The organism is Aneurinibacillus sp. XH2, assembly GCF_001439585.2.
Taxonomy (GTDB): Bacteria; Bacillota; Bacilli; order Aneurinibacillales; family Aneurinibacillaceae; genus Aneurinibacillus; species Aneurinibacillus thermoaerophilus.
In genome coordinates this window covers 1-55,265 of record NZ_CP014140.1, presented here as the reverse complement: position 1 = coordinate 55,265, position 55,265 = coordinate 1, and the positions used below count along the sequence as shown (strand labels likewise).

60 protein-coding genes, 2 tRNA genes, 1 other RNA gene, 7 pseudogenes and 1 riboswitch (1 of these 71 running past the window's edge) are annotated in these 55,265 nt (G+C 44.4%); of the genes and pseudogenes, 49 read left to right on the top strand and 21 right to left on the bottom strand.

Going from position 1 to position 55,265, the window contains the following annotated elements; all coding sequences use genetic code 11:
• On the top strand, positions 1-642 hold the 3' portion of the coding sequence (ucpA, locus tag ACH33_RS00315; protein WP_057897211.1) for an SDR family oxidoreductase UcpA. Its footprint begins 156 nt before the window's first position; 642 of the gene's 798 nt are visible here — the last part of the coding sequence; its start codon lies off the left edge, out of view; its stop codon occupies positions 640-642.
• Positions 643-866: 224 nt separating this feature from the next.
• Positions 867-943, top strand: a tRNA-Arg gene (locus ACH33_RS00310).
• A 100-nt stretch (positions 944-1,043) separates the two neighbouring features.
• Here the strand turns inward: ACH33_RS00310 and ACH33_RS00305 are convergent.
• The 5 genes and pseudogenes from ACH33_RS00305 to ACH33_RS00300 all read right to left on the bottom strand — a co-directional run bounded on the left by ACH33_RS00305 (position 1,044) and on the right by ACH33_RS00300 (position 3,734).
• Complete coding sequence (locus ACH33_RS00305) at positions 1,044-1,340, bottom strand: tyrosine-type recombinase/integrase (RefSeq protein WP_236781934.1); 297 nt, start codon at positions 1,338-1,340, stop codon at positions 1,044-1,046.
• Between the two features lie 54 nt (positions 1,341-1,394).
• A pseudogene (locus tag ACH33_RS20515) lies at positions 1,395-1,607 on the bottom strand (tyrosine-type recombinase/integrase); the annotation flags it as partial.
• A 24-nt stretch (positions 1,608-1,631) separates the two neighbouring features.
• Positions 1,632-1,799, bottom strand: coding sequence for a hypothetical protein (locus ACH33_RS18950; protein ID WP_156423975.1), 168 nt, complete (start codon positions 1,797-1,799; stop codon positions 1,632-1,634).
• Positions 1,800-1,808: 9 nt separating this feature from the next.
• Positions 1,809-1,982 carry a tyrosine-type recombinase/integrase gene (locus ACH33_RS20510; protein WP_082705820.1) on the bottom strand — a complete coding sequence of 58 codons (174 nt, stop codon included), beginning with the start codon at positions 1,980-1,982 and terminating at the stop codon, positions 1,809-1,811.
• Between the two features lie 246 nt (positions 1,983-2,228).
• A complete protein-coding gene (locus ACH33_RS00300) occupies positions 2,229-3,734 on the bottom strand; it encodes a malate:quinone oxidoreductase (RefSeq protein ID WP_057897210.1) in 1,506 nt (501 codons plus the stop codon).
• 473 nt (positions 3,735-4,207) lie between these two features.
• Between ACH33_RS00300 and ACH33_RS20505 the strand changes: the two genes are divergently transcribed.
• Entirely contained in the window at positions 4,208-4,525 is a 318-nt protein-coding gene (locus ACH33_RS20505; RefSeq protein WP_057897209.1) for a transposase, read from the top strand.
• 849 nt (positions 4,526-5,374) lie between these two features.
• Here the strand turns inward: ACH33_RS20505 and ACH33_RS00290 are convergent.
• Positions 5,375-5,662 (bottom strand): hypothetical protein, encoded by a 288-nt coding sequence (locus ACH33_RS00290; protein ID WP_057897208.1) that lies wholly within the window; start codon positions 5,660-5,662, stop codon positions 5,375-5,377.
• Positions 5,659-5,868 (bottom strand): helix-turn-helix transcriptional regulator, encoded by a 210-nt coding sequence (locus ACH33_RS00285; RefSeq protein WP_057897207.1) that lies wholly within the window; start codon positions 5,866-5,868, stop codon positions 5,659-5,661. The genes ACH33_RS00290 and ACH33_RS00285 overlap by 4 nt, the downstream gene beginning before the upstream one ends.
• Positions 5,869-6,252: 384 nt before the next feature.
• On the opposite strand from ACH33_RS00285, the pseudogene ACH33_RS00280 reads away from it, so the two are divergent.
• Positions 6,253-6,637: pseudogene (locus ACH33_RS00280) on the top strand (ArpU family phage packaging/lysis transcriptional regulator).
• Positions 6,638-6,644: 7 nt separating this feature from the next.
• Here ACH33_RS00280 and ACH33_RS00275 read toward each other — a convergent pair.
• On the bottom strand, positions 6,645-7,013 hold the full coding sequence (locus tag ACH33_RS00275; RefSeq protein WP_057897206.1) for an MmcQ/YjbR family DNA-binding protein: 369 nt from the start codon (positions 7,011-7,013) through the stop codon (positions 6,645-6,647).
• Between the two features lie 173 nt (positions 7,014-7,186).
• On the opposite strand from ACH33_RS00275, the gene ACH33_RS00270 reads away from it, so the two are divergent.
• The 4 genes from ACH33_RS00270 to ACH33_RS18945 all read left to right on the top strand — a co-directional run bounded on the left by ACH33_RS00270 (position 7,187) and on the right by ACH33_RS18945 (position 8,860).
• Positions 7,187-7,390 (top strand): hypothetical protein, encoded by a 204-nt coding sequence (locus tag ACH33_RS00270; RefSeq protein ID WP_057897205.1) that lies wholly within the window; start codon positions 7,187-7,189, stop codon positions 7,388-7,390.
• Positions 7,391-7,466: 76 nt separating this feature from the next.
• The gene (locus ACH33_RS00265; RefSeq protein ID WP_057897204.1) at positions 7,467-8,276 is read left to right on the top strand and encodes a copper amine oxidase N-terminal domain-containing protein; all 810 of its coding nucleotides are present in this window, start codon (positions 7,467-7,469) and stop codon (positions 8,274-8,276) included.
• Between the two features lie 159 nt (positions 8,277-8,435).
• Positions 8,436-8,570, top strand: coding sequence for a hypothetical protein (locus ACH33_RS20305; RefSeq protein ID WP_257721582.1), 135 nt, complete (start codon positions 8,436-8,438; stop codon positions 8,568-8,570).
• A gap of 104 nt (positions 8,571-8,674) precedes the next feature.
• Positions 8,675-8,860 carry a hypothetical protein gene (locus ACH33_RS18945; RefSeq protein ID WP_156423974.1) on the top strand — a complete coding sequence of 62 codons (186 nt, stop codon included), beginning with the start codon at positions 8,675-8,677 and terminating at the stop codon, positions 8,858-8,860.
• Here the strand turns inward: ACH33_RS18945 and ACH33_RS00260 are convergent.
• Positions 8,817-9,548, bottom strand: coding sequence for a CsxC family protein (locus ACH33_RS00260; protein WP_057897203.1), 732 nt, complete (start codon positions 9,546-9,548; stop codon positions 8,817-8,819). The two genes, ACH33_RS18945 and ACH33_RS00260, sit on opposite strands and share 44 nt — an antisense overlap.
• A 212-nt stretch (positions 9,549-9,760) precedes the next feature.
• Here ACH33_RS00260 and ACH33_RS00255 point away from each other — a divergent pair, with 212 nt between their 5' ends.
• Complete coding sequence (locus tag ACH33_RS00255) at positions 9,761-9,958, top strand: hypothetical protein (protein ID WP_057897202.1); 198 nt, start codon at positions 9,761-9,763, stop codon at positions 9,956-9,958.
• 180 nt (positions 9,959-10,138) lie between these two features.
• Here ACH33_RS00255 and ACH33_RS00250 read toward each other — a convergent pair.
• Positions 10,139-10,345, bottom strand: a pseudogene (locus tag ACH33_RS00250) (tyrosine-type recombinase/integrase); the annotation flags it as partial.
• Between the two features lie 318 nt (positions 10,346-10,663).
• Between ACH33_RS00250 and ACH33_RS00245 the strand changes: the two are divergent.
• Both ACH33_RS00245 and ACH33_RS18400 read left to right on the top strand, forming a co-directional pair.
• Positions 10,664-10,876, top strand: a pseudogene (locus ACH33_RS00245) (helix-turn-helix domain-containing protein); the annotation flags it as partial.
• Positions 10,877-10,966: 90 nt separating this feature from the next.
• A pseudogene (locus ACH33_RS18400) lies at positions 10,967-11,074 on the top strand (ATP-binding protein); the annotation flags it as partial.
• A 1,367-nt stretch (positions 11,075-12,441) separates the two neighbouring features.
• Here ACH33_RS18400 and ACH33_RS00235 read toward each other — a convergent pair.
• A complete protein-coding gene (locus ACH33_RS00235; protein ID WP_082705818.1) occupies positions 12,442-12,756 on the bottom strand; it encodes a hypothetical protein in 315 nt (104 codons plus the stop codon).
• Between the two features lie 282 nt (positions 12,757-13,038).
• Here ACH33_RS00235 and ACH33_RS18940 point away from each other — a divergent pair, with 282 nt between their 5' ends.
• Positions 13,039-13,194, top strand: a complete 156-nt coding sequence (locus ACH33_RS18940) for a hypothetical protein (RefSeq protein ID WP_156423973.1) — start codon at positions 13,039-13,041, stop codon at positions 13,192-13,194.
• Positions 13,195-13,259: 65 nt separating this feature from the next.
• On the opposite strand, the gene ACH33_RS00230 is transcribed toward ACH33_RS18940, so the two are convergent.
• Together ACH33_RS00230 and ACH33_RS00225 are read right to left on the bottom strand one after the other, a co-directional pair.
• The gene (locus tag ACH33_RS00230; RefSeq protein WP_322787666.1) at positions 13,260-13,403 is read right to left on the bottom strand and encodes a helix-turn-helix domain-containing protein; all 144 of its coding nucleotides are present in this window, start codon (positions 13,401-13,403) and stop codon (positions 13,260-13,262) included.
• Positions 13,404-13,741: 338 nt separating this feature from the next.
• Complete coding sequence (locus ACH33_RS00225; protein WP_057897198.1) at positions 13,742-13,951, bottom strand: hypothetical protein; 210 nt, start codon at positions 13,949-13,951, stop codon at positions 13,742-13,744.
• Between the two features lie 290 nt (positions 13,952-14,241).
• Here ACH33_RS00225 and ACH33_RS20300 point away from each other — a divergent pair, with 290 nt between their 5' ends.
• The 16 genes from ACH33_RS20300 to cobA all read left to right on the top strand — a co-directional run bounded on the left by ACH33_RS20300 (position 14,242) and on the right by cobA (position 29,670).
• Positions 14,242-14,466, top strand: a complete 225-nt coding sequence (locus ACH33_RS20300; RefSeq protein WP_335338943.1) for a CDGSH iron-sulfur domain-containing protein — start codon at positions 14,242-14,244, stop codon at positions 14,464-14,466.
• A gap of 257 nt (positions 14,467-14,723) precedes the next feature.
• Positions 14,724-14,936: riboswitch (cobalamin riboswitch) on the top strand.
• Between the two features lie 199 nt (positions 14,937-15,135).
• On the top strand, positions 15,136-15,894 hold the full coding sequence (locus tag ACH33_RS00215; RefSeq protein ID WP_057897196.1) for an energy-coupling factor ABC transporter permease: 759 nt from the start codon (positions 15,136-15,138) through the stop codon (positions 15,892-15,894).
• Between the two features lie 6 nt (positions 15,895-15,900).
• Positions 15,901-16,212: an energy-coupling factor ABC transporter substrate-binding protein gene (locus ACH33_RS00210; RefSeq protein ID WP_057897195.1), complete on the top strand. Its 312-nt coding sequence runs from the start codon at positions 15,901-15,903 to the stop codon at positions 16,210-16,212.
• Positions 16,196-16,987, top strand: coding sequence for a cobalt ECF transporter T component CbiQ (gene cbiQ, locus ACH33_RS00205; protein WP_057897194.1), 792 nt, complete (start codon positions 16,196-16,198; stop codon positions 16,985-16,987). The genes ACH33_RS00210 and cbiQ overlap by 17 nt, the downstream gene beginning before the upstream one ends.
• Positions 16,988-16,992: 5 nt before the next feature.
• Positions 16,993-17,838 (top strand): energy-coupling factor ABC transporter ATP-binding protein, encoded by an 846-nt coding sequence (locus ACH33_RS00200; RefSeq protein WP_057897193.1) that lies wholly within the window; start codon positions 16,993-16,995, stop codon positions 17,836-17,838.
• A gap of 24 nt (positions 17,839-17,862) precedes the next feature.
• Positions 17,863-19,479 (top strand): precorrin-3B C(17)-methyltransferase, encoded by a 1,617-nt coding sequence (cobJ, locus tag ACH33_RS00195; protein WP_057897192.1) that lies wholly within the window; start codon positions 17,863-17,865, stop codon positions 19,477-19,479.
• A 20-nt stretch (positions 19,480-19,499) separates the two neighbouring features.
• Positions 19,500-20,420: a sirohydrochlorin chelatase gene (locus ACH33_RS00190; protein ID WP_057897191.1), complete on the top strand. Its 921-nt coding sequence runs from the start codon at positions 19,500-19,502 to the stop codon at positions 20,418-20,420.
• 1 nt (position 20,421) lies between these two features.
• Positions 20,422-21,222, top strand: coding sequence for a precorrin-6A reductase (gene cobK, locus ACH33_RS00185; protein ID WP_057897190.1), 801 nt, complete (start codon positions 20,422-20,424; stop codon positions 21,220-21,222).
• Entirely contained in the window at positions 21,200-21,850 is a 651-nt protein-coding gene (locus ACH33_RS00180; protein ID WP_057897189.1) for a precorrin-8X methylmutase, read from the top strand. The genes cobK and ACH33_RS00180 overlap by 23 nt, the downstream gene beginning before the upstream one ends.
• A 2-nt stretch (positions 21,851-21,852) precedes the next feature.
• Complete coding sequence (locus tag ACH33_RS00175) at positions 21,853-22,959, top strand: cobalt-precorrin-5B (C(1))-methyltransferase (protein ID WP_057897188.1); 1,107 nt, start codon at positions 21,853-21,855, stop codon at positions 22,957-22,959.
• On the top strand, positions 22,938-24,146 hold the full coding sequence (locus ACH33_RS00170; protein WP_057897187.1) for a bifunctional cobalt-precorrin-7 (C(5))-methyltransferase/cobalt-precorrin-6B (C(15))-methyltransferase: 1,209 nt from the start codon (positions 22,938-22,940) through the stop codon (positions 24,144-24,146). The genes ACH33_RS00175 and ACH33_RS00170 overlap by 22 nt, the downstream gene beginning before the upstream one ends.
• Positions 24,143-24,853, top strand: a complete 711-nt coding sequence (gene cobI, locus ACH33_RS00165) for a precorrin-2 C(20)-methyltransferase (protein ID WP_057897186.1) — start codon at positions 24,143-24,145, stop codon at positions 24,851-24,853. Before ACH33_RS00170 ends, cobI begins: the two co-directional genes overlap by 4 nt.
• Entirely contained in the window at positions 24,850-25,626 is a 777-nt protein-coding gene (gene cobM / locus ACH33_RS00160; RefSeq protein WP_057897185.1) for a precorrin-4 C(11)-methyltransferase, read from the top strand. The genes cobI and cobM overlap by 4 nt, the downstream gene beginning before the upstream one ends.
• Positions 25,623-26,768, top strand: coding sequence for a cobalt-precorrin 5A hydrolase (locus ACH33_RS00155; protein WP_082705816.1), 1,146 nt, complete (start codon positions 25,623-25,625; stop codon positions 26,766-26,768). The genes cobM and ACH33_RS00155 overlap by 4 nt, the downstream gene beginning before the upstream one ends.
• A gap of 17 nt (positions 26,769-26,785) precedes the next feature.
• On the top strand, positions 26,786-28,198 hold the full coding sequence (locus tag ACH33_RS00150; protein WP_057897184.1) for a cobyrinic acid a,c-diamide synthase CobB: 1,413 nt from the start codon (positions 26,786-26,788) through the stop codon (positions 28,196-28,198).
• Positions 28,195-29,670 carry a uroporphyrinogen-III C-methyltransferase gene (gene cobA, locus ACH33_RS00145; RefSeq protein WP_057897183.1) on the top strand — a complete coding sequence of 492 codons (1,476 nt, stop codon included), beginning with the start codon at positions 28,195-28,197 and terminating at the stop codon, positions 29,668-29,670. The genes ACH33_RS00150 and cobA overlap by 4 nt, the downstream gene beginning before the upstream one ends.
• A gap of 61 nt (positions 29,671-29,731) precedes the next feature.
• On the opposite strand, the gene ACH33_RS00140 is transcribed toward cobA, so the two are convergent.
• Positions 29,732-29,953 carry a hypothetical protein gene (locus ACH33_RS00140; protein WP_057897182.1) on the bottom strand — a complete coding sequence of 74 codons (222 nt, stop codon included), beginning with the start codon at positions 29,951-29,953 and terminating at the stop codon, positions 29,732-29,734.
• Positions 29,954-29,990: 37 nt separating this feature from the next.
• Between ACH33_RS00140 and ACH33_RS20295 the strand changes: the two genes are divergently transcribed.
• Both ACH33_RS20295 and ACH33_RS00135 read left to right on the top strand, forming a co-directional pair.
• Complete coding sequence (locus tag ACH33_RS20295; RefSeq protein ID WP_257721581.1) at positions 29,991-30,116, top strand: hypothetical protein; 126 nt, start codon at positions 29,991-29,993, stop codon at positions 30,114-30,116.
• A gap of 159 nt (positions 30,117-30,275) precedes the next feature.
• Positions 30,276-30,554, top strand: a complete 279-nt coding sequence (locus ACH33_RS00135) for an HU family DNA-binding protein (RefSeq protein ID WP_057897181.1) — start codon at positions 30,276-30,278, stop codon at positions 30,552-30,554.
• Between the two features lie 74 nt (positions 30,555-30,628).
• Here ACH33_RS00135 and ACH33_RS00130 read toward each other — a convergent pair whose 3' ends face one another.
• Both ACH33_RS00130 and ACH33_RS00125 read right to left on the bottom strand, forming a co-directional pair.
• Positions 30,629-31,291 (bottom strand): PspA/IM30 family protein, encoded by a 663-nt coding sequence (locus ACH33_RS00130; RefSeq protein WP_057897180.1) that lies wholly within the window; start codon positions 31,289-31,291, stop codon positions 30,629-30,631.
• Positions 31,288-31,569, bottom strand: coding sequence for a hypothetical protein (locus ACH33_RS00125; RefSeq protein ID WP_057897179.1), 282 nt, complete (start codon positions 31,567-31,569; stop codon positions 31,288-31,290). Before ACH33_RS00125 ends, ACH33_RS00130 begins: the two co-directional genes overlap by 4 nt.
• A 479-nt stretch (positions 31,570-32,048) precedes the next feature.
• Here ACH33_RS00125 and ACH33_RS00120 point away from each other — a divergent pair, with 479 nt between their 5' ends.
• The 9 genes from ACH33_RS00120 to tadA all read left to right on the top strand — a co-directional run bounded on the left by ACH33_RS00120 (position 32,049) and on the right by tadA (position 41,345).
• Positions 32,049-32,762 carry a serine/threonine-protein kinase gene (locus ACH33_RS00120; RefSeq protein ID WP_057897178.1) on the top strand — a complete coding sequence of 238 codons (714 nt, stop codon included), beginning with the start codon at positions 32,049-32,051 and terminating at the stop codon, positions 32,760-32,762.
• Between the two features lie 406 nt (positions 32,763-33,168).
• Entirely contained in the window at positions 33,169-34,536 is a 1,368-nt protein-coding gene (locus ACH33_RS00115; RefSeq protein WP_057897177.1) for a sigma-54 interaction domain-containing protein, read from the top strand.
• A 208-nt stretch (positions 34,537-34,744) separates the two neighbouring features.
• On the top strand, positions 34,745-35,506 hold the full coding sequence (locus ACH33_RS00110) for an enoyl-CoA hydratase/isomerase family protein (protein ID WP_057897176.1): 762 nt from the start codon (positions 34,745-34,747) through the stop codon (positions 35,504-35,506).
• A gap of 22 nt (positions 35,507-35,528) precedes the next feature.
• A complete protein-coding gene (locus tag ACH33_RS00105; protein ID WP_057897175.1) occupies positions 35,529-36,389 on the top strand; it encodes a 3-hydroxybutyryl-CoA dehydrogenase in 861 nt (286 codons plus the stop codon).
• A gap of 4 nt (positions 36,390-36,393) precedes the next feature.
• Positions 36,394-37,530: an acyl-CoA dehydrogenase gene (locus tag ACH33_RS00100; protein WP_057900184.1), complete on the top strand. Its 1,137-nt coding sequence runs from the start codon at positions 36,394-36,396 to the stop codon at positions 37,528-37,530.
• 10 nt (positions 37,531-37,540) lie between these two features.
• Positions 37,541-38,248 (top strand): alpha/beta fold hydrolase, encoded by a 708-nt coding sequence (locus tag ACH33_RS00095; RefSeq protein ID WP_057897174.1) that lies wholly within the window; start codon positions 37,541-37,543, stop codon positions 38,246-38,248.
• Between the two features lie 265 nt (positions 38,249-38,513).
• Positions 38,514-40,067: a glucose-6-phosphate dehydrogenase gene (gene zwf / locus ACH33_RS00090; RefSeq protein WP_082705815.1), complete on the top strand. Its 1,554-nt coding sequence runs from the start codon at positions 38,514-38,516 to the stop codon at positions 40,065-40,067.
• 5 nt (positions 40,068-40,072) lie between these two features.
• Complete coding sequence (locus ACH33_RS00085) at positions 40,073-40,711, top strand: cyclase family protein (protein ID WP_057900183.1); 639 nt, start codon at positions 40,073-40,075, stop codon at positions 40,709-40,711.
• A gap of 163 nt (positions 40,712-40,874) precedes the next feature.
• Positions 40,875-41,345: a tRNA adenosine(34) deaminase TadA gene (tadA, locus tag ACH33_RS00080; RefSeq protein ID WP_057897172.1), complete on the top strand. Its 471-nt coding sequence runs from the start codon at positions 40,875-40,877 to the stop codon at positions 41,343-41,345.
• Positions 41,346-41,420: 75 nt separating this feature from the next.
• Here tadA and ACH33_RS00075 read toward each other — a convergent pair whose 3' ends face one another.
• The 3 genes from ACH33_RS00075 to ACH33_RS00065 are packed head-to-tail and all read right to left on the bottom strand — an operon-like array spanning position 41,421 to position 44,611.
• Positions 41,421-42,626, bottom strand: coding sequence for an ABC transporter permease (locus tag ACH33_RS00075; protein ID WP_057897171.1), 1,206 nt, complete (start codon positions 42,624-42,626; stop codon positions 41,421-41,423).
• A gap of 2 nt (positions 42,627-42,628) precedes the next feature.
• Positions 42,629-43,987 carry an HlyD family secretion protein gene (locus ACH33_RS00070; protein WP_057897170.1) on the bottom strand — a complete coding sequence of 453 codons (1,359 nt, stop codon included), beginning with the start codon at positions 43,985-43,987 and terminating at the stop codon, positions 42,629-42,631.
• Positions 43,988-44,020: 33 nt separating this feature from the next.
• Positions 44,021-44,611: a TetR/AcrR family transcriptional regulator gene (locus tag ACH33_RS00065; protein WP_057897169.1), complete on the bottom strand. Its 591-nt coding sequence runs from the start codon at positions 44,609-44,611 to the stop codon at positions 44,021-44,023.
• 414 nt (positions 44,612-45,025) lie between these two features.
• Between ACH33_RS00065 and ACH33_RS00060 the strand changes: the two genes are divergently transcribed.
• Positions 45,026-45,118: transfer RNA gene (locus ACH33_RS00060), tRNA-Ser, on the top strand.
• Positions 45,119-45,527: 409 nt separating this feature from the next.
• Positions 45,528-46,010, top strand: a complete 483-nt coding sequence (locus ACH33_RS00055; protein ID WP_057897168.1) for a hypothetical protein — start codon at positions 45,528-45,530, stop codon at positions 46,008-46,010.
• Between the two features lie 45 nt (positions 46,011-46,055).
• On the opposite strand, the gene ACH33_RS00050 is transcribed toward ACH33_RS00055, so the two are convergent.
• Both ACH33_RS00050 and ACH33_RS00045 read right to left on the bottom strand, forming a co-directional pair.
• Positions 46,056-46,904: a family 1 encapsulin nanocompartment shell protein gene (locus tag ACH33_RS00050; protein ID WP_057897167.1), complete on the bottom strand. Its 849-nt coding sequence runs from the start codon at positions 46,902-46,904 to the stop codon at positions 46,056-46,058.
• A 25-nt stretch (positions 46,905-46,929) separates the two neighbouring features.
• A complete protein-coding gene (locus tag ACH33_RS00045; protein ID WP_236781992.1) occupies positions 46,930-47,556 on the bottom strand; it encodes an IMEF encapsulin system ferritin-like cargo protein in 627 nt (208 codons plus the stop codon).
• Positions 47,557-47,999: 443 nt separating this feature from the next.
• Here ACH33_RS00045 and ACH33_RS00040 point away from each other — a divergent pair, with 443 nt between their 5' ends.
• The 8 genes and pseudogenes from ACH33_RS00040 (at position 48,000) to ACH33_RS00005 (ending at position 54,953) form a co-directional block, all read left to right on the top strand.
• On the top strand, positions 48,000-48,722 hold the full coding sequence (locus ACH33_RS00040) for a hypothetical protein (RefSeq protein WP_057897165.1): 723 nt from the start codon (positions 48,000-48,002) through the stop codon (positions 48,720-48,722).
• 131 nt (positions 48,723-48,853) lie between these two features.
• Positions 48,854-49,117, top strand: an RNA gene (ffs, locus tag ACH33_RS00035) — signal recognition particle sRNA large type.
• A 102-nt stretch (positions 49,118-49,219) separates the two neighbouring features.
• Positions 49,220-50,686 carry a PAS domain-containing sensor histidine kinase gene (locus ACH33_RS00030; RefSeq protein WP_236781931.1) on the top strand — a complete coding sequence of 489 codons (1,467 nt, stop codon included), beginning with the start codon at positions 49,220-49,222 and terminating at the stop codon, positions 50,684-50,686.
• Positions 50,687-50,839: 153 nt separating this feature from the next.
• Positions 50,840-52,552 (top strand): DNA polymerase III subunit gamma/tau, encoded by a 1,713-nt coding sequence (dnaX, locus tag ACH33_RS00025; protein WP_057897164.1) that lies wholly within the window; start codon positions 50,840-50,842, stop codon positions 52,550-52,552.
• An 11-nt stretch (positions 52,553-52,563) separates the two neighbouring features.
• Positions 52,564-52,885: pseudogene (locus tag ACH33_RS00020) on the top strand (YbaB/EbfC family nucleoid-associated protein).
• Positions 52,886-52,908: 23 nt separating this feature from the next.
• Positions 52,909-53,504 (top strand): annotated as a pseudogene (gene recR, locus ACH33_RS00015) (recombination mediator RecR).
• A 166-nt stretch (positions 53,505-53,670) separates the two neighbouring features.
• The gene (locus tag ACH33_RS00010) at positions 53,671-54,630 is read left to right on the top strand and encodes a CPBP family intramembrane glutamic endopeptidase (protein ID WP_062731140.1); all 960 of its coding nucleotides are present in this window, start codon (positions 53,671-53,673) and stop codon (positions 54,628-54,630) included.
• Between the two features lie 56 nt (positions 54,631-54,686).
• Positions 54,687-54,953: a pro-sigmaK processing inhibitor BofA family protein gene (locus ACH33_RS00005; RefSeq protein ID WP_057897160.1), complete on the top strand. Its 267-nt coding sequence runs from the start codon at positions 54,687-54,689 to the stop codon at positions 54,951-54,953.
• Positions 54,954-55,265 lie beyond the last annotated feature (312 nt).

Genomic DNA, 55,265 nt, shown 5'->3' with positions numbered 1-55,265 from the left:
GGATATGCGGCTACAGCTTATCAGGTTGATGTGACAAACTTTACAGAAATTAAGCAATGCATCGATCAAGCCATTCAGGATTTTGGGAAAATTGATGTTCTTGTGAACAATGCAGGCGTTATTAGGCTTGCAAGCTTTTTGGATATGAGTGATGATACAAGAGATTTTCAATTTGATGTAAACATTAAGGGTGTATGGAACGTAACAAAAGCTGTTCTGCCAAACATGGTGGAAAATAAATACGGAAAGATTGTAAATATGTCCTCTGTGACCGGAACGATGGTAGCTGATGAAGGGGAAACGGCTTATGCGACGACAAAAGCGGCTATTTTAGGCTTTACTAAGGCATTAGCACGGGAAGTCGCGCGTTATAATATAACAGTGAATGCGATTTGTCCTGGATACATTCTGACACCGATGGCAGAGCAAATTGCGAAGGAATCGAATGCAACGAATCCTAATGCCGTCGTTGATGGAATTGCAAGCGGAGTACCGTTAGGAAGACTGGGACGCATTGAGGAAGTCGGAGAGCTGGCGGCTTTTTTGGCTTCTGATGAGTCAAGCTACATTACTGGAACGCATGTGGTGATTGATGGTGGAAGCACATTGCCGGAAACTGTTTCTGTAGGCGTGACATCGTAAGCAAAGGGGAGTAAGAGAGGGGCTTTTCATAAGAAAGTCCCTTTTTCTTTTTTGCGAAAAATGGTCGTTTAGTTTTGTTGTTTTGGAAGTGTTACCGGGCAATTTCCGGGAAAATCGGCGATATAATGGCGAGTGTGCAGTTGTGATTTGTATTAGATAGTAAGGTGAGAGTTTGAAAAAAGAAAGGCATATGTGTATAATAAATTAGGTATCGATTTTTACAAGGCTCCGTAGCTCAGCTGGATAGAGCGTCGGTTTCCTAAACCGTGCGTCGGAGGTTCGAGTCCTCTCGGGGCCGCCATACATAAAGTCAGGAATGACGCGGGTTTGCGCGATTTTGTGCATCCGCGTCTTTTTGTTTTTTTGGGTAAATTGCAACCCAATTGCAACCCTTTTGTTCGCTAAAGCGATTTTTCGACCTCTTTTTTGCCCCGGAAAAGGGTGTCAGCGAACTGTTTAGCAGCTGCCTCTTGCAGCCCTGGGAGGACGTGCGAATACGTATCCAACGTGATGTTGATATTTGAGTGACCTAACCGTTCGCTTACGATTTTTGGATGCACTCCTTGCTTCAACATAAGAGTAGCGTGTGTATGACGTAAATCTGGAAGCGAATCTTTGGAAGCCCCGATTTTTTCAGCAGGGAGTACCAGGCGCGGTCGAGATTTCGAGCAAGCAGCGGAGTGCCAATCGTGCTGCATACAACAAGGCCGTGGTCTTGGTAAAGTTCACCGGCACGCAGCGCCTCTATAGTTTCATCGGTAAGTGAAACCATGCGGAAGCCACTGCGGGACTTCGGCTCTTGAAGGGAGTAGCCTGTCTCTGCCTAATGCCTGCCGGATAGACAACCGCCCCATGTCTAAATCAATGTCTTCCCAACGTAGTCCAAGGATTCCTCCCTTCCACATACCGGTTGTGAGTACAAGCATAAACACGATGTAGTACCGGGTTTTTTTAGCCAGCTCTAGGAACTTTACTGCGCTTTCTGCATCCTATACTTTGATTTCTGCTTTTGTCGGCTGTGGTGGGTCTACCATATCCGCTACGTTTCGCTGTACCAATCCCCATTTCAAAGCCCTGTCCAAGGCTTCTTTAATGACAAGGTGAGCTTTAAGGACGGAGCGGGAGGATAGCGGTTTGTTCTCTGTTTGCAGGGACATATACATTTTCTATAGCTGTTGTGGCTTTAGATTTGTAATAGGAACATGGCCTAGGTACGGGAGAATGCGGCGGACAAGCCAGCGGTATGATTTCCATGTACTAGGCCGGACCTGTGTTTTTTTATCCTCTAGCCAATTCTCCAGGTAGATACCAAATGTTTCGTTAGACGGTTCTACGAACATACCGGTATTTAGTTCGTTAAAAAACTAAAGGAAGCATAAATTTGCCAAAACGGCAATTTATGCTTCCTTTCACATACGGGTTTTTCGGTTATTTCGGATTTGCCAATTTTACTGGTACGGCATTGCTGATTTGCCTTCCTATGGACATAGTGTTTCCGTAATAAATATAAGCATAAGGAAATGTCTGAACATACAGTAGAACCGTCCCTCTGTGTCCGGCATGGTCGTGACAAATAAGGACCGTCTTTATGCGTATGCGTACTGTTTTTTAACCGCTAAGCCAAGCGTCTGCGCTGTTGAAGTATGAATTTCTTGGAAAAGCTCTGGGTTTTCCGCTAGTGACACGCCATAAGAAGGAATCATTTCTTTTATTTTCGGTTCCCACTCTTTCATATGTTGTGGGAAGCATTTTTCTAATACCTCAAGCATAACGTGAACGGCAGTAGAAGCACCCGGAGAAGCGCCGAGCAATGCAGCTATCGAGCCATCAGCGGCACTAACAACTTCCGTACCAAATTGAAGTGTTCCTTTACCGCCGGCCTCAGTATCTTTGATAACTTGCACACGTTGGCCCGCTACCACTATATCCCAATCCTCGCTTTTGGCGTTCGGAATAAACTCGCGTAATTCTTCCATGCGTTTTTCTTTCGATAACATAACTTGCTGGATCAGGTATTTTGTCAATGGAATGTTTTTTGCGCCTGCTGCCAACATAGTTAAGACATTATTCGGTTTTATGGAACCTAACAAATCAAACATTGAACCGTTTTTTAAAAACTTTGGTGAGAAGCCGGCAAACGGTCCAAAGAGCAACAATTTTTTATTGTCGATAAATCTTGTGTCAAGATGCGGAACAGACATTGGAGGAGCACCAACCTTAGCTTTACCGTATACTTTTGCATGATGCTGCGCTACAACATCTGGATTATTACACACCATAAATAGTCCGCTTACCGGGAATCCTCCAATACGTTTTCCTTCAGGAATACCGGATTTTTGCAGTAAAGGCAGGCTTCCTCCACCGGCGCCGATAAAGACGAATTTTGCAGTATGGCGTTCGACGGTACCGCTATCGACATTCCGCACTTTCAATTCCCACGAGCCGTCGCTAGTACGTTTAATATCATCAACATTATGTTTGAATTTTATATCAACGTTTTTACTCTTTAAGTGGTCAAATAACATGCGTGTTAAAGCGCCAAAGTTGACATCAGTTCCAGAGTCGATTTTTGTTGCCGCTATAGGTTCATTCGATTTACGGTCTTTCATAATAAGCGGAATCCATTCCATCAGTTTTCGAGGATCATCGGAAAATTCCATCCCTTGAAACAGGGGATTTTTAGACAGCGCTTCAAAACGTTTTTTTAAAAACGTTACATTTTTTTCCCCTTGTACTAAACTTAAATGAGGCAATGGCATGATAAAGTCCTTCGGATTACGTATCAGATTGCTGTTTACAAGATAAGACCAAAACTGTCTTGAAAGCTGAAACTGTTCATTAATTTTTATAGCTTTGCTAATATCTATGGATCCGTCCGGTTTTTCGACGGTGTAGTTAAGCTCGCATAGTGCCGAATGCCCCGTTCCCGCATTATTCCATTCGTTAGAACTTTCCTCTCCTGCGTTTGCGAGCCTCTCAAACACTGTAATTTTCCAGTCCGGCACTAATTCTTTCAGCAGTGTTCCCAAAGTCGCACTCATAATTCCGGCACCAATTAAGATAACGTCTGTTCTAGTTTGTCTGTTACTCATTTTTACCGTCCCTTATACCCTAAGATTTGCAGAAAGGATGTAGGCGCTCCTGCTTAGGCGCTATAGCAAGCCAGGCGCGACCTAGTCACACACCTTTTCTGGATCAATTATAATCCTATCCTATCATAGTGTATCACTATTATTTATAGATTAAAAATATTTTTTACTATTATATCATAGAGGGCGTTGCAAACACACTCTATGAATAATTGGCAATAAAAAAACCACCTGTTTGGGAAGAATGGTGAGTACCACACAAACCATTAACCAACGAGATGGATACTCTTATGATGCCCAAATTTTTAACAGATAATGCAAGGACCCTGTTTTACAACATGTTCTGACGTTTATAGACTGCTAGATATTCCTTAAACGAAATATGTAACAGGAAGACTTGGCATTTCAAGAAAAGTTATGTTGACCCTTTAAATAAAAGAAAATGTGGGAGGAGAAAAGATGCATTTGCCCGTGTTATGCTTACTTTCCTAAAGACGACCTTTGGTCGTGCTTTATTCCAGCGTCGTTCAGAAATTGAACGTGTCTTCTCCTTTTTGAAAAATAAACAGGGAATGGAGCAACCACGCTGGCACGGTAAAAATCGCTATCACTTTCATTGTCAGCCGTGTGTTTTTATTCATAATATTGGATTTTTATGCTGGTTTTGCAACATCATCTGTAATAAATATAGAAATTATAGAATGAGAGGTAAATTCTATATTTGCATTATAGATGTTTATTTCGGAGGCGATCCTTTTTTTATGAAATGGAACAAAAAGGAAGTGTACAAATGAACAAACGTTGCCTCTCCCGCATAGACAAAACAGGGGCTATCCTCTTACCCGAAGACCTTCAGAAGCTTGTCCATGCAGGCAAACGGGAAGTCCATACAGAAAACGGCTAGCTTGTCCTAAAGAACTCTAAACCTGATTACGCATTTACATGGATGCCAGAACAAAAATAGCTCGGTGCAAAGTCCGAGATTTTTTATTATGGAAACTGCAAACCAAATTGCAAACGAACTGTTTACAAAAGGGTAAAATCAAATAAAATGCAACGGGATAACAATCCAGAAGAATTGTTTTGTGCATCCGCGTCCTTTTATGTTTTTGGGTAAATTGCAGCCCAATTGCAACCCTTTTTTTCGCTAAAGCGATTTTTTGGCATCTTTTTTGCCCCGGAAAAGGGTGTCAGCGAACTGTTTAGGGCTGCCTCTTGCAGTCTTGGGAGGACGTGCGAATACGTATCCAACGTGATGTTGATATTTGAGCGACCTAACCGTTCGCTTACGATTTTTGGATGCACTCCTTGCTTCAACATAAGAGTAGCATGTGTATAGCGTAGGTAGGTCATGGAATCAAATACGAGGTACATTGGCCTTTTTCATAAGTCGAAACCAAGTGCGATCTAAGTTGCGCGAGAGTACTGTTGTTCCTATAAATGTTGCCACAATCCTGATATAAGCTCCCGGCTTTTAATTTTTCCTTGAGGAAGGAAATATAAAGTACCAATGCGAGAGTTGCAAAAAATAGCAAACGAGTTAACACACCGTTACTAGGGAAAGTAGCTTTTCTTATACTTTCATTCTATACAGTTTTGGCGAACCGAGACTTTCCAAAGTAAAAAAGCATCCCTAAGGATGCCTAGCAAGTCTTGCGTTTCCAAAAGATATATACTGCACCAACGATATTGAGGGAAACGTAGAAAAATAGAAGCAAATTCAGCATCTGCTCTGACGTGAAAACATTCTTGCTAGAAAGAAAGAACGAGATGACAACGGCCCAAGACAGAAACGAATACAAGAAAGACGAGGTTTTGACTTGGATATATTTACCACGCTCGTCATTTCCTTCAGGACTGACCTGAAACTTCATAATAAAGAGTTGGGCTACGATCGCTGTAATTATAAACAAAATGCCAAGAATCTTCATAATTCATTTTCCTCCTGGTAACCAAATATTTCAGTCAAGGATTTTTCAAAAGACAAAGCAATCTTAAATGCAAGAATCAACGAGGGGTTATACTTGTTCTTTTCAATCGACGCAATCGTTTGTCGACTCACGCCTACGCGCTTAGCAAGTTCTTGTTGTGTCCATCCCTTTTCAGCACGGCATACTGCGATGCGATTCCACAGCAATAATGTCACCTCCTGTTTTTATTGTAAAATATATAAGACAAAATGTAAATAATATACGACAAAATGTTAAAAATTAACTTTCGTTTTAGCTACTTACAGTTAACATTACTTGTGAGAAGGAGCGAACGGGATGCAGAAGATAACAATTGTTTTCAGCAGTAGCGCAATTCAAGAATTTGTGGTTGAAAGCTTATCGCTTATCAGGAACGGATTTGGGCATTAGATAACGTGGACGGCATTTTCACAGAAGAACTGCCGAAAGAGCAAGTTTAACACAATATTTTGGAAGTAAAAAACAAAAGTCCCCTCCCGGCCACCAACCGGAGAGGGGTTCCCTGCTCTTACTCGACAAGAATATTTTACCATGAGCAGGGGGAGTCGAAAATGGTTGCTGAGCAATTATCCTCTTTATCAGCAGTTAATTGAGAAAGAAGTACGCAAGGTTGTTGTTAAAGAACTGAAAAAGTACAAGGCTCTCCGGGTAGCTGTGCAGAACCGGAAAGAGCAAGAAGAACAAGGTGTGAGAGGGCTGTTTCCTGCGTTGTACGAATCAGATAAGCAGAAAGAAATGAAAGTGCGTCAGATTGAACGCGCCTTACAATACACATTGGACGAAATAGAACGTCGTATCATCGAAGAAAAGTACTTGGGGACGACGCGAGTAAAGGATATTACGCTTTATCTGGATATGGGACTGACAAAGGAGCAGTACTATATGAAAAAGAAGGAGGCGATCTTCCAAATCGCCACGGCGCTCGGAATCATATGAGCGCTTTTTATTTTATTCTTAACGAGTTGGTAATTAGCTCTCTTTCAGCCTTTTTCAACCCTTTAAAAACTAACTGATAGGAACGGTCAATCATACCGAAAATCTCCTCGATTGGAATACTGCCGTCGGCTTCGATAGTGTTCCAGTGTCGTTTATTTAGATGATAACCAGGCTTAATTGCAGGGTACTGTTCGCGTAAAATCTCACAGATTTCTGGTTCACATTTTAGACTGATGTGTAGGCTCCCATTTCGATTCGAAAGAAGAGCAAACATTTTTCCGCATATCTTGAACACATGTATATCCTTACCAAACGGAAAATCTTCGATGGCTCCTTTTTTCTCCAAGCAATAGGTACGAACAGTATGTAAATCCATAATTCGATTCCTGCCTCTCTCATTAGTTTATTATCCTGATATTTACTATTGAGCATTTCAGATTTCATTGCAACTATATTTTGTCGACAAAACACCGAGCATAAAAGACCGCATCAAGGCTGCTGAACAGCTTGGTAAGCGCTATGGAATGAGGAAAAATATTATTACAACAAATGACGGATTCAAACACCATCGTATTACATTTTAGGGAGGTGACAACAATCCTTGTTGTGGCTGGCAGCAAGGTTGGTGAGCGCATCGCACGGGATGCGAAAAGTAAAGTGATTTATGTACCGTCTGACATGACGTATGAGCAATGGAGAAAAGTAATATCTATAACAAAAATTATAAATAAGTCTAAATACATGTATAATTAGTCCTGGTTAATAACGATATATCAGTAAGAATGTTATAAATGTTTATAATTGAATTATTGACTAGGAGGAAAGTTCTGTGAGCAAGGCGAAAAACATCAAGCTTCTTTCTGCTGGTTTCTTAGCAGGAACAATTTTCTGCTCAGGAGTAGTCTATGCTGCTAGTTCTATCAAGGTAGACTTTTTACCATTAAAGTATTATTTCGATGGAGAACAAAAAACAACATCTAAACCTGGTTTTATTTATAACGGAACCGTATATGTACCTTTACGATTTTTCTCTGAATCACTTGGTAAAGAAGTCGAATGGGATCAAAAGACGCTATCTATTTATGTGGGAAAAAAACCTGCTTTAACCAAAAAAGTGGATGAAGATGGGGATGGACTTAATAGCCAAGATGAGATAGAAAAATATCATACTGATCCTACACTAAAAGATACAGATGGCGATGGGATAGATGATGGTATAGAAATAGAAATGAATTTAAATCCCAACAACAAAGACAGTGATAATAATGGTATAGAGGATGGCGAAGAAATAGGTGTTCATGAGTTAAAATTGAGTAACTCCTCTAATGTTAAAGGGAGTTTTTATATTAAAAATAAATATATAAATCATTCAGTAGTGTTAAGGGAAGATATGCAGTACTTAAATGATGTCAAATCTTTAGGTGCGATATCTAATCCTATAACCGTAGAAATCAGAGGACCTTATGAAAAATTTCAACTAGAATTTAAAGGATATTCAGATGCAAAAGTATATCAATTCGATACGATAAATAAAACGAAAGAATTAGTTCCTAACCAACAATATGATAGTAATGGGGATAAAATCGTGTTTGAGATAGAGAATCCATCGGATAAATATACTTTCTTTCTTGTTAAATAATGAAAAGCCAGCCTTTTTTGGTAAAGGTCCAAAACTGTAGACAATAAGAAAAAACTAGCTGCATTTTAAGGTAGCCTTTTTATTGCCCCATACCATACGGCATAAAACCGGGCGAATATGACTTGTAGGCTCGTACTGCAAGGCAAGGAGGAATGAACAATGAACCTTGAAAAAATCAAAAAGTTTTTAGAAGAAAACAAAGAAAATGCAGATGTACAAGCGTTTCTAAAGGGACTTGTGACGGCTGATGCCAGGTTACTGTCGAGTATCAAGGTTCAATTTCTCAGTTTGTAGCTTACCTATGAGGGATAGAAACAATCGTATAAATTGGCTTGACAAATCATCGCTGCAACCATCTCACTAAAAAAGCTGAAGTTTTGTAACCAGAATTCAAAAAAATGGTAAAAGATACCCCGCTATCCGGTCGTCCGGATGGCGGGGTGTTTTTATTTGTTGCGAACCATGCTGACCAAATCAAAGTCGATATTCCTTTGTGCCAGCGGCTGCTTCTTCATACGTCTTTAAAATATTCTGGAGATATTAAAGGCTGTCAACGCGTACTTGCTGGTTCTGTAAGACTTTGACCGTAATATCGAGCACCATCTTCTCTACAATGTTTCTGAACGTTCCTTCTTCGAATGGACCATTTTTTAACGGCTTGCGATCGGTTGCTTCATCCCATTGCGTAATATCAGCGCGAACCAGTTCGCAGAAGACCTGTTCGTTGAAAAATTCAACGCTTTGTTGATGAAACTGGGATAAATCTGTGGACATGAGGCGGTCTTTGGACGGGAAGCCAACGGGTAGCGGCTGCTCTACCAGAAAATCAAATTCTTCGCGCACATTGAAGAACGGGCCAACCGGCTGCGTGAGGAATTCGGTGATTTCCGCCACACAATCGAACGGGACATCAACCGTTAGCGAATGAATCACAGAGCGTACCTCATTCTCATCACTATGGCATGTAGGTGTTGCATACTGAATATTTTTGCGCACAAAACCGCTCAGGAACAGTTTGGCGCGCGGTTCCTCGCCCGACAGGATACGCGGTTGGAGCAAACGGCATTGCGTTAATTTTACGCGCTTTTTAATTTTCTTGATTTCAAGCACATCTTCTGGAAAAGTAATACGCGCTCTTAGCGGCAGCTGCACCGACACTTCCTGAAGTAGTACTGGAATTTTGATAATAGGGTTGCCTCCTGTTAGGGTAGGTTGGACCGCGCGCGCATCACATTCATTTACATTAGCTGTTTCATCAAAATTAATTGACATTTACAAATTTCCTCCTTCCAAATTTGACATACTACATACTATGAAGGAAAACGGATTGTGTATGGATGTATCACATAGGACAAATGTACATTGTTTGTATTTAAAAATGAAAAGCTGACTTGTGAGCCGTTTTTCAACACTATTTTGGTTGCCCAAAAACATTCCCCATATCTTCTTTTTGTTGTGATATAGAACAAAAAGGAAGTGTGCAAATGAACAAACGCTATTTCTCCCGTGTAGACAAAACAGGGGCTATCCTGTTACTTGAAGACCTTCAGAAGCTTGTCCACGCAGGCAAACGGGAAGTACATACAGAAAACGGCCAGCTTGCACTAAAGAACCCGAAACCTGACTACGCATTTACAGGATGTCAGAACAAAAATAACTCGGCACAAGGCCGGGGTTTTTAATGGTCATAGGTGGTCACCAAAATGGTCACGAAATTATGATAATAAACCACGATAAAGTCAGTAATTACGCGGGTTTGCGCGATTTTATGCACCCGCGTCTTTTTGTGTTTTGAGGCTATTTGCAAACATTTTGCAAACTTTTATTTTGCTAAAGTGCATTTTTACCTTTTTTTTGGCTCCGAAAAGCGATTTTCCAAACTCTTTTGCAGCCGCTTCTTGCAGTCCTGGGAAGACATGCGAATACGTATCTAACGTGATGTTGATATTTGAGTGACCTAACCGTTCGCTTACGATTTTTGGATGTACTCCTTGTTTCAACATAAGAGTAGCGTGTCTATGACGTAAATCGTGGAAGCGAATCTTTGGAAGACCCGATTTTTTCAGCAGGGAGTACTAGGCGCGGTCGAAATTCCGAGCAAGCAGCGGAGTGCCAATCGTGCTGCATACAACAAGGCCGTTCCATCTGGGTTTTTAATTCAATAATCTAGAATTGATTCTAGGGGCAATTCTGTGCCTTTGGTAATGTTTTGGTAGCGGGTAAATGCTAGAAAAGGGAACAAGGAAAGAAGACGATGTCTTTTTCACTGTGATTAGTTGGTAAAGGGAATCTAGTACATTGACATAGGTTAATGACCTTCTAGGAGTAGTTACATATTGATACTATTTTCAATAAGAACCATAGATATCTGAGAGGAGCTATGGTTCATGATTACGAGAGGGGAATTTTTTATGATTAAGGAGTTATACCGGAAAGGAATGTCTATCTTTGACATTGCCCGGCAGTTTGGGATTGATCGAAAAACAGTTCGTAAGTATCTTTGGGAAAACTCCCTGCCTTTGAAAAAGAAACGAACGAGCCGAGGAAGTAAACCAGACCGCTATAAAGACTATTTGCATAAACGTATGATAGAAGCAGGAGCTAACTCAACTCTCAGTTACGAAAAGCAGACCAAGAAGGAAAGTTGGAGAAAAAGCTTCGTACATTCGTAAAGCCAAGTTTACTTATTTAACAAGTCATTTGGTGAATGGGGAAAAGTATTGGGAGAGCCAGTTCTTGCGACAGCGATGTTGGATCGACTTCTGCATCATTCTCGTATCTTTAATATGAAAGATTAAAGTTACAGATTATAGGAAAAGAAGGTTGCATTTCAGCTTGTAGACCTGCCTGGAAGTTAGACTTTGTCTACAAGCTGAAAGATTAGCGTAAATTAGCTAATCTTTTTTGTTAGTAATAAAATATCCCAGTTTAGATAATAAATAAAAAGTAAAAATAAATATTAAGGTTCTGGATATTACATAACCATCAATGGCTAATTCATATCCGTTAGGTATTAAGGCTTTGGGGTTAATTAAAAAATAAATTGATATTGCGAGAGGTAAAAGAATTAGAGTATAAGCTAAAATAGATTTATTTTGCATAAGAATTTCACCTTATATTGTTTATGTAACAAATAGTATCACTTTTTCGGAAAGAAAAAAATAAAATCATCGTAATTAAAAATAGCGAAAGAATTTATATCCATTCCCCAAGTTTTTAAAATTTATTTCACAGAATTTCTAATATAAAGAACTGGTTGACTGAAGCGCAATCAGTTCTTTGTTGATTTAGAAAGAGGGGTACAACCAATATTTCGGAAAAATTGTACGCTAAATCTAAAAATATTGGTATATAAGGATAGTTATGGAAATGAACAGTTAAAATCCATCGTCTACCGCAAGGATTCTCATTATGTATGTTTTCATGTAAAATGAGTTTGTAGCTTACCTATGAGGGATAGAAACAACCTTATAGCTGGCTTGCAAAATCATATTTGCAACTATCTCACTAAAAAAGCTGAAATTTTGCAATAAAAATTTAATGAAATGGTAAAAGATACCCCGTTATCCATATGGATGGCGGGGATTTTTTGCTGTTACTTTAATCTAAGTCAGCCTACTTAATGAACGTTATCAGACGTAAAATCTCAAGAAAGATATTTCTAGTAGGTACATGCCGCTTCAAGGACAACTTTCAGAAAATAGAATAATAAATACCTATACACAACGAATGAGAGATGAAAATAATGAGCAATTTTCACAGATGCATACAGGGTAATGCTGTGATTTCATGTCCCACTGGAGCAACGGGAACCAATACCGTAGGAAGAAAAATACAACGCAGATTAAATGCAAATGATAGACTATCCATTAGGCTCGAATTCACAACTGGAATTAATCCAATTGGAAATAATCTGACATCCTATACACTTCCTTCACTTATGGGAACAAAAATTGCACCATAAAAACGTGATGGAGAATAGTAAGTAAGTTACATTTGTTTGCTTACGTCCGATAATCTCTTTATGCATAACAGATTATGCATAACAGAGCTTATCGGACGTTGAGCATCAAGCTGTAGATTTACAATTCTTTTGTACATTAACGATTTAAGAACCCTAAATGAGGATTTTTCCTATATTAGGTTTTTTAAGGTCTTGGATTGATTAAAATCCACCTTCATAAGGAGTAAAAGGTATTTGCAGCCTATTCTCAACTACACGTAGACGTTGATTTAACCGATTTAGCCTTCTTGTATGACGTTCCACCGTATTTTGCAGCTGATTTACTTGCAAGGTTAGTTCATTTACACGCCTTTCAAGTTGATTAACTCTCCCAAATAGTTGTGGTTGTCTCTCAAGGTCAGGATAAACGTAGTAATCATATTGTTGTATGTCCGGACTATACTGCTGCACATAATTTGGATCATGATACCAGTACATCGAGTATACCTCCTTTATATTTCGAGTGTTAGCGCTCATCATAAATTATGTTTATATATAGGTTTATGACATAGACAAAAACCTATATTCAATGTGAATTCGTCACCTACGCTTCGCTTGGAGATGGGGGCTTCTAAGGTAATCATACCTAACAGTACGAAATTTACTTAGCTATCGAGCCTGTTCCATGCTCTATTTATAGTTATGTTAACAGTCGCAATCCTTCATTTTGACATTGGTAGCAGCATTCTAGTCCCTGTTTGCCACAAAACCACATTCACAGCGAAAGGTGAGCTCAGACAGAGATAGAGATTCCTTTACTTGGCCGCAACAGGAAACGGCAATATCCCCTTACCCGAAGACCTTCAGAAGCTTATCGATACAGGCAAACGGGAAGTACATACAGAAAACGGTCAGCTTGTCCTAAAGAATTCGAAACCTGACTACGTATTCACATGGATGCCAGAACAAAAATAACTCGGTGTAGCCGGGTCTTATTTTTAATCATATGGTCTGTATTTCTTCCTTAACTCTTCAAGCTCTTACTTTTTTTTCTCTACATCGATTTTTAGGAACAGACTATCCCGTTGCAGTTTTTTGATGGGGATAAGTTTGCCGTTCTTAATTAACTGGCTTAGACGTGCACGACTAATCCCTAGGTATTCAATAGCTTCAGCCGAGCTCAAGACTTCCTTTGCGATAAACTGTTTTAACTCTTTTGTACTGTTAAAGGTATAGTTCATTTTTCAATCCTTTCTTTATATAAGTGTAATACGAAATTCCAGATGACAAGAGCTGATAAGATACATGCCAAAGTAATGGATATCTTATCAAGTGTAGAAGGATTTTTGTAATTAATGGTACTTAGCACATAGACCACTAAAGCAATTATCCATACTTGTGATTTCGAAAATTTCTTAAGCATATTTTTAACTTAGATAGGGAAGGGTCAGTTCCCTTTCTTCGTTTGAAAAATTTCAGGTGTTATTTACGTGAGCGGCGCCTTTTTCTAAGGCGTCTCAGACTAGTGACAAATGCCCAGTACTTCTGCAGCTTTTACCGTAGAAAAACCTTCAAGAATCAGTCGAACGGCCGTCACACGCTGCCGGAAAAAAGCATCAGAAATCGCACGCTCTTCCTTTCGTAATGCTTCATTCGTAAGTTTGTAATCAGTGATTTTTTCATAACATAATCCGCTCCTTATCATTGTGATGATAAGAGCCAGTATTGCCAAATAACCGTTTGTTAACCCCTTAATCGGTAGCTATATATTTGCCAAATGAGACGGCTTCGACCATGGAAATTTGAAAAAGAATTCCCTGCTTTAGAATCAAATAATGTGCAAAATTACCAATGTTGTGTTTGCAAAAAGATAAAATCAAATAAGTTCCATGTTCCGCTTCTTCTTGTTTCTACGATTGATTAAATAACGGATGAATATTTCTGTCTCGTATTAGGAAAAAATGGAATTGGTAAATCGCCCCTTTTTCTCATCACAATACGAACGTTGAAAGAGCAAAAAAGATGGATATAGGAGGAATGGAGATGGCTATGTATGATAGGAAGCAACCCTATGTAATACAAGAGAAACCCGGAAAAAAAGCTTATTGTGCTTGTGGTTTGACTGGGAACCCTCCGTATTGTGATGACTCTCACAAAGGGACAGGAAAACAGCCGTTCATTGTGAATATTGAAGAACCGAAAACAGTCGCGATTTGCGGGTGCGGAAAATCCGGGAATTTACCGTAATGTGATGGTACCCATACCAAACTTTAATCGCCTTAAATAGTTGAATTTCGCCCCTGTCTGCCAAAAGGCAGGGTTTCTTATTTCTTTTGATTCGATCTACATGAAAGTAATAGTAAGCCTGAGTCTTATAAATTGGGTTGGCGCTGTTACTAGTATTCTGATTTCTTTCCTGTACTAAAGTCTATAATTTTTCAAAAAATAAGTGTTTACCAGTAGAATTATTTTCAAATTCATGTTATCATGGGCTCACTTACAACTGTATATGTAAACTTTACGGTGTTCAAAGTTCCACCAGATGCTGGAATGGAGAACTTAAAAGGGAAGTTCGGTGCAAATCCGACGCGGTCCCGCCACTGTGAAGGGAAGAACACTGCTGATATTAAACCCACTATTTCTGCCTGTGAAATGGGAAGGGGGCGGTTGTTCGTCAGACCCGAAGCCAGGAGACCTGCCGTGAAGAGAAACACTGCAAAACCACGAGGATGGTGAGGTGTTCAAAGGGGCATATAACACAGGCACGTAGATTGATTTTGCGCTTTTGTTTACCGAAGCATCTTTTCTGTGGGAAAAGATGCTTTTTTATTTTCATTATTAAAGGATGAGAGCGCAACTTGCTAGATTTTCTTATTGCTGATAGAAATTGCATGTATGAAAGGGAGGAAGAAGTGAATGAAAAGAAAACGTATGCTCTCGTTTGCTGCAGTTGTTGCGGGGTTCGCGCTTTATTTTTCGCTTAACGAACCTAACACTGCTTATGCGATGCACATTATGGAAGGCTTTTTGCCAGTAGGTTGGGCCGTTTTTTGGTGGGTGCTGTTTTTACCTTTTTTCCTGATGGGACTTCGTTCTCTTAAGCGATTAACAAAAGAGCAACCGGAGACGAAATTGCTTCTCGGGTTGGCGGGCGCATTTGCATTCGTTTTGTCAGCGCTGAAAATTCCATCCGTGACAGGAAGCAGTTCTCATCCGACCGGGACGGGATTGGGGGCGGTATTGTTTGGCCCGCTGGCGATGACAGTGTTAGGAAGCTTTGTGCTTTTGTTTCAGGCCGTACTCTTGGCACATGGTGGACTAACCACATTGGGTGCAAATGCGTTTTCCATGGCCGTGGTTGGGCCGTTCGTAGCATATAGTGTGTACCGATTGACTGTTCGTTCAACGGGAAAGCAACGTTTGGCCGTTTTTCTGGCGGCGGCATTAGCCGATATGGCGACTTATGTTGTTACTTCTTTACAGTTGGCGCTGGCATTTCCGGCGGCAAGTGGCGGAGTGCTGGCTTCTTTCGCAAAGTTTGCTGGAATTTTCGCGGTTACTCAGATTCCGCTCGCGATTAGCGAAGGGTTGCTGACGGTGCTGGTATGGAACTGGCTTATGGTGTATAACAGACAAGAATTAAACACGCTGCAATCTATTAAACGGGGAGCGTAATTCTTTATGAAAAATTCGGTTTGGAAAATGAATGTGTTGATTATTTTGGTAGTAGCTGCGTTGATGGTGATTCCGCTTGTCATGATTAAAGATTCGGATTTTGGCGGAGCGGACGGCGCGGCGGAACAGGCGGTGACAGAAATGGCACCAGAATACAAACCGTGGTTCGAGCCGCTTTTTGAACCGCCGGGAAGTGAGACGGAAAGCCTTCTATTCGCGCTTCAGGCGGCCTTTGGCGCCGGTATTATAGGGTATGGCATCGGTTATTATAAGGGTCGGGCTACAAAGCGGGAATGTTCGGATGAAGATTCAGCTTGATACGCTTGCTTATACGAATCGCCTGCGCCATGTATCTCCGATTCAGAAACTGGTAATTGGCATTACTATGCTTTGTTTTGTTATGGTGGCGCACGCGCCTACTCACATAGCAGTTTTTGTATGGATGAGTGTCTGGATTGTGGGCTATGCCGGCATTCCTTGGCGTATTTATTTGCGGCTATTGGGGGCAATTTCTTTATTTCTTGCGCTTAGCTTGCCGCCAATTATGCTGGAAATTACGGCGCGGTCAATAGCGGAGATAACAGAGCAGACGGTATTTATTTATTCTTTCGGAGTTTTTCATGTATATATTGGCGTGGCCGGTATGAAGAAAGCGAGCGCGTTATTGCTTCGTTCGCTTTCTTCCGTTTCTTGTTTGTATTTTATTTTGTTGACGGTTCCATTTACGGAAATTTTAGCCGTGCTGCGGCGGATTGGTGTCCCTTGTATGGTGACAGATTTGTTGCTTGTTATGTATCGGTTTGTTTTCGTGTTTTTAGAAACGGTGGAACAGCTTTGGATTGCCTATAAAGCAAGGGGAGCCCGACATGGATTCTCGCGCAAGATGCGGGATGCCGGCGGATTGGTTGCGCGATTATTTGCCCGGACAGTACAGCGTTATCAGCAGCTTTCGATTGGACTTGCGGCGCGCGGATTTGATGGAGACTTGAGGGTATTAGCTTCTTCACATGCTTTTGTTTCGAGAAGATACGCGGCCGAGGCGGCAGCAGTTTTTTTGCTGTTGGTTGCGCTTGAATGGTGGACGGGAAGGTGAGAAGAATGGACTGGCTTTTGGAAATCGAGGATGTGTGCTACACATACCCGGGAAGTGAAACTCCTGCTTTGAATGGTCTGACAATGCGGGTGCCCAGAGGCAAGCGCTGCGCACTACTCGGACATAACGGCTGCGGAAAATCGACATTGTTTTTGCATATGAACGGAATTTATGCACCAGAACGCGGGGTCGTGAAGTGGAAAGGGGAAGCATTCTCTTATCGGCGTACGTTTCTCAGCCAAATCAGGCAGAAAGTCGGACTGGTCTTTCAAGATCCGGAACAGCAACTTATCGCCAGCACAGTGGTTGAAGATATTTCATACGGCTTATGCAGCGCAGGTCTTTCGGATGATGAAGCGAAGCGGAAGGTGGAACAGGCGCTCGTTCGTTTCGGCCTGGAACATTTCCGCGAGCGTCCGGTGCATCACTTAAGCCTTGGCCAGAAGAAAAGAGTAGCACTGGCCGGAGTAATGGTACTGGAACCGGAGCTTTTACTTCTAGATGAACCAACAGCATATCTCGATCGCCTGCATACGCGTCTTTTGATGAAAGAGTTAGAAAGAATTCACAGAGAAGAAGGGACAACCATTGTGATGGCGACGCACGATATCGATCTAGCTTATGAGTGGGCGGATTGGGTGTTTGTTATCGAAGATGGACGGCTTGCATTGGAAGGTGCACCGAATGAGGTGTTTGCGCGGCGCGATGTGCTGGAAGGGCTACAGTTGGGTGTTCCTCTTTTGTTTGATGTGTGGGAAGCACTCGTACCTTCGTTTTTCCCTGAGACAGAAGCGAGGCCACGTAATGTTGCGGATTTGAAAGAACGGTTAGCGAGATGTTTGGTTGATTAATAAAACGGTAACGGGGTGAGATATATGGATGGAAAACGCGGAAAATTACTAATTATCGGATTTGGACCTGGAAGCTTTGAGCACATTACGCAGCGAGCCCGCGAAGCAATTGAAGAATGCGAAGTGATTCTTGGCTATACCACGTATGTGGAACTTGTTCGCGGGTTGTTGCGGGAAGACCAGATCGTGGTTCAGACCGGTATGACGGAGGAAGTAGGACGCGCTCAGGAGGCAGTGCGTCAGGCGGAACAAGGCAAAGTAGTCGGCGTTATTTCGAGTGGTGATGCTGGTGTATATGGCATGGCCGGATTGGTATATGAAGTGCTTATGGAAAAGGGATGGACGGAGAAAGAAGGGATTGCGGTCGAAGTTATACCTGGAATTTCAGCCATTAATTCGTGTGCTTCCTTGCTTGGTGCTCCGATTATGCACGATGCCTGCACCATTAGCCTGAGCGATCATTTGACTCCGTGGGAACTGATTGCAAAGCGGCTGGAGGCGGCCGGACAGGCTGATTTTGTTATTGCTTTATACAATCCGAAAAGCGGGCGCCGGACGCGCCAAATCGAAGAGGCTCAGCGTATATTGTTGAAATACCGTTCGCCGGACACGCCGGTTGGACTTGTCAAGAGCGCGTATCGGGAGCGACAGTCAATCGTCATTACGGATTTGGCCCATATGCTGGACCATGAAATCGGCATGTTGACCACTGTTATTATTGGAAACAATTCGACTCGGCTTTATGATGGAAAAATGATTACGCCGCGCGGTTATCAGCGCAAATATACGTTAAATGCGGACAAGCAGGCGCTGGCTCCACATCAGCGTTTACGTCCAGAAAACGAACCGTGGGCGCTTCACAGTGTGTTTGCGGGTGAGCAGGAACAACAGGCCGAAAAATCATACACCCGTGCGCTTGCAGAAGAAGCGCTTGGCAAGTTGTATGGTACGGCGCCTGAATCAATTCCCCTGGAGACAGCCGGATTTGTGCAGGAGTCTATCTTTGAATTTGCTGTATCTCCGGGTGTTGCTAACAAAAAAATTACGGCTCAGCAAATGCTGGTGCTGGCGGAGATTGTTGGCGAAAAAGGAACGATGGAATATACGCCACATCACCAGATTCGGGTCAGTGTTCCAACGGTAAAGCCAGAGGAGATTACCGCTAAATTGCGGGCGGCTGGTCTGCTTGTGCAGCCGGTCGGTGATGTAGTGACGCTGAAGGCGTGCGATTTCTGCGACGGGGAGAAAAGGGACGCAATTCCATATGCCGAGCAAATCGATGAATTGTTCGGCGGCATGCAGGTACCGAAGGAGCTTAAGATTGGCTTTAACGGCTGTGGAATGGCCTGCTATGGTGCGGTAACGGAAGATATTGGGCTTGTTTTCAGAAAAGGAAAGTTCGACTTATTCCTTGGTGCAAAGACGACGGGTCGTAACGCTCATGTGGGCCAGCCGGTAGCGGAAGGAATTGAACCGGAAGAGGTTGTCGGCCTGATTGAACGGATTTTGCGCAAGTACAAGGAAGAAGGACATCCAAATGAACGGTTCCACAAGTTCTTTAAGCGCGTAAAAGAGATCGAGGGCTTTAAACATGAAGACGCTCCAGTGCGGGTGCTGGTAGAAGCGGTCTGTGGGGATTAAACGGGGAAAGGAGGAATACCATGCAAGCGGTGTTATTTGTGGGACACGGGAGCCGAGATCCGCAGGGGAATGAAGAAATTCTACGGTTCGTCGATGGGATAAAACAGGAGATTCCCGTTCCAGTAGTGGAGACTTGTTTTCTTGAATTTGCTGAGCCGGATGTTATGCAGGGACTTGATGCGTGCGTGGCGCGGGGAGCGACCTATGTCGCTGTTGTTCCGATGATGTTATTTCCGGCAGGACATTCGAAAATTCATATTCCTGCTGCGCTGGATATAGCGCGTGAAAAATATCCGCATGTCCGGTTTATTTATGGGCGTCCAATTGGTATTCATAACGAAGTGCTGAACGTTTTGCAGTCGCGTCTTACAGAGGCGGGATTTGACGTGGAAGAAGAAGCGGAAGATACGGCAATTTTGATTATTGGGCGCGGCAGCAGCGATCCTGACGCCAATAGCGATGTATTTAAACTTTCGCGGCTTTTATGGGAACGTCTGCATGTGCGTTGGGTAGAAACATGTTTTATCGGCGTTACCCGCCCTTCGGTTGAAGAAGGAATTGACCGCTGTCTTAAACTCGGCGCGAAAAAAGTGGTACTCATTCCATACCTTTTATTTACCGGCATTCTCATGAAGCGGATGGAAGACAAACTGGAGCACTTCCGGTCTCAATATTCTGACCGTGAATTTTTAATGACGGAATACATTGGCTTTCATCCGGGCTTACGCCATATTTTCTGTGAGCGGGCTGAGGAAGCGTTGCAAGATGAGGTTAAGATGAACTGCGATACGTGCCAGTATCGCTTGTTTGCGTTAGAGCATATGGATTTGCATCATGACCACGATCATGATCATGGTAACCATCATCACCACCATCATCATGGGCATGCTCACCATGCTCATCATCATGAAGCTCACGAAAAGGAAAAGGAGAAGGCTTAATATGATTCTTATGCTTGCAGGAACGAGCGACGCGAGGGAGCTGGCGTTTCGCATTCAGGGAGAAGGGTATCCACTGTTGACAACGGTTGTCACGGAGAACGCTGCCAAAAGCATGACAGAAGCCGGACTCCCTGTGCGTGTTGGTAGAATGAACGCGGATGAAATTTGTGAGTTGATTCGTGCAGAAGGAGTTTTCGCGGTCGTTGACGCAAGCCATCCGTTTGCGGAAGAAGCTTCGCGCAACGCGCTTGAAGGCGCGAAACGGGCGGATGTGCCGTATATTCGCTACGAACGCGCATCCATTGAAAGGAAGTCGCACCCTTTGATTACAGTGGTGCGCGATTACGTAGAGGCAGCTGAACTGGCCGCACGTCACAAAGGCGTGATTATGCTGACTACCGGAAGCAAAACATTGCACATTTTCGCGGAAAAGCTGGTGGGGTTGCCTGATGTTACACTGGTGGCCCGCATGTTGCCGCGCAAAGACAACATGGAAAAGTGCGAACAGCTTGGCATTGAACAGAAAAATATTGTAGCTATGCAAGGCCCGTTTTCCAAAGAGCTAAATGCTGCACTTTATAAGCAGTACGATGTGACGCTTATGATTACGAAAGAGAGTGGAAAAGTCGGCTCTGTGGACGAAAAGCTGGAAGCGGCGCTGGAGATGGGGATTCCGACAATTATGATCGCTCGTCCGAAAATCGAGTATGGAACTGTGTTTTCTGAGTTTGATGAAGTGATTAAGACACTGAAAGAAAAATTGAAGGAGGCAGCAAACGATGGATTTTCATACCGAGTTTAAACCGTTAACCGTACAGCCGCAGGAGATTGAAGGGAAAAGTTTTGAAATCATTACAGAAGAGTTGGGAGAGCATCCATTTACTGAGGAGCAATATCCAATTGTGCAACGTGTGATTCACGCGTCGGCCGATTTTGAACTTGGAAGGAGTATGGTGTTTCACCCGGACGCTGTTGAAGCAGGGATTCGCGCAATCCGTGAAGGACGGAAGATTGTTGCTGATGTTCAGATGGTACAGGTAGGCATCAGCAAACCTCGCATTGAGAAGTTCGGGGGAAGTGTTCATGTATACATCTCTGATCCGGATGTGATTGAGGAAGCGAAACGCCTGAATACAACGCGGGCTATCGTGGCAACCCGGAAAGCGGTGAAGGAAGCAGACGGCGGTATTTTTGCTATCGGAAATGCGCCAACTGCGCTCTTAGAACTGATTCGACTCGTGAAGGAGGGCGTAGCCCGTCCGGGACTTATTATCGGCATGCCGGTCGGATTCGTGTCTGCAGCCGAATCGAAAGAGGAGTTAGCGAAGCTGGATATTCCTTTTATTACAAACGTCGGACGCAAAGGCGGAAGTACAATTGTGGTTGCAGCAGTCAACGCGTTATCCATCATGGCTGAAAAGCGGGGATAAAGATGGCGGACGAAGAAAAAACATTGCGTCATGGCTATACGACGGGATCAAATGCGACGGCGGCCACAAAAGCCGCCCTTTTGTCCCTTATCCGGCAGGAAGCTGTGACGGAAGCCGAAATTCTTCTTCCGATTGGCGAGCGGGTGACTTTTCATATGCAAAATGTAGAATTTGGGGAGGAAAACGCGACGGCAGGGGTTATTAAAGACGCTGGCGATGACCCTGACGCAACGCATAAGGCTCTTATTGTATCAACTGTAAGCTGGAAGGAAAATCCAGGTATTACATTGGACGGTGGCGTCGGCGTCGGAAGAGTGACCAAACCGGGCCTTCCTGTACCTGTAGGGGAAGCTGCGATTAATCCGGTACCACGCCGCATGATTATGGAGACAGCGCAGGAAGTATTGGATCAATATGGTATGGAACGGGGGATACATATTGTCATTTCCGTTCCGGATGGAGAGGAAATTGCGAAGAAGACGTTGAATGCCCGTCTGGGGATCATTGGTGGCATCTCCATCCTTGGAACGAGAGGGACAGTTGTTCCGTTTTCGACCGCCGCGTTTAAAGCAAGTATTGCCCAGGCCATTCAGGTTGCTGTGGAATGCGGGTGCGAACATGTAATTGCCACTACCGGGGGACGCAGCGAAAAATTCGCCATGCAGCTGTATGAAGACTATCCAGAAGAGGCGTTTATCGAAATGGGCGATTTCGTCGGTTTTACGCTAAAGATGTGCAAGAAGTACGGCGTGAAGCGCGTGACGCTTGTCGGCATGATGGGCAAGTTCTCCAAAGTTGCCCAAGGGGTTATGATGGTGCATTCCAAAAGCGCACCGGTCGATTTCGGCTTTCTGGCCCGGGTTGCGGAAGAAGCGGGCGTGCCGGAACCGCTTGTGAAGCAGATCCGGGAAGCGAATACTGCTTCCCAGGTAGGCGATCTGATGCGGGAGCAAGGCTGTGATGAATTTTTCCGGCTTTTGTGCCGCTATGTATGTGAATCTGGCTTGAAAGAAATGGACGGTGACGCAGAAATAGAAACGGTGATTATTACTATGAAAAACGAGATATTGGGAAGGGAGAGAGTCGATTGCAGAGCCCGGTCAAAGTGATAGGCATCGGAGATAACGGAGCGGAAAGCCTGCTGCCCGTATACCGGCAGTGGATTGAAGAAAGCGAACTTTTGGTTGGTGGCGAACGGCATTTGGGTTTTTTCCCGGAATACCATGGGGAGAAACTTACGGTAAAAGGCGGTCTTTCGGCTATCGTGTCCAAAATTGCGGAATCGGGCAAGAAGACGGTTGTACTTGCCTCTGGCGACCCGCTGTTTTATGGCATTGGTTCGTATTTGGCTAAGAAGCTACCGGTGGAAATTTACCCCGGCATAAGCTCCATTCAGCAGGCGTTTGCGAAAATGCAGGAAAGCTGGCAGGATTGTGAATTTTTGAGCGTACATGGTCGCAGCATGAAAGGGCTTGTCCAGAAAATTGACGGCTTGGACAAAGTATGTTTGCTGACTGATGAAGCGAATAATCCGGCCGCGATTGCACGTTATTTGCTTTCGTTCGGCGTCAACGAGTACCGGGCGTTTGTGGCTGAAAATCTTGGTGGAGTAGAGGAAAGAACGCGCTGGATGACCATGGAGGAAATGGCGGAGGCGGAATGTGCGCCATTGAATCTTGTAGTTTTGAAACGCGAGGCTCCGGCCCCGCATTGGCCGCTAGGGATCGCGGATGAAGAGTTTGCACAGCGTAAGCCGGATAAAGGACTGATTACGAAGCGGGAGGTTCGTGTGCTCAGTCTGGCCGCCCTGGAATTGAAACCGAACAGCATCGTCTGGGATATCGGCACATGCACAGGTTCGATGGCGATTGAAGCGGCCCGCATCTGTCGCAAGGGAGAAGTATTCGCTATTGAAAAGAATGAGGCCGATTTGGAAAACTGCAGGGAGAACATGCGGAAGTTCCGCACCGATTTTACCGTTGTACATGGGCGTGCTCCCGCAGGATTGGAAGAGTTTGCAGATCCGGATGCGGTATTTATTGGCGGTACGGGCGGTGAGATGAAGGAGTTGCTGCATGTTTGCTGTTCGCGTTTAAAACCGGGCGGACGCATTGTATTGAATGCGGCTACGATTGAAACATTGTACGAAGCAATGCAGGCGTTTGCAGCGGAAGGCTTCGAGACTTCGGTGACGCTTGCTCAAATTTCACGCAGCAAACCGATTTTACATATGAACCGATTCGAAGGACTGAATCCGATCTATATCGTCACGGCGAAACGAAAGGAGGAGAAATGATGGCGAAAGGAACATTATATGGAGTAGGCGTAGGTCCGGGAGATCCGGAGCTTTTGACTGTGAAAGCCTACCGGGTTATGAAAGAATCGCCAGTTATTGCCTATCCGCGCAAACGAAAAGGCAGCAAAAGTTACGCGTACGCGATTGCCGAGCAGTATATCGACCAGAGAGAGAAGGAAATGCTGGGCCTTGTGTTTCCTATGACGAAAGATAAGGACATTCTGGAGCGGGAATGGAACAACACAGTGGATGAGGTGTATGAGCGGCTATCTCAGGGGAAAGATGTGGCGTTTATTACGGAAGGGGACCCGATGTTGTATAGCACGTTCATCCATATGATGCGGTTGATGCAGGAGAAGTATCCGGAGGTTAAAGTTGTCTCAATACCAGGCATTTCTTCTATTAATGGGGTTGCTTCCCGGCTTGGTTTGCCGTTGGCGGATGGGGATGAACACGTGGCGGTAGTGCCTGCGACGGAAGATCGCGAAAAAATGAAACAGGCGCTGTTAACCCACGATTGCGTCGTGTTTTTGAAAGTGGCCAAGGTTATCGATATGATGGTTGATTTGTTAGCGGAATTGGATTTGCTCTCCAAAGCTTCTGTTGTCACGAAAGTAACCTCAGGTGAAGAAGTTATTTGGCCGAACGTGGCGGAGCTGAAAGGGTTGGAGCTTGAATATTTAACGCTGATGGTGGTGAGAAAGTGAAAGTTTACATTATCGGAGCAGGCCCGGGCGATCCGGATTTGATTACAGTTAAAGGTCTCAAGTTGCTGCAGCAGGCCGATGTTGTACTATGGACTGATTCGCTTGTGAATGAAGATCTTATCGCGCGGGCGAAACCGGAAGCGGAAGTGATAAAGACAGCGGGAATGACGCTTGAGGAGATGGTCAATATTATGGTGGACCGCGCGCGGCAGGGCAAACAGGTGGTTCGCGTTCACACGGGCGATCCGGCTGTATACGGTGCGATTCTTGAACAGATGGTGCTTTTGAAAAAGAACGGGATAGCGTACGAAATTGTGCCGGGTGTTAGCTCCGTCTTTGCCTCCGCCGCGGCGGTTGGCGCTGAACTGACGGTTCCAGATTTAACGCAAACGGTGATTTTGACGCGCGCTGAAGGACGGACGCCGGTTCCGGAGCGGGAGAAGTTGCGCGATCTGGCTTCTCACCACTGCACGGTCGCGCTGTTTTTAAGCGCTACTCTTGTAAAAAAAGTAGTCGAAGAGTTTTTGGCGGCGGGCTGGGCCAAAGAAACGCCGGTTGCTGTAGTGTACCGCGCAAGCTGGCCAGATCAAATCATTGTCCACTCTACGCTGGAGAATTTGGCTGAGGATATGCGTGCCAAGGGGATTCGCTCACATGCGATGATATTAGCCGGCTGGGCTCTTGATCCGGATATTACGAACCATGAAGAATTTCGTTCCAAACTATACGATAAAGAATTTACGCACCGTTACCGTAAGGGGGTTCCGTCATGAGCCGCACAGAAACGGCCATTATTGAACTTATGGAAGGTGTTGTGCCGAAAATTAAACAAACGGGAAAATACGCGATGGTCGCGATTACGAAGCACGGGGTTGAGATGGCGCGTTCGCTTAAGAAAAAGTTTCCCGAAGCTGACTTATACTACATGAGCAAATTTGCGCACGGCGATGAGGAAGCGGCGGGTATTCAGCTATTCAACGGCTCTGTGCGGCTGCTGTTTCCGGCGCTTTTCCCGGCATATGAAGGCCTTATTTTGTTTATTTCACTCGGTGCGGTTGTGCGGATGATTGCGCCGGTGCTGAAAGATAAAAAGACAGATCCTGGTGTCGTAGTGGTTGATGATAGAGGACAGCACGCTATCAGCGTATTGTCCGGGCATTTAGGTGGAGCAAACGAATTGACGCGGGAGGTGGCGGCTTTACTTGGCGCACAGCCGGTTATTACCACCGCTTCTGATGTGCAAAAGACGATTCCGGTCGACTTATTCGGGCGCCGTTTTGGCTGGCGTTGGGACCCGGATTCTGAGAAGAAGCTAACACCGGTTAGCGCTTCCGTAGTTAATGAGGAACATGTAGCGATTATTCAGGAGTCAGGCGAGACAGATTGGTGGATGCATGATACGCCGATGCCTCCGTCTCTTAAAATCTATGATTCGATTGAGGCGGCGATAGAGGCAAGTCCAGATGCGGCACTTGTGATTACACACCGCATGCTTCGTCCGGAGGAGATGCCGATTCTGGAAAATGGTGTTCTGTATCGTCCGAAAGTAATCGCACTTGGCATCGGATGTAACCGCGGGACTGCGGCGGAAGAAATAGAGAGCGTCATCAAAGATACGTTGAATGAACTTAGATTCTCCATTTGGAGTGTAAAAGCGATCTGCACTATTGATCTGAAAAAGGATGAGGCAGGATTGCTTTCCGTTTGTGATAAATACGGCTGGGAGTTTGTCTATTATACGCCGCAGGAATTGAATGAGATGAACATTGAAGAGCCCTCTGAGACAGTGTTTAAATTCACGGGCGCATACGGCGTAAGCGAGCCGGCTTGCAAGCGGTATAGCGGAAATGAAAAACTTGTGTTAACTAAGAAGAAATCCGGGAATGTAACGATTTCGGTCGGTATACTTGCGTAGCAGAGAGGAGGGAGAGTATGGGGAACAGGCGTATAATTATTGCCGGGACCGGAAGTGGGGCCGGAAAAACAACGGTTACGCTTGGCTTAATGGCTGCACTGAAACAGAGAGGTTTAACCGTACAGGGATTTAAGTGCGGACCGGATTATATCGATCCGGCATATCATACCGCGATTACAGGCCGTCCGTCACGCAATCTGGATAGCTGGATGCTCAAAGAGGACGTTATGCGCGGCGTGCTTGCCCGTGCCAGCAGAGACGCTGATATCTCTATCATTGAAGGTGTTATGGGTCTTTATGATGGGAAGAGTCCAACGGAAGATATCGGAAGCACGGCGGAGATCAGCATTCTTACACAAACCCCGGTTGTGCTTGTATTGAACGTTCAAAGCATGGCGCGTAGTGCGGCAGCGGTTGTCAAAGGATTTCAGATGCTTAACCCTAAGGTTTCCATTGTTGGCGTGATTGCCAACCACGCCGGAAGCGAAGGGCACGGTAAACTGATCCGGGAGGCGGTGGAAAAAGAATGCGGCATCCCATTGCTTGGAACACTTACGCGTACGCCAGAAGTGCGCATTCCGGAACGCCACCTTGGCCTGCTTCCGGCAGTAGAGCGCGGAGAACTGGAGCCGTTGTTTGTCCGCCTTGGGGAAATGATTGCGCAACATATCGATGTAGACCGTCTGCTTCAATTGGCTGATATTCCACCGCTTCCGCAGGCTAATGCTGAAGCTGATAGCATTGTTTTGGACAAAGCACCTATCGTGCGTATTGCTGTTGCAAAAGATGCGGCATTTAACTTTTACTATCAGGAAAACATCGAAATGTTGGAAGCTGCGGGAGCGGAGTGTGTATTTTTCAGTCCTCTGGCCGGAGAGACGGTGCCTGAAGATGTGAACGGATTATATATCGGAGGAGGGTTTCCTGAAGAATTTGCACCAGAATTGGCCCGCGAAGCGAGCGTACGCACTTCAATACGGCGCGCCATCGAGAGAGGAGTGCCTACGTTCGCTGAGTGTGGTGGCTTTATGTATCTGACCGAGGAAATTGTGACAACTGATGGTGAAAGCTATCATATGGTCGGAGTGATTCCGGGCCGGACGAGAATGCATACAAAGCGTGCCGCGCTTGGGTACCGGGAAGTGACCGGGATGAAAGGAAATTTCCTGCTTTCTGAAGGGGAAATAGCGCGCGGACATGAGTTCCACTATTCGACGTTTGAACCAGGAGCGGATTTTCAGCCGGCGTATGAAACACGCAGCCGATTCGGCAGTAAGCGGGAAGGCGTCATTCTGAAAAATCTTGTGGCGGGATATACCCACCTTCATTTTGCTTCTCAGCCTTCTCTTGTCAAACGGTGGATTTCCGCCTGTTTGAAATATAAGGAGAACTGTTCGCAACAGGCCTTTGATAGGGAGATGAAGCCATGAGAACCGGGAAAGTTTATCTGGTGGGGGCAGGCCCCGGAGACGAAAAATTGATTACTGTCCGCGGACTTGAATGCCTTAAAAATGCTGATGTCATTGTGTATGACCGTTTGGCCAATCCGCGTTTTTTACGTTTTGCGAGGCCGGACGCGGAATTTATCTACTGCGGCAAGTTCCCGAAGCATCATACATTGCGCCAGGAAGCGATTAATGAGCTCCTTGTCCAAAAAGCGCAGGAAGGCAAACGAGTTGTACGCTTAAAAGGTGGCGACCCTTCCGTATTCGGCCGGGTAGGGGAAGAAGCGGAAGAGTTGGCCAAGCACGGTGTGGAATACGAGATTGTACCAGGAATTACTGCGGGGATTGCGGCACCTGCGTATGCAGGTGTTCCCGTGACGCACCGGGACTACGGCACAAGCTTTGCCATTGTGACCGGGCATGCGAAAACGGCGGACGGAAAGCCGGTGGTCGATTGGGCATCGCTTTCTGGAATCCATACGATTGCTTTTTATATGGGTGTAAAGAACTTGCCACATATTTGTAAGAATTTGATGAAGCACGGGCGCAAGCCTCAAACGCCGGTCGTGCTTATTAGCTGGGGAACGCTGGGGCGGCAGAAAACTGTACAGGGCACGCTGGAAACGATTGTGCGCGAAGTTAACGCAGCCGATTTAAAAAACCCTGCTATTACGCTAGTGGGAGACATTGTAAGCATACGTGACAAGATTCAATGGTTCGAGCGCAAACCGCTGTTCGGAAGACGGATTCTTGTAGCGCGTACCGGCGGAGAAAAAGGAAACCTAGCGGAAGCGTTGACGGAACAGGGAGCCGATGTTATAGAATACCCCTATTTTGCTGTCTGTGAACGGGATGATGAGACGGTGCAGCAAACAATCGAGCGAAGCGGGGAATATGAACACATTTTGTTTACTTCCCCGGAGAGCGTTGATTTCTTTTTTGCGGCATATCGTCGTAGCAACCGGGATATCCGTTTGCTGAAAGCACGGTTTTATACGCTTTCTCAGCGCACAGAGCGCAAGCTTCGTGAAATGGGTTTACATTCTGAGCGACCGTCTTCACTGGCAGATAGGGAAAAAGTGCTTGTCGTAGGCGATGTTTCGGTGGTGGAGCGAACGGAAAGCTACGAAGCGGAATGGGGCGAATGTGACGTACTGGCTGTATATGAAAAAAAAGAGTGCATGGAATATAATGTGAATATGGTGCGTTTGTTGAAAGATGCAGGAGTGGATGCGATTGTATTTCCGAGTGCAGCTTCCGTGCCTATACTTATCGATGCACTGGAACGCGAGGAGATCGACCCGCTCCCTTTCCTCTCTTCCAAAATGCTTGTCTGTATGGGAGAAAAAACAGCAGATGCTGTCCGCTCGGTTGGCTGTGGCACGGTTCATGTTGCCGCCGCTCCTTCGATTGAGGACTTGATGGCTTGTCTTATGCAAGAAACGATCGTTAACTAAATGCGATAAAGAAACCCGGCATAAAACGCAGACCTTGTCTTGTTTGTATGCCGGGTTTTCTTTATTTGTAGGCTTTTCCTTTCGTTAAAATGCAGGGTACTCCATAGCCGATGGCACCTGGCTGCGACATTTTTTCAATATATGTCAGACCACGTTCGCATTGTTGTTTACAGACGATGCATTTGTCTGAGGTGACAATTTTCATCGTAAATTTATAACGTTCTTCTGGCGGGATTTGTCCGTACTTATGTTTAGTGGCCGACTTTTTTCCTGCTTTCACCATATCATTTCCCCCCTTTTCCACAAGATTTTTTGATTTTATGGCAGTGTATGAAGAAAGAGCTTATCCTGACATTGCAAAGCAATCATTCGCTATCTTTGAATTCGAAAATATTATTGTCATTCTGCTTATTGGCAAGTATGATGATAGAAGAGCAGGAGAATGATATTGTCAGAGAATTGGAAGATTTGGGTATCAAGTACGCTAAAAACAGCAAAAAAATTGGCTTTATCTTCTAAATCATGTTTAAAATTGCTTGTATTTTGAAAGAATGAGTATATAATAAAAGATTCCATCAAAACTTTTATTATAAAGGAGGATATGTATGAACAAGACAGAGCTGATTGAGAAAGTGGCAGAATCTACAGAGATGACGAAAAAACAAGCATCTCAGGCGGTTGATGCGATCCTGACATCTATTGCGGAAGCACTGAAAGCTGGCGAAAAGGTGCAATTAATTGGTTTTGGAAACTTTGAAAGCCGCCATCGCGCAGCTCGTAAAGGCCGCAATCCGCAAACAGGGGAAGAAATCGAAATCCCGGCGACAAAAGTACCGGCATTCTCTCCTGGTAAAGCATTAAAAGACGCGGTTAACGGACGATAAAAATAAAGACTGCCACAGGGACATTCCCTCGGCAGTCTTTATATTGCATCTTCTTTCCATCCTATTAAACCCGATTATGCTTTACTTTGAAGAAGTTTGTTCAATTCTTCTTCCACTTTGGCGTTGAGGATAGCTTGGCGTTCCTGCTCTTCGAGCGAGAGGTGGGCAGCGCGTATGTGTTGTCCGGCTTCCGCTTCCACCTCCATCATCATGACACGCTCTTCGATTCTTTCAAATCCTTTGGTCACGTTTTCTGTGTCAATAGAGTAAAGGGCGGCGTTCATTCGCTTGGTTGTTCGCGCAGCGTTAGCTCGTGCAATAAGCGCAGCTTTCTTGTTGCGCATTTCATAGAATTTATCTTTCAATTCCTGTAGTTGTCCGCGCAGAACATTGGTTTGCCCACGGACGGTTTCGTATTGCTTGCGGTACTCTTCTGCTTTGCTTTCGCAGATTAATTTGTCTTCCAGCGCACGGCGGGCAATGGCTTCGTCTCCGGCTTCTACTGCCAGTTTAGCCTGACGACTGCGTTTTTCGATGCGTGCTTCCGTTTCATCGAGCATCATTTTCCATTTTTTCTCAATAGCTACTTGGCGGGCGATCGCGAGTTCTGCTTGCGAGATTTCACTTTCCATATCCCGTATGTATTGATTTAGCATCGCCACTGGATCTTCTACATGATCCAATACTTGATTCATAGTTGCCAGTGTAATATTACGCATACGTTTTAAAATACTCATGAATTTGTTCCTCCTTGGTTTATTTTTTGTTCCCATAAATCTAATTCATCGACCTGTTTGGTTTCATAGGGATGGCGTGGCATCATATCGTATAACGGATTGGTTGTAGTAACCGCTGCTTTTCCCCGGGCTTTTTTGATAAGATTCCAGCCGGTATAGATGAAAAATCCGGCGATGAATAGTGGAATTAGAAACCCGAGATTGAGGATGCCAAGTAGCATAATGGCACCAAATCCCATTAATCCCATCCCGAAAAGATAGGAGCCTTTCTTTTTCATTCCCTTTCCTCCTTCATTTTTTGTTTCATGTTCCGTTTCTTGAGTTTATCTTAACCTGACAAGCACTTTTACTATAACAGGCGTCCGTTTGATTTTTTCTACGTCCTGGGACGGAGGAGCGAGTCAGCCTTAAGCCGAAAATGGAAGAATGTGCTAGATCATTTTTTTACCTTATAAGCAATAGGATAGTGTGATATAATAATTATCGAACCACAAAATGTTGTTAAGGCATGACATGTAATGTATATGAGTGTGATTGGAGTTAGACATAAATCTGACTCCAATTAGGGGAGTAGCTACCGGATACAATCCGGTCGGCATATCGTCAATACAGCGATGCAATCGCTCGGTATGCCGAGCCCTTTTTGAACCATTGGGTATGCAAGACCTTCACACATTGCCCGGGCGTTTCTTGGCGGTGTGCGGAGGTCTTTTTTGTTACAGAAATACAAACAACAGCGAAGGAAAGGTTGTTGCGTATGATGTGGGAACCGATCGTTCCGTTGATCGAGCAAATTAAAATTGTCCCGGTTGATGGGAATGAACTTGTGCATATTGCGTATGTGCCGAAAGAGATGGAGTGCGTGGGACGCGGGACGGATGCGGCTGTGTTTGTGTACTGGAAACACAGAAGATATGCATTTAAAGTGTACGCGGCGGGCCGGGAAGAAAAATTGGCGAATGAGATAGAAGCGTACCGCCGCTTGGGAGAAACCTCATATTTTCCTCGCTTTTACGGCAGAGGCGATAACTTTATTGTGATAAGCTACGAACAAGGTTTCAATTTGTATGACTGTCTCTTAAGAGGAATTTATATTGCCCCTTGGGTTATTGAAGAAGTGGACGCAGCGATACGCTATGCGCGCAGTGTAGGGTTAAATCCACGGGACATTCATCTAAAAAATATTATTTTGCAGAAGTCGGGTGTGAAATTAATTGACGTTTCCGAGTATGTAAAAGAGGACAGCGACCAACGCTGGGAGCATTTGAAAGAAGGATATCGTTTATTTTACCGTTTTATTGCCCGGCAGAGAATTCCAAAGTCGGTCATCGAGTTTGTAAAAAAAAGATATGAAAGTCAGAAAGACACAGATTTTTCAGTCAAATCATTTGGAGCTTCGTTGTTCCGCCTGTTTTTTTATGATAAAGAAAAAACGCTCCGTTTTAAGAACGGAGAGGAAACGATAGGGTGAAGGATATGGAAGGAATAAGAAATAAGGTGGCCTCTTTTGGAGAGAACCACCTTATTTTGTATAATGTAAGCAAGGAAAGTTAAATGTATGAAATGCCAAGACAAATAAGAACATATACTGAAACAATAAGTGACATGGTCATGAATAGTGTAAGCGCCGACTTTAATCGTTCCATCTGAATTCCCTGCCTTATTTAATCATTACACTATATCTCATTATAATTTAATCAAACAAGATGTCCATAAGGAACTTTCAAGAAATTCATAGTTTTTTTATTTGGAATTTTCATTATTTGTTACTTTCTCCCTGTATGTGTATATAAATAATGATCATCTTCATCTACCAGCGTACAAATGCTGAAAAATTCAAGATGATATATCATAGAAAAAAAGGGGGGATGAGGACAGTGAAGCTGGAGAATCATCTGCTTTCCATACTTGAGTCAATGCATGACGCAGTACTAGTTATCAGTAAAGATAGCACCATCGTATACGTTAATACCGCTTATTCGGTACAGTTCGGTGTACCTGTGCACAAAATTATCGGCAAAAAACTTAGCAAAGTCGAACCGAAAGCGCGGATTCTGGAAGTTCTTAAAACGGGACAGCCGTTGATTAATGATTATAGCTATCTGGATTCGCTTAATATTCATATTTTTGCTAATATGACTCCGCTAATTGAAAAAGGGGAGTTGATCGGAGCGGTCGCGATCATGAAGGATATTAGCGAATTCTACGCTTTGCAGGAGGAATTGCAGCGGTATAAAACATATTCTACACAGCTTGAGAAACAGCTAAACCAAAAAATTTTTTCGTTGCTAGAAAGTCATGCGCCCGGCATGCGGCAGGCAGTTGAAATGGCGAAAAAGGTGGCTGATTCGGAAGCGACAGTACTGTTGTTCGGGGAAACCGGTGTAGGGAAAGAAGTGTTTGCCCGTGCGATTCATGAGGCGAGCCCGCGCGGTGATAAACCGTTTGTCGCAATTAATATGGCCTCGCTTCCGGAATCATTATTTGAAAGCGAACTGTTCGGATTTGAGGAGGGCGCGTTTACTGGGTCCCGCAAAGGTGGAAAGCGCGGGTTATTTGAGCTGGCGAACGGCGGAACTTTGTTTCTTGACGAAATCGGCGAGCTTTCGCTTTTTCTTCAGGCCAAGCTCCTTCGAGTATTGCAAGAAAGAGCGTTTATCAAAGTAGGTGGCACGACGATATATCCGCTTGACATACGCATCATTGCAGCCACGAACCGCGATTTGCAGAAATTAATGCGGGAAGGGAAATTCCGTCAAGATTTGTATTATAGATTGAATATTGTGCCGATCCATATTCCCCCGGTACGGGAGAGAAAACAGGATTTGCCTATTTTGATGAATAATATTTTAAGTGAATTAAAATCGAAGTATCGCAAGCAAGTTACCGTAACCCAAGAAGTATACGAAATTTTTGAACGATATGATTGGCCGGGAAATGTCCGTGAGCTAAGTAACGTGCTGGAGCGTATGATTGCTGTATGCTCCAAGTCTTACTTTGTGCCGGAAGATGTCCCGCCATTTGTGCGGGAAGGAAGCGTATTGAGCGAATCTCCCATAGAGCCATCGAGACAGTATGCGTCCGGCACCAATGCTTTAAATCTTCCAGCTCTGATTGAAAAAACAGAGAAAGAAATGCTGGAAGAAGTGCTTAGGACAAGCCGGACTCGCACGGAGGCAATTCGAAGGCTAGGTATTAGTCGCAAAACTTTCTATCAAAGGTTAAAAAAGTACAACATACAATAAGCAATGGCTTTAAATCTGTATCTTTAAGGAATTGATAATCCAAAAAGGAAACAAATTCGTTTCTTAATGAAACAAATTTTTTGTTTCCTTTTTATATAAATTACTATTTTTCTAGGGGCGATAAATTTTTAAAATTGGCACCATTATTGCTTTTGAATCATAAATGCTGAACCAAGATAAGTAATAGACGTTATGGAGGTGCGGAAAATTGAAAGTAACTTGGGAAGTAGATAACCGGCTTGGTCTAATTACGATTGATGCTCCCCCGGTAAACGCATTAAACAAAGCCTTTTTCAAACAGATGGACGAAATTTTACATACTATCGGCGATAGCTGCGATGTGGTGGTGATTTGTGGTGCGGGCGACAAAGCATTTGTAGCCGGTGCGGATATTAAAGAGTTTCCGGAATTGAAGAAGGAAGATGGCATCGAACTTTGCCGGCGAGGACAGCGAATTTTTCAGCGCATTGCGGAATTGAAGCAGCCGGTAATTGCAGCGATTGATGGTTTTGCGCTGGGCGGTGGTCTTGAACTGGCGCTGGCCTGCGACTTTCGCGTGGCGAGCCGCAAGTCCCAGCTTGGTCTTCCTGAAGTAAAGCTTGGCATCATTCCCGGCTATGGCGGAACGCAGCGTCTTGCACGCTTAGTTGGGCCAGGCAAAGCAAAACAGTTGATTTTCTCCGGTGAATTTATCTCTGCTGAAGAAGCGTATCGTATAGGTCTAGTAGAGATCCTAGTGGAAGAAAACGCGCTTGAAGAAGCGAAGCGCTGGGCGGGTATCATTATGAAGCGCGGACCGCTTGCCGTTCGTGCGGCAAAGCGGGTGATTGATGACGGACTGAGAGCATCGTTAAGTGAAGGATTGGAGATGGAAGCGCAGGCATTCGGTGAGATTTGTCTAACGGAAGACAAGAACGAAGGGGTCGCTGCTTTCTTTGAACGCAGGGAGCCTAGGTTCCAGAATAAATAATAAAAACAGGGGGAGAAACAATATGGCAAAAAAAATCGGGATTATCGGTTTCGGCACAATGGGCTCAGGTATTGCGCAGGCGGCAGTGGAAGCCGGCTTTACGGTAGTGGCTGTAGAACAGAAAGAAGAGTTTTTTGACCGTGGACTATCGGGCATTCAGAAAAACTGGAACCGTAGCATTGAAAAGGGACGCCTCACGGAAGAGCGGAAAAAAGAACTGGAAAGCGTGTTGACAACGACAGTAGATTGGAACAGCCTTAAAGACGCTGATTTCATTATTGAAGCTGTCAGCGAAAATATGGAATTGAAAAAAGAAGTGTTCAAGAAATTGGATGAGATTGTACGCGAAGATGTTATTCTCGCGACGAACACTTCAGGTTTGAGCGTAACGGAAATCGCCAGCGTAACGAATCGGCCGGAAAAAGTCATCGGCGTTCATTTCTTCAATCCGGTGCCAGTCATGAAGCTGGTAGAGCTTATTCGTGGCCAGAGCACAACAGAGCAGACATACCAGGAAGCTAAGGCTCTTGTGGAAGAGATGGGCAAAGAAACAATCGATGTTAAAGAAGCGCCGCTGTTTGCGGTAAATCGTATTCTCGTTCCAATGATTAACGAAGCGATTTTCGTGTTGATGGAAGGGACGGCAAGCGCCGAGGACATCGACAAGGGCATGAAGCTTGGCGCGAACCATCCGATCGGGCCGCTGGCGCTGGCTGATCTTATCGGTCTCGATACGCTGCTGTATGTGCAAGACTCTCTGTATGAAGAAACACAAGACTCGAAGTATCGCAGCGCGCCACTGCTGCGCAAACTGGTACGCGCGGGTCACCTTGGACGCAAGACCGGAAAAGGATTCTATGATTACACGAGGGGAACGAAGTAAGATGATGAATTTCGCATTAACGGAAGAGCAGAAGGAAATTCAGCGGGAAATTCATAAGCTGGCACAAGAAAAAATCAAGCCGCGTGCGGCGGAAATCGACGAGCAAGGCGAATATCCGTTTGATATTAAGGATTTGCTGAGCGAGTATGGATACATCGGTGCTAATCTGCCGGAAGAATATGGCGGAGCCGGGCTTGATTTGTTGAGTTATTGCTTGATTGTCGAGGAAGTGGCGCGTGTGTGCGCCTCTTCTTCCCAGATCATCACTGTGCAGGAACTGGGTTCCCTTCCAGTATTGCTGAGCGGAAACGAGGAACAGAAGCGGAGGGTTCTTCCTGATTTGGCGACCGGGAAGAAGCTTGCCTGCTTCGGACTGACCGAGCCGAGCGCTGGTTCTGACGTAAAAAGTATGAAAACGAGGGCAGAAAAAGACGGGAAATACTACCGGCTAAACGGTCAAAAATGCTTTATCACAAACGGCAACATCGCCGATATATATACGGTTTTTGCGAAGACGGATAAAGGTATTACTGCTTTTTTGATCGAAAAAGGAACACCTGGATTAAGCATAGGAAAGATCGAAAAGAAGATGGGAATTAAAGGATCGCCGACAGCGGAATTATTCTTCGAAGATTGTCGTGTACCGGAGGAAAATGTTATTGGAGAGGAAGGCCAGGGATTTCTTGTGGCGATGAAAACGCTGGATAAGACCCGGCCAGGTATCGGTGCGCAAGCGCTCGGCATCGCACAGGGGGCGCTGGACGTCTGCCTTGAATATGTCAAAGAGCGCGAACAATTTGGACGCCCGATCGGCTCATTCCAGGGGATTCAGTTTATGTTGGCGGACATGGCGACACAGATAGAAGCGGCGCGGGGGCTTGTCTACCGGGCAGCCAGCGCGCTTGATAATCTCGAAAGCACGGGGAAAGAACCGGCGTTGATGCGCCTGGCTTCTATGGCGAAAGTATTTGCTTCCGATGTCGCGATGAAGGTTACGACAGATGCGGTGCAAATTCTGGGCGGATACGGCTATATTCAGGATTTTCCGGTAGAGCGCATGATGCGTGACGCGAAGATTACCCAGATTTACGAAGGCACGAACCAGATTCAGCGCGTAGTTATTTCAAAATCATTGTTATAGGGGGAAAACGATGAGCCAATCCGGAAAGCTTCCTTTTGTATTGATTCACGGTGCGGGCGGAACGAAAGCAAAATTTCGCGGACTCGTAGAAAGAATGGACGGAGTTTCCTGCATTGCGCTTGATTTGCCCGGTCATGGTGAAAATACGAACATGCGCTGCAAAAGCATTGAAGAGTACGCCGATTGGGTAAGCGGGCAGATTGGCGGACAGGATGTGATTGTAGTCGGCCATTCGATGGGTGGTATGATCGGAATTGAAATGGCATCCCGCAATCCAAATGTGAAAGGGCTTGTGCTTGACGCAAGTCATTATGAGATGCCGGTTCATCCGAAAATCCTTGAAGAACTTGTGGCCGGTAGTTTCCCAGAATTTTTATTTAAAGCTTCTTATGGAAAAGAGACGCCCATTGAATTGTGGGAAGAAGAGCGAGAGCAGCTCAGCTGGGTAGAAACCTCTATTGTGCATGATGATTTTTTTGCTTGCAATCAATACAAAGGGGAAGACACGTTTAAACAACTGAACATTCCGATTTTAGCGGTATATGGATCTGAAGATAAATTGCTGCCGAAAGGCGCGTTGGAAAAAGCGGTCGCAGCAAATACGAATGTACAGACTAGAGTCATTGAAGGAGCAGGGCATTATATCATGCTGGAGAAGATAGAGCCATTCGCACAGGCACTACTTGAGTTTCGTCGGTTTGTATTGGCGGGCATATGAAGGCGAACAGGAAACATACAAGGAAGCGGAGAAAAACGAGACATCCCAATAAGCTTGGGGTCTCGTTTTTTTATTGTATACTTTCTCTCCATCAATTATCTCCCTTCTTGAGGTACACAGATGTTTCGCTGGTTCGACCAATAGGGTGAATGGCTGAAATAAGTTCAACATGGTAAAATAATTGTAATTCTCGTAATAAGAAAACAGGATATAATATACGATGAATATTTTTGAGGAAAAATTTCCGAAGTGAGGAGTGCGGTCGTTGTCTACGCAACAGGAAACAATCCCTTCCTTTATTTTCACCATTTTTGGTGCTACAGGAGACCTGGCAAAGCGTAAATTGTTTCCAGCTTTATATAGCTTATACCGTGAGAAACAACTGCGGTGCAATTTTGCGGTAATTGGTGTTGGACGTAAAAATATAGATAGCTTTGAATTCCGTACTTGGGTAAAGAATTCGATTGCAGAATTCAGCAGACTTTCATTGTGTGCAGGCGAAGAATGGGAACAGTTTGCCGCTCGATTTTCTTACATATCGTTCGATGTCAAAGATACTGCAAAATATGCTGCTTTACGATCGTTGGTAGAAGCGAAAGAGCAAGAGAACAAATTGCCGGGCAATCGCATGTTTTATCTGGCGATCGCGCCACAGCTATTTGGTACGGTGGCAACTAATTTGAAAGAAAGTGGTCTGACGAACACAAAAGGCTGGAAGCGTTTGATCATTGAGAAACCGTTCGGTCACGACTATACGTCCGCCGAAGCATTAAATGAAGAAATTAAACGATCGTTTGCGGAAGAAGAAATATACCGCATTGATCATTATTTAGGGAAAGAAATGGTGCAAAACATTCAGGTTATCCGTTTTGCCAATTCCATGTTTGAACCGCTCTGGAATAACCGTCACATTGATAATATTCAAATTACGGCCAGCGAAACGGTGGGAGTAGAAGATCGCGCATCATACTACGATCGTGCGGGTGCGCTCCGCGATATGGTGCAGAATCATATGCTGCAAATGGTCATGATGGTTTGCATGGAACCGCCGAGCCGCTTGAAAACAGAGGCGATCCGGGATGAGAAAGTAAAGGTTATGCGTGCGCTGCGTAGATTTTCGGAGGAAGAGGTAGACAGGCACATTGTACGGGGACAGTATATTGCCGGAACAATAGGTGGAAAGTCATTTTTGGGTTACAGGGAAGAGCCGGATGTGAATCCGGCCTCCACAACCGAAACGTTCGTAGCGGCTAAACTTTATATTGATAATTTCAGGTGGGCGGATGTTCCGATTTATATCCGCACAGGCAAACGAATGCCGGAGAAATTAACGGAAATTGTGATTCAGTTTAAAGAGTTGCCGAAACGGTTGTACTTTAATAAAAATAACGATTTAATGCCGAATCTGCTTATTTTTCGTATTCAACCGAACGAAGGGATTACTTTGTTGTTAAATGCGAAAAAGCAGGGCACAGACAGTCAAATTATTCCGATTGGGATGGAGTATTGCAACGATTGCGAAGCCGCTTCACCAGAAGCTTATGAAAGTCTTCTTCATGATGCGATTTTGGGAGATTCTACATTTTTCACGCGCTGGGACGAAGTAGCGCTCGCCTGGAAGTTTATCGATCCGATCCGTTGCGCCTGGGATAAAGACCCGTGTTCGCTTGCGGAATACGAAGTGGGTACATGGGGACCAGTGGAAGCACATGAGTTGTTGCAGAAAGACGGGAAACGCTGGTGGACAGGAAGCGATCATCGCGAACGTAAAACAATCAGAGCGGTGGAACGACCGAAATATCAAAGAGAAGAGGAATAATGGCGATGTACAAAATATATGACATATCAATGCCGATTTATCATGGTATGCCAGTGTATAAGAATAAAGAAGAAAAGCAGCCCCATATCCGGGTAGTTCAGGATTTTAATAGGTCTTCTGCCCGGGAATCACGGATTGACATGGACATGCATACAGGAACGCATGTCGATTCTCCGCTGCATATGTTGCCTGATGGCGGTACGATGGCGGATATTCCGGTAGAGCGTCTGTCGGGTTTTTGCCGCGTGCTTGACGTGACGGAAGTAAATGGCGGCATTACGCGCGCAGATCTTGAGAAATTTCAATTGCAAAAAGACGAGTTTGTTTTGTTGAAAACATACAACTCATTAACAGATAATTTTACGGTCGATTTTGTTTATCTCGCGGAAGATGGAGCCCGTTACCTGGCGGATATTGGGGTGCGTGGCGTAGGAATTGACGCGCTTGGTATCGAGCGCGATCAGCCAGGCCATCCCACACATAAAACATTGTTCGAAGCCGGTGTTATTATTCTTGAAGGATTGCGTCTTGGCGAGGTGCCGGAGGGAGAATATTTTATGGTAGCGGCACCGCTGAAAGTGCTTGAGACGGAAGCAGCTCCGGCGCGTGTTTTACTTTTTGCAGGATTGACAATCAAAAAATAGTGATATGCGCTAGGCCTCTCATTTAGTTGGGAGGTCGTTTTTCGTGGTAGGGGTAAATCCCCTTATGTTGCTTTAAAGCTTAATAGCAGTATAAAAATTGACAGGGGACTAGAGAAATTGCGAAAATAAAGCGGAATGAAAAGAAAATACGATGGTGAGATAGATGAGTGACGAATACTATATGGGTCTCGCGATTGAAGAGGCGAAAAAAGCGGAAGCGCTTGGCGAGGTACCGATTGGTGCCGTCATTGTGCGAGACGGTAAAGTGGTGGGCCGGGGATACAATCTGCGGGAAACTGCAAAAGACCCGATTGCGCACGCCGAACTTATCGCCATAAAGGAAGCGAGCGAAACGCTAGGCGGCTGGCGTTTGCTTGGAACAACGCTGTATGTCACATTGGAGCCATGTCCAATGTGTGCGGGTGCGATTGTGCAGGCGCGTATCCCCCGCGTTGTGTACGGTGCGATGGACCCGAAAGCAGGTTGCGCCGGCAGTTTGATGAATTTGCTTCAGGAAGAACGTTTTAATCACCAGGTAGAAGTGGTGCAGGGAATTTGTGAAGCGGAGTGTAGCGCATTGCTGAAAGATTTTTTTCGCGCTTTGCGGGAAAAACGAAAAAAGAAAACAGAATAAGCTGATCAAAAAAGCGCGAAAGCCTTATTGCTGGCCTTTCGCGCTTTTCAGTATTAGGCAACGTCTTTACCGTAATCAAGCAGGGAAAAAGGGCTGGCGCACTTCTTCTTGCTTTTCAGCTTGATTTTCCGCCTTCACAAAAAGCGGAGTAATCACGAAAGCGATAAAGTACGTAACGGCCCCCATAAGTCCGAGCGTCACGCAATCCCGCCATATCGCTTCGAAACCATGTCCTTTGATAAATATTTCGCGTACCCCATCCAGAAAATATGTGAGCGGAAGCAGGTGCCCCAATACGTTCAAGGAGTGCGGCATTGCTTCAAACGGCCATGTAAAGCCGGATAAAAGGAAGGATGGTACCGCGATAAGCATCGTAATCTGGGTCGATCCTACTTGATTCCCGGAGAAGAGGCTCGCCAAATATCCGATGCCGAGCAGAGCGAACACAAAGCTGATTGCTAATGCAAATGCAGGCAGGAATAAACCCCGGAAAGGCAGGTGGAACACGTACAGCGCAAGTGCAAATGCACTGACGTTGTTCACAAGTCCGATAAGGAAGTACGGAGCGGTCTTCGCGTACGCGATTCTCCAGGGTAAGCCGCGCCATACTGCGAAACGGTTCCAGATGCCTTTTTCTTTATCCCGTGTCACAGTCAGTGCTACGCCAAGCAGAAGCACCTGCTGAAGGATAGCACCAATAAGGCCGTATACAAGAAACTCGTTATAATTAAACAGCGGGTTATACAGAACGCGGGAACGGAACGGAATCTGCGCGAAAGTCGCCGCAATTTGTTCGTCCTGCAATCCTTGTTGTTTAAGTTTAACAGAAGACACCCCGTAGCTGAACGTCGTAACTACCTGGTTGGCCGCACGGGTAGCGGAGTTGGAGAAGAGCATATTGCTGCCGTCCACCAAGGTTAATACCGGTACGTTTTCTCCGTGCTTTAAGCGCGTGGAGAAATCATTTGGAATGATAATTCCAACGCGTGCTTGCCCGCTTTCTATCGTTTGTTGCACTTCGTTTTCCGATAACGTGTGCTTGATAATATGAAATGCCTCGGTTTGCTCGAAAGCTTGAACGATTTGCCGGCTCAACTGACTATTGTCGCCATCGAAGACGACCGTTGGAATGTCAACGAGACGCTGGGTGCTGTACAAGTAGCCGAATAGCGCTGTATAAAGCAGTGGTACCAGAAATAGAATGGCAAAGAGACGGCGGTCGCGAAGAATGTTGAGCCACTCTTCGCGGATAATGTCTCCCACTTTGAGCGGAGATTGCATTGTTACTTCGCCCCTTTACCTTGCCATTGCAGCGTCATACCCGTGGCTACGGTATCCGGCAAATTGATTAACGTAACTTTTACGCCGAACGAGCGTATATCCGTATCCCCCATTTTTTGGCTTGGTTTTTGAATCGCAAAATCGGCGGCTGGTTCGATGACGGTAACTTTCCCTTTAACCATTTTTCCAGTTGAAATCAGTTTCATATTCACAATATCGCCGACTTTAAGGGTGCTGAGCTCGGTTTCTGGGAAGTAGAATTTGGCCCAGCGATCTTGTGTTGTTTCGATTGTAAATACCGGGAAACCGGCTCCTACCAGTTCACCGATTTGTGCTGATTGAGAGGTAATGATCCCATCACTCGGCGCACGGAGTTCCGTATAGCTAAGGTATGTTTTCGCTTCCGCCAGCGCCGCTCGTGCCTGTTCAACGCTGGCATTTGCCTCGTTCACAGTCGCTTGCGCCTTGGTAACGTTGGCTTGAGCTGAAGAAACGGAAGACGACGCCTGAGAAATACCTGCTTCTGCCGCTTGCACATCACTTTCGCGTAGTTTAACTTCTCCTTTGCTTGCTTCCGCCAGTGCCGCTGCGGCTTTCGCCTGTTCAAGCTGCGCTTCAGCGGCTTTGATTTCTTCTGGACGCGGACCGTTTTGTACCATTTCCAATTGCTTTTGCGCTGCTTCGTATTCCGCTTTTGCTTTCTCATAGTTCAATTTTGCTTCATCCACTTTCGCTTGCGGTACGGCGCCTTGTTGAAATAGAGTTTTCATACGGTTATAGTTATCTTCTGCGATACGGAACGCTTCTTTCGCAGCACTAGCTTTAATTTTTTCCTGTTCGCGTTCTTCTTTACGGGCCCCATTTTTTAGTGCGTCCAGTTGCGCTTGCGCAGCTTTTACGGCCGCCTGTGCTTGCGCGACTTTGCGTTCGGCTGTCTGGGCGGTTACGTTAACCGCGTTTTGGCCCTGCGTCTTTTTCGCCTCAGCTGCCGATACACCTGCTTGCGCTTGTTTAACGCCGGCGTTTGCTGCCTCTAGAGCGGCTTGTGCCTGTTCAACGCCGGCGTTTGCCTTGTTTAGAGTCGCTTGCGCCTGCGCCGCCTTATCCTGTAGCTCTTTGCTTTCTAGACGGGCCAGAAGCTGCCCTTTTTTTACGTGGTCGCCCTCTTTAACATAAATTTCGCTGATGCGTCCGCTCATCTTAAAGCTTACATTCATGTTGGTCGCTTCCACATATGAGATTGGCTGGCTGACAGAAGCCGCTTTGATGCGGCCTGTTTCCCCGTAAGAAGACAGAGCATACGCACCGCTTCCGATCAGCAGTACCATGATGCTGAACATAATGATACGGATAGCTTTCATTTCTCTCCCACCTCTGTTTATTTATCTTTACAATTAATCTTCTTCGAAAATGCCCAACATATGGAGGGCCAAGTTTTGTAGGCTATAGCGCAGTCCCGGATTGTCGAGCGTTCCTTCGTGAATGATGGTGCGCATAGCCGTAAAACCAATCATGCCGAAGAAACTGCTGGCGACGGCGTTCACTTCAATATTTGACGGCAACTTACCTTTTTCTTTCGCCGTTTGCAGTTCTTGTTCCAGAAGCACGAAGTATTCCTGCAGCACGTAGCGGATGGTATGGTGGCGTTCCTGTGTGCCCCAACTTCGGCTGAGCAGCAAACGACAGAAGTCCTGTTCGTTCTGAAAAAAGTCCAAATGAGCCTCGATTAACCGAATGACACGTTGTCGGAAGTCGTTTTTGTTCACTACGTCCACATAATCATGAATCATGCCTATAAAATTCTGGACGCCGGATTCCATAACGAATATATACAGGTCTTCTTTCGTCTTAAAGTTGTAGTAGAGCGTGCCTTTGGCCACGCCGCAAATTTCGGCGATTTGTTCCATTGTCGTTTCGTTAAAGCCTTTTTCTGCGAACGCTTTAAGCGCTCCTTGGAAAATTAGCTCTTTCGTTTTTGCGCGCATTATTTTTTTGTCCACCTCATTTTATACTGACTAGTCAGTTCAAATTCATTTTTTATTATAAAAGGGAAGAAGAGGAAAATCAATACTTATAGATTTAGGTATAAAAAGTACTTTCTTTATGCAAGAGGGCATAAATTTATATTTTTTATACTTCTTTGGAAGTTTGGAACGGGATCACTATTGCTGGATGAATATGATAGCCAGTACGCCGAAAGCCAAACAGGTCGGTCTGTAATCTCTGAATAATTAAGGTAATCGTTCGTATCAGACTTGGAAATGTCGTTGTTTATTGTAACGACAATGTTACAAATTATGTATATGTATCGTTATTTTGTGGCAAAGGAAAGTGGAGGGTTGATTCTTCCGAAGAGATTATGCTAGCATAATTTCTAGACTCCATGTTTTAGTTTTTGCGGAGATGTACCCAAGTCCGGCTGAAGGGGACTGACTCGAAATCAGTTAGGCGTCGCAAGGCGCGCGGGGGTTCAAATCCCTCCATCTCCGCCATACATATCATATGCAAAGCTTGATAAATCAACATTTTTGAACGCTAGTGTATTCAGGAAGCGATACGTTGATATAGTTGAAATCGAGGCGACTGATTCATCCGAAAATTAGCAAGGTGAATGAGCGAGAACTATTTTTCTACAGTTACATATATGTTATGAATATGCCTCCTAACATGGATAAACATGGAAGGAGGTTTTTTGTTGAAAAAATGAATGTACGTGACAACCGTATTGGGCGTAAGAAGCATACGTGGTTTGTTAGTTGAACCAATATGTTATTTTTGACTTCTACGGATTGGAAGGGACGAGAATGATTCTTACTATTGACAAGAGTCCTGTCCTTTAGTAGTATGAAACTGAGAATCAATATCAACAAAAGCGCTTACGAGTAATAGAGGGGGACAGCAATGGGGTATCAAGTAAAAGGTTTGATGGATATCCACACTGTTTTGTCTAATGAGAGAAAACTGGGCGGAGTTATTGAGGTAGAATACCTTCGCTTGCGCAGTGGAGAACAATTCCCGAATGCCGTGATCACGAGTATTGAAATGGCTGGTAACGCCATTTATTCTGTAGGTTTTATTACAGAGCAAGGAAAGCAATTTATTGCTCATGTCGATGAAATCAGCATTATTTTAGAACCGGTTCATAAGCGCATTTGTGAAATGTCAAATGAATCTTATAGACAGATCAAAACGGTTGAAAAGCTAAAATACTTAAAAAAGTTACTTCAAGCAAATGCAGGAAGCTGTACCCCAACGTTCAGAAAAGAAGTGGAACAATTGGTAGATGATATTGGAGTGAATGTAGCTGCCAATGAGGTTGATCTCTCCTTTATGGAACCAAGGAGAGAAGACAAAAAAAGGGGAAATCGGATAAGAATAGCATAAAAAAAGATAAGAGGCACCTGTGAAGGTGCCTCTTTTGATTTTGTTTTAACTGTCAGAATCCTCCAGAGTGCAAATTGCACTGGGGCGTTTGATACGGAGAACAATTGCTTCGTGTACCCGGAACAAATGATTCATATTCTCGGTATCAAGGTAAGCGGTGTGAAAGTCTTCGGCAATGGCCAGATCTAAATTATGTTGGCCCGTATTTACAATCACGCCAGCCTTTCCTTTAATTTCTGGTGATTGGAATACACCGTCCGTTACGAGTTCGCGCACGTGTTCAATTTCTAAGACATTGGTTCCAGGGTGAACGCGGTGAAGAAGGGAGTAGAGTTCAGGAGATAAGACCATAGCATAAGGGCCGGTGTATCCCATTTGCTGTAGTTTGCTAATCGCTTCAACCACATCTTCGAAAGCCTGTCCTGACTTCATCCACTCACCACGGATGTGGGTAAGACGACCCGGGACGTTCATGAGTCCAGAAAGTTCAAATTGAGGAGAACCGTTAAAAATAAGATTATCCTCCAAACGGGCGCATTGGACGGCGGCGTTCGCAGCAGGGCTCATATCAATAGGGATTCCTAACGTTTTTGCTTGTTCTAGGTCACGCCAGTAAAGAATAAAGTCTTTATATAACATAGGGATAGACAAATTGACCCGACGAGTAGGCTGGGACAGCTCTAAAGATTCTCCGCGTAGGCTGATTCCTCCATCTTGAGGCTCCTCAAAGATATCGTTATTTACAGTTTGAATTCCCTCTCCCAATGGCCCGTAAATATCAATGAAACGGCGACCAATAAGCTGTCTTCTGGCTGCCTCTATTACGATTTCTTCCATTCTATTCCAATTCTGTTCGGTCAGAGGAGAATCAGGGAACTTTCTTAGTTTGTCCATAATGTTGAAACCTCCTAGTTTGATGTTAACGTAACGTTTTAAGACTTCCTACGGTTAATCCTTTCTTGTGGCGTACAGAAAGGCTTGGTTTAGGAAATGCTGAATTTACCGCAGGGACTGAAAGATGAGCCTCTTTTTTTTCTTTCGCTTCATGTTCATGATCATGGGCTGCTGTTAATACATTATGCTTTTCTGATTCCTTGACGGATACGGAATTATTAGAAGGAAAATTCTCGTTCATGAGAGAAAGAATTTTTTTTACCCATAAATAATCCGCTTTTGTTTGCTCTAACATGGAATGTAGCATTTGGTTATGTTCCTCGTCTTTAAAGTGGTACATCGCTAAATCCAGATGCTCCAAAAAGTTGTGCAGACCCAATTTTTCCAGGTTTATATCTTGGAGAAGATGAATGAACTCTTGATTTGTGATGCGAATCGTCTGCTCGTTATTTAAAAAGCGGGACAATTTAGGCATAAGTTCATCAAGCCGTTCTAGCCGTTGTTCTTCTTCTTCGTAAATGTGATGAAAATAAAGGCGCTCATGTTCGTCTTGAGCTTGAGCAATCACGGGAGAGAGCATGTCCATAAAGATACGGATTCTATCCCGATTGCGATTGAATACATGGGAAAGTTCTAATAAATGTTCAATCATGATCACATTTCGCCTCTTTACAGGGTTTTATAAAATACAATTGATGATAACTACAATTCCATTAGGTAGGATTTCCAATTGCTAAAACATTATAGCTAGGAAAAGTAATGTAAACATGACGTCCTTTTAAGTTTCACTGAGGAAGGAATTCCATATAAATTTCAGTATATCAACGACTTTATTCAGTTTATGGATCAAAGGCAATATGCTGACATATGAACAAATCTGCCGAAAAATTTGTTGGATCGGCTTAGCGGAAGGCATGGCTTATTAGAAGACATACAGAATGGTTAGGAGAGCCTCCAAGAAATTTGCCTCGTCGGGAACTTTATTGACTTATTAAAGAGAAAAAATTTCTGGACTAAAATGCGGAAACATGTAAGAATTTCTTTAGAGGAAGAATGGCTTTTCCTTTTTGAGAAAGGCGAAAGAGGAGAATCTACATGAGAAAGAGAAGCATTGTTTTATCCTTGATTGTTGCAACATCCGTTATTAGTGTCGGAATTTTTATCGTGTCGTCTATTATGCAGAATGTGCAGGCGGACGATGAAAACATTACAGATATTGGGTCTATAAACGAGCCGCCTTATCAAGTCAACATCGACGAGAATGCTACACCTTCCGAATTTGAAGCAGAAATGCGCAAAAGCCTTGTGTATCAAAAAGTGGAAAAGCCCAAAATTCCGGTTTCGGATCCTCGTTTGGAAAAAATACAAGATACCTTTTCCATTATCGAACAGCCTTTTGAAAAACCTGCGGAACAGCCGCGCAAAGGACGCCCTGATAAAATGTCCATTGATCCATTTACCGGAGATGCGAAATATACGAACGGAATTGTAATTAACCGTGAAGGGCGTGCTACCAAAATACCTGAGGGCGCCTCTCCTTTTCGTGGGCAAATTGCTCCTATTGTGCGTGTCATGACCGAAGAAATTGCGGAGATGACAAAGCGGCCGTATTCAACAGAATTGGCGTTTGATATTATGAAACGGACAACTGAACTGCAAAAATATATGGATATGCTCGAACTTCCGGAAGTCACCGGGCTGCTTATCGAGATAAATACATATATTACGAATGGGAAAGGGTCATTTGATAAAGCTGCGGCGATGATTCAGGAAATTAATAAATTGGTTAACTTCGACAAACTTGAACAAGAAAAGTAAACAAGACAAGATATTTTTGCTGTGCCATAACTTACAGGAGCAAGTCGCTTGGGTATGGCTTGCGCGGTCTTTTCTTTTTTGATAAGATAATTAGGCAGCGATGCTGCAACTAAACATTGTGTATAAGTTTGCCGTACTAGACGGGGAGGTAGCGGTGCCCTGCACCCGCAATCCGCTATAGCGGGGTTGAATTCCTGCCCGAGGTGCGTTTCATGTGGGGTCAGGTCTGTGAAAGTGGTGTTGAGAACCGGGTCCTGCGCAACGGAAACCCATGAACCTGGTCAGGTCCGGAAGGAAGCAGCCATAAGTGGATCATTTCGTGTGCCGTAGGGGAGCCTGGTTTGAGCTAACTACATGGATTCGCCCGGATGAGCGTATCGACGGCAGGTGTGCGGCTTTAGTTTTATAAAAACTCCTAGCGTATAAAAGCGCTAGGAGTTTTTCTCATAAATAAAGCCAAGCCCCAAAAAAGGAGTTTGTAGAAATAAACAGAATATATGAATATGGTAAATATCTCCGGAGATGGGGTGAGAGATAAGATGCCGGGAAACATTTTGCAGTTAAGAATGGGTATGGATGAGTTAATGTGTCACTTACATAGTATTCCTTACGCCGCCTTTTTTTTCGACAAGGAGGGGCGGGTGATAGAAGCGAATTCGATATTGCTTCAGGCAACTGGTCATACGTATAAACAAATAAAGAAGAAGACCCACTATGATTTGTTTGTGACGAAAGATTCTTTTGGTGCATGGCTTGAGCATTTTCGGATTATGAGCGAAAAGTCAAACCGTGTGCCGCGCGGCTTATTGAAGTTACGCTCCGGGAAAACGTGTGCATGTGATATACTGATTTACAGCTATAGTTCCAGAGGAGAAGAGGCGCATTATATTACTCTACCCACTATCCAGGAGAACACCAATCATTCGCTGTTATCTTGTTTTTACCAGCAAATTATCAAAAACATTAATCTGGGAATTATTATATTAGATGAGGATGCTTGTATCGCCGAAATTAGTGAGGAAGCCTGCAAGATACTTGGCGTAGAGAAGTGTCATGTAATTAACCGCACCATTGAGGATGCGTTTCCAGGAATGAAGGAAGAGCAGGGGGTTATTTCTTCAGCTTTGCTAAAAGGAGTTACCGTTTCCGACAAAGCCTATTCCTGGTTTAATGGCAATCAACGCTTCGAATTGATTGTGGACTCTAATGTGTTAAGAGATGCAGCAGGGGAGATTACGGGCGGATATTATATTTTTAAAAATGTGACAAATATGAGCTCTCTAGAAGATAAAATCGAGCGGAGCGATAGGTTGGCCATGATTGGTCAGATTGCTGCTGGAACGGCCCACGAAATACGCAATCCGTTAACTTCCATCAACGGATTTCTGCAAATGATCCGCAAATCGCTTGTAGAAGCAGGAATGGAAAGAGAGAAGGGTTATACAGACATTATGTTGACTGAAATCAAGCGTATCAATGAATTGGTAAGCGAATTTTTGCTTTTAAGCAAGCAGAAAGAAATTCAGTACAAGCTGGTTGATGTAGAGCAGGTATTTATGGAAATTCTTCCTATTGTTGAGAATGAGGCTCTTTTGCACGGAGTGGAAGTATTGGTGGAAAAAGAAAGTCCACTTCCGCTTGTTATGGGCGATAGCGAGATGCTGAAGCAAGTTTTTTTGAATATTGCGAAGAACGGAATCGAAGCGATGGGAGGACAGGGGACGCTTACCATCCGGCTTTTCCATACGGATAGTTATGTAGAGATCACCATCCATGACACTGGGCCTGGTATTCCTCCATATTTAGCTGATAAAATTTTCGAGCCTTTTTTTACAACGAAGGAAGAAGGAACAGGTCTTGGCTTGCCTGTATGTCAGAAGATTGTTCATGACATGGGTGGTAGCATTCGAGTGTCGAACAAAGGCTACGGAACCATTTTTCATGTTCTCCTTCCTTCTTGCTAGCCGCTTTCTCTTTCCCTTTTCCGACGAGTAAAGAAAGTGGTATAATGAAAGTCGCATAAAATTTTAATTGGCTGTGCATTTTTTTGCATTTGTATAGAGTAATGGAAGTTTGCAGACTGTAATAGATGCACACAGGAAAGATGGAGATGCAAAATGGCTTACCAAGCATTGTATCGAATTTGGCGTCCGCAGACGTTTGCGGACATTGTAGGCCAGGAGCATGTAACGCGGACTTTGCAGAATGCGCTTAAAGAACAGCGTTTTTCCCATGCTTATCTATTCAATGGACCAAGGGGAACAGGGAAAACGAGCGCGGCCAAAGTGATGGCCAAGGCGGTGAATTGCGAGAAAGGACCCGCACCTGAGCCGTGTAACGAATGCGCTGCCTGCCGTGGGATTACGGAAGGCTCAGTTGTTGATGTCATGGAAATAGACGCCGCTTCCAACCGCCGTATTGAAGAGATTCGCGATATCCGCGACAAAGTGAAGTATGCGCCAACGCAAGTTCGGTATAAAGTATATATTGTTGATGAAGTTCATATGCTGACGCCGGAAGCGTTTAACGCGTTATTAAAAACGTTAGAAGAGCCACCGGCTCATGTTATTTTTATTTTGGCTACAACCGACCCACATAAACTTCCAGCCACGATTATTTCACGTTGCCAGCGCTTTGATTTTCGGCGTATTAGCAGCGCGTTAATTGTGAAACGGATGAAGCAGGCGATTTCCGGGGAGAATGTGCAGGTTTCTGACCAGGCGCTTACGTTTATCGCGCGTATGGCGGAGGGCGGTATGCGTGATGCACTCAGTCTTCTTGATCAGACGCTTTCATTCGGCGGCGAGCGAATTGAACTTGAAGATGTGATGGCGATTACCGGCGCTGCCCCGCATACGATGCTGGCGGAGGCAGCCAAAAGTATTGAGGAAGGTTCCGCTTCCGACGTGCTGGATATTGTACAGCGCCTTGTTCAGAACGGTAAGAGTCCGGATCAGTTCTTGGATGATTTATTGTTTTATTTTCGTGATCTTCTACTTTATAAGACGGCGCCTCAATTGGAAGAGATTCAGGATCGTATGATACTTGATCCCGAATTTAAGGGGCTTGGGGATACGTTTGATCGTTCCCGCTTGTTTTTTATCATTGAAAGGCTGAATCAAGCGAAACATGACATGAAACGGGCGAGTCAGCCTCGAATCATGCTGGAACTCATTCTGATTCAGCTTTGTCAGAGCAAAGGTGAAAGCCAGGTTTCCGCTGCTGAGACGGAAGGTTTATCTGAAGATGTAGAGCAACTAAAGCGGCGTATTCATATGTTAGAGAAACAGGTTAAACAGTTGGAACAAGGAGGCGCTACAGGACAGGCAAGCTTTTTGGCTTCTACGTCTCGCAGGGAAACAAGACGTTCTAGCATGCAGCCGACTGTGAAAATTCCGACCGCGCGAATCCGGGAAGTAGCAGCCAATTCCATTGAACCTCAACTTAAACGGCTATGCGCCATTTGGCCGGATATTCTCCAGCAGGTGAAAGCGAGAAGTTTTCGTCTACATGCATGGCTTCTGGACGGCCGTCCTGTAGCGTTATCTCAGACGGGATTGGTCGTTTGTTTTAAAAGCGTGATTCATTGCGAAACAACGGCCCGTGAACTGAATAAGCAGCTCATTGAAGAAGTTGTAAAAGGATTTATCAACCGTCCCATTGAATTGTTTACGTTAATGGAGAATCAATGGAAAGAAATCAGTGAATCTTTGGCTGTTTCTACCGAAGGGGGAGCGAAGCAAGATACAGAAGCGGAATCGCAACCTGATCCTATCGTGGAGGAAGCGGTAAGGTTGTTTGGTGAAGACTTGGTAGATATAAAAGATTAGGAGGAAACAATATGTTTGGTGGCGGAAATATGCAAAACATGATGAAACAAATGAAAAAAAATGCAGCAGCAAATGCAAAAAGCGCAAGAAGAGTTGAAGGAACAGACGGTGGAAGGCACATCCGGCGGCGGTATGGTGACCGTGACGGTCAATGGTCATAAAGAAGTACTGGGGGTAAAAATTAAACCGGAAGCTGTAGATCCCGATGATGTAGAAATGTTGGAAGATTTGGTGCTGGCTGCGGTTACAGAAGCGATGAACAAGGCTGATGAACTGGTGGCAAAAAGTATGGGTAAATTTACCGGAGGCATGAAGCTACCAGGATTATTCTAATCTGAGATATAGGGGAGACCTACGTGTATTATCCCGAACCGATAGCGAAACTGATTGACGGATTTATGAAATTGCCAGGCATTGGGCCAAAGACGGCAGCACGTCTGGCTTTTTTTGTGTTGGGTATGAAAGAAGATGATGTCTTAGAGATCGCGAAGGCATTGGTAAATGTTAAGCGAAATTTGGTGTACTGCTCTGTGTGCCAGAATATTACCGACGTGGATCCTTGTCGGATTTGTTCCGATACATCTCGCGATCAGTCCGTAATTTGTGTTGTACAAGAACCGAAAGATTTGGTTGCGATGGAGAGAACGCGGGAATATATGGATATTATCATGTATTGCACGGCGCGATTTCCCCTATGGAGGGGATAGGGCCGGAAGATATCCGAATTCCAGAGTTGTTACGCCGCCTAGAAAATGAGGAAGTAAAAGAACTGATTTTGGCCACCAACCCCAATATCGAGGGAGAAGCGACGGCTATGTATATTTCACGATTGGTGAAACCGTTTGGCATTCGTGTCACTCGAATTGCTCATGGCCTCCCGGTTGGCGGAGATTTGGAGTATGCAGATGAAGTGACCATTTCGAAAGCGCTGGAAGGAAGACGAGAGCTATAGAAGTGCTATCCTTTTCAAAAGAAAGCGGTATGTTCAACATTGTGGTCATCCTCTTTGAGGATCAGGGACCAGTATTTGTTGAAACGCCGCTTTTTATTTTTATGTTTGTTCTTTTTGTTGGACAAGTGAATAAATATGCTGATACAGGGTATAGAGAGGTGAGTATGTGAACAGAAATGAACGGTGGGAAAAAAATAGCGTTTTTTTTCTTGCTTTGCTATTGCTGGCGGGTTATGCGTCCAGCATAGGGCTTGAGTTTTCATTTTTGCAGTGGGTGCCCACCGAGCAAGGGAAATGGCGTGTAGAATCGTCTGAAGAAGTAACCTTATTTAGTTTTTTTCTTTTTGTCAGTACTTTATTTTTAAGTATTATTCCTGCTTTCTTTTTTATTCCCGCCCTGTTAAAAATGAGGAAAAATGAATTTCTTGGTTGGGAAACAGGAGTTTCCGGAAGATATGCTATGTATTATTTCGCTTTATATCAGATCTTTCACGGAATTATCTCCCTTCTTTATCTGTTTTTTCAATACCCTTGGTTCTCCGAACATTTTATCTGGGGATTTTTTGAAGCATTTTTGTCGCAGTTCATAATGCTGTTGTTGGCGCTTTTACTTTTTAAGGACAGAATGCGTGACTTAGGATTTGTTCGCCCTGCTAAAGGTAAACAATTACTTTGGGTCATCATTATTTTTTATTTATTTTCTACGTTTTTGCTTGATTTGGTGGTTACAGTACCGATAGCTGATTATTTTAATTTTGAATTGGATTCTTGGCGGGAAGAACAAATTTCCGGTGAGGTATTGCAGGCCAAAAATGTTAGCTGGTTTGCAAGTATGATTGAAATTATTCTTGTTGGTTTGTTTGTGCCGGTGGCCGAAGAGACGATGTTTCGCGGTGTGTTGCAAACGGCGTTGGTAGAGCGATTTGGTGCTTTGGCTGGTATATTGGGTTCCAGTTTATTATTTAGCGCGATTCATGTAGATCCTGTTTTGTTTCCACCGCTATTTATAATGGGACTGATTTTAGGTTTTTTACGCCATTATTACCAAAGCATTTGGGTTCCCATTATGTTTCATGCGCTAAATAATACGATTACTGTGCTCATTTATTTTTTCAATAAAATGTAAGTAGATCTTCAGTCCATGGTCATGATCCCCATAGAATTAAAGAAAGGAGCGGAAGAATGGATAATTTAACAATTGGACTTGTCGTGGCGGTGGCTGTGTTGGTTTTTCTTTTAATGAACCAGTCAGCATGGGGGTGGGTAAAATGGATTGGATGGGGATTAGGGAACGTTGTGATTGGAAGTATCATTCTTTTTCTTTTTAACCTTGTTGCCGAGTCTTTTTCTTTTGAAATCCCTGTAAACCCTGTTACTGTTACGATTACGGGTTTTTTGGGCTTTCCGGGACTGGTCGCACTTGTTATTATAAAGCAATTTATTCTATAAAATTTGTTGCCGATGGATTGTTAACTATGATAAATTATCAAAAGTCCGCCGTTACGGGCTTTTATTTTTGTTAATGTAAACTTTGTTCAAGAAAATGAACAAAAGATATTGACACCTAAAATTGTTTATGATAATTTTATAAAGTCGCCACTAATAAAGAGGCGAAATAAAAGAAGTTCCTTGAAAACTGAACAGTGATACTCGTTTGTGTGCGAGGTAAATATCCCATGAAAGTGAAGGTCAGCTTCAAAGTTGATTTCAGGCACTTTTATGGGGCCCGAAAAACATTCTTTACTTTATGAGCTAGCTTAT

What these genes read in the sequence shown, in the direction of transcription:
- ACH33_RS00255 (WP_057897202.1), top strand. Translation starts at nt 9,761, where the DNA reads ATGAACAAACGCTATTTCTCCCGTGTAGACAAAACAGGGGCTATCCTG.
- ACH33_RS00120 (WP_057897178.1), top strand. Translation starts at nt 32,049, where the DNA reads ATGATGTGGGAACCGATCGTTCCGTTGATCGAGCAAATTAAAATTGTC.
- ACH33_RS00005 (WP_057897160.1), top strand. Translation starts at nt 54,687, where the DNA reads ATGGATAATTTAACAATTGGACTTGTCGTGGCGGTGGCTGTGTTGGTT.
- ACH33_RS00135 (WP_057897181.1), top strand. Translation starts at nt 30,276, where the DNA reads ATGAACAAGACAGAGCTGATTGAGAAAGTGGCAGAATCTACAGAGATG.
- ACH33_RS20510 (WP_082705820.1), bottom strand. Translation starts at nt 1,982, where the DNA reads ATGTTCGTAGAACCGTCTAACGAAACATTTGGTATCTACCTGGAGAAT.
- cobI (WP_057897186.1), top strand. Translation starts at nt 24,143, where the DNA reads ATGATGGCGAAAGGAACATTATATGGAGTAGGCGTAGGTCCGGGAGAT.
- ACH33_RS00125 (WP_057897179.1), bottom strand. Translation starts at nt 31,569, where the DNA reads ATGAAAAAGAAAGGCTCCTATCTTTTCGGGATGGGATTAATGGGATTT.
- ACH33_RS20300 (WP_335338943.1), top strand. Translation starts at nt 14,242, where the DNA reads ATGGATATAGGAGGAATGGAGATGGCTATGTATGATAGGAAGCAACCC.
- ACH33_RS00140 (WP_057897182.1), bottom strand. Translation starts at nt 29,953, where the DNA reads ATGGTGAAAGCAGGAAAAAAGTCGGCCACTAAACATAAGTACGGACAA.
- cobK (WP_057897190.1), top strand. Translation starts at nt 20,422, where the DNA reads ATGATTCTTATGCTTGCAGGAACGAGCGACGCGAGGGAGCTGGCGTTT.
- ACH33_RS20295 (WP_257721581.1), top strand. Translation starts at nt 29,991, where the DNA reads ATGGCAGTGTATGAAGAAAGAGCTTATCCTGACATTGCAAAGCAATCA.
- ACH33_RS00070 (WP_057897170.1), bottom strand. Translation starts at nt 43,987, where the DNA reads ATGAAAGCTATCCGTATCATTATGTTCAGCATCATGGTACTGCTGATC.
- ACH33_RS00085 (WP_057900183.1), top strand. Translation starts at nt 40,073, where the DNA reads ATGTACAAAATATATGACATATCAATGCCGATTTATCATGGTATGCCA.
- ACH33_RS18945 (WP_156423974.1), top strand. Translation starts at nt 8,675, where the DNA reads ATGGTAAAAGATACCCCGCTATCCGGTCGTCCGGATGGCGGGGTGTTT.
- ACH33_RS00095 (WP_057897174.1), top strand. Translation starts at nt 37,541, where the DNA reads ATGAGCCAATCCGGAAAGCTTCCTTTTGTATTGATTCACGGTGCGGGC.
- ACH33_RS00155 (WP_082705816.1), top strand. Translation starts at nt 25,623, where the DNA reads ATGAGCCGCACAGAAACGGCCATTATTGAACTTATGGAAGGTGTTGTG.
- ACH33_RS18950 (WP_156423975.1), bottom strand. Translation starts at nt 1,799, where the DNA reads ATGTCCCTGCAAACAGAGAACAAACCGCTATCCTCCCGCTCCGTCCTT.
- ACH33_RS00270 (WP_057897205.1), top strand. Translation starts at nt 7,187, where the DNA reads ATGACGGATTCAAACACCATCGTATTACATTTTAGGGAGGTGACAACA.
- cbiQ (WP_057897194.1), top strand. Translation starts at nt 16,196, where the DNA reads ATGAAGATTCAGCTTGATACGCTTGCTTATACGAATCGCCTGCGCCAT.
- ACH33_RS00050 (WP_057897167.1), bottom strand. Translation starts at nt 46,904, where the DNA reads ATGGACAAACTAAGAAAGTTCCCTGATTCTCCTCTGACCGAACAGAAT.
- ACH33_RS00030 (WP_236781931.1), top strand. Translation starts at nt 49,220, where the DNA reads ATGAATATGGTAAATATCTCCGGAGATGGGGTGAGAGATAAGATGCCG.
- ACH33_RS00190 (WP_057897191.1), top strand. Translation starts at nt 19,500, where the DNA reads ATGCAAGCGGTGTTATTTGTGGGACACGGGAGCCGAGATCCGCAGGGG.
- ACH33_RS00040 (WP_057897165.1), top strand. Translation starts at nt 48,000, where the DNA reads ATGAGAAAGAGAAGCATTGTTTTATCCTTGATTGTTGCAACATCCGTT.
- cobA (WP_057897183.1), top strand. Translation starts at nt 28,195, where the DNA reads ATGAGAACCGGGAAAGTTTATCTGGTGGGGGCAGGCCCCGGAGACGAA.
- ACH33_RS00175 (WP_057897188.1), top strand. Translation starts at nt 21,853, where the DNA reads ATGGCGGACGAAGAAAAAACATTGCGTCATGGCTATACGACGGGATCA.
- tadA (WP_057897172.1), top strand. Translation starts at nt 40,875, where the DNA reads ATGAGTGACGAATACTATATGGGTCTCGCGATTGAAGAGGCGAAAAAA.
- ACH33_RS00150 (WP_057897184.1), top strand. Translation starts at nt 26,786, where the DNA reads ATGGGGAACAGGCGTATAATTATTGCCGGGACCGGAAGTGGGGCCGGA.
- ACH33_RS00180 (WP_057897189.1), top strand. Translation starts at nt 21,200, where the DNA reads ATGGATTTTCATACCGAGTTTAAACCGTTAACCGTACAGCCGCAGGAG.
- ACH33_RS20505 (WP_057897209.1), top strand. Translation starts at nt 4,208, where the DNA reads ATGCTTACTTTCCTAAAGACGACCTTTGGTCGTGCTTTATTCCAGCGT.
- ACH33_RS00235 (WP_082705818.1), bottom strand. Translation starts at nt 12,756, where the DNA reads ATGAGCGCTAACACTCGAAATATAAAGGAGGTATACTCGATGTACTGG.
- ACH33_RS00100 (WP_057900184.1), top strand. Translation starts at nt 36,394, where the DNA reads ATGAATTTCGCATTAACGGAAGAGCAGAAGGAAATTCAGCGGGAAATT.
- ACH33_RS00075 (WP_057897171.1), bottom strand. Translation starts at nt 42,626, where the DNA reads ATGCAATCTCCGCTCAAAGTGGGAGACATTATCCGCGAAGAGTGGCTC.
- cobJ (WP_057897192.1), top strand. Translation starts at nt 17,863, where the DNA reads ATGGATGGAAAACGCGGAAAATTACTAATTATCGGATTTGGACCTGGA.
- ACH33_RS00055 (WP_057897168.1), top strand. Translation starts at nt 45,528, where the DNA reads ATGGGGTATCAAGTAAAAGGTTTGATGGATATCCACACTGTTTTGTCT.
- ACH33_RS00305 (WP_236781934.1), bottom strand. Translation starts at nt 1,340, where the DNA reads ATGCAGCACGATTGGCACTCCGCTGCTTGCTCGAAATCTCGACCGCGC.
- ACH33_RS00215 (WP_057897196.1), top strand. Translation starts at nt 15,136, where the DNA reads ATGAAAAGAAAACGTATGCTCTCGTTTGCTGCAGTTGTTGCGGGGTTC.
- ACH33_RS00200 (WP_057897193.1), top strand. Translation starts at nt 16,993, where the DNA reads ATGGACTGGCTTTTGGAAATCGAGGATGTGTGCTACACATACCCGGGA.
- ACH33_RS00065 (WP_057897169.1), bottom strand. Translation starts at nt 44,611, where the DNA reads ATGCGCGCAAAAACGAAAGAGCTAATTTTCCAAGGAGCGCTTAAAGCG.
- ACH33_RS00045 (WP_236781992.1), bottom strand. Translation starts at nt 47,556, where the DNA reads ATGATTGAACATTTATTAGAACTTTCCCATGTATTCAATCGCAATCGG.
- ACH33_RS00300 (WP_057897210.1), bottom strand. Translation starts at nt 3,734, where the DNA reads ATGAGTAACAGACAAACTAGAACAGACGTTATCTTAATTGGTGCCGGA.
- ACH33_RS00275 (WP_057897206.1), bottom strand. Translation starts at nt 7,013, where the DNA reads ATGGATTTACATACTGTTCGTACCTATTGCTTGGAGAAAAAAGGAGCC.
- ACH33_RS00260 (WP_057897203.1), bottom strand. Translation starts at nt 9,548, where the DNA reads ATGTCAATTAATTTTGATGAAACAGCTAATGTAAATGAATGTGATGCG.
- ACH33_RS00290 (WP_057897208.1), bottom strand. Translation starts at nt 5,662, where the DNA reads ATGAAGATTCTTGGCATTTTGTTTATAATTACAGCGATCGTAGCCCAA.
- dnaX (WP_057897164.1), top strand. Translation starts at nt 50,840, where the DNA reads ATGGCTTACCAAGCATTGTATCGAATTTGGCGTCCGCAGACGTTTGCG.
- ACH33_RS00210 (WP_057897195.1), top strand. Translation starts at nt 15,901, where the DNA reads ATGAAAAATTCGGTTTGGAAAATGAATGTGTTGATTATTTTGGTAGTA.
- ACH33_RS20305 (WP_257721582.1), top strand. Translation starts at nt 8,436, where the DNA reads ATGAACCTTGAAAAAATCAAAAAGTTTTTAGAAGAAAACAAAGAAAAT.
- ACH33_RS00130 (WP_057897180.1), bottom strand. Translation starts at nt 31,291, where the DNA reads ATGAGTATTTTAAAACGTATGCGTAATATTACACTGGCAACTATGAAT.
- ACH33_RS00105 (WP_057897175.1), top strand. Translation starts at nt 35,529, where the DNA reads ATGGCAAAAAAAATCGGGATTATCGGTTTCGGCACAATGGGCTCAGGT.